Source organism: Sphingomonas zeicaulis (assembly GCF_050433225.1).
Lineage (GTDB): Bacteria > Pseudomonadota > Alphaproteobacteria > Sphingomonadales > Sphingomonadaceae > Sphingomonas_D > Sphingomonas_D zeicaulis.
Genome location: NZ_JBNPXQ010000006.1, coordinates 226,874 through 283,575, shown reverse-complemented (window position 1 = coordinate 283,575; position 56,702 = coordinate 226,874). Strand labels below are relative to the sequence as shown.

Here is a 56,702-nt window from a genome sequence, read left to right as displayed (position 1 = left end):
GGCAGAGAGAGCACGATTATCGACGCGGCGCAAAGCACGCCGCTGGCTGGATTGATGCGATCGAGCAGTTCGCGCTCACTCACACCGTTGGGCGTGACGAATGCGCCAACGGCGATGGCTGCGACCGCAAGAGCGCAGGCGAGCGCCAGCCCCCGGCGCGGCTGTGCCGTCGGCGAGAAGGACCGGATCGCCAGCACGCACGAAATCACAGCGAGCAGGCCAAGGCTTCCCAAGCGCCACAGCAGATACGGCGAGCCGGCCATATGGCTGATGTCCGGCCGCATGACGCCCAAGCTCAGGAAGAGCGCGAGCTCGGCTGCGCCGATCGCGAGGACGAGCCCCCCTTCGCGCAACATGCTGCGGCGCTGCACGGGCGCGAGATCCGATGACAGGTGGACGATCAGGGATTCATTCGACATCGGGGGTCTTCTCAATGATTGCCGTCAGGCGTGCGAGCCCACGGTGAATGTTCATCTTCACGGCGGAGGGGGAGAGGCCGGTCTGACCCGATGCTTCCTCCACGCTGTAGCCGTGCACTTTGACCAGCAGGATCGCCTGGGCCTGCGCAGGGCGGAGCTCGCCGAGCAGGCTGGCCAAAACCGAGCTGCTGACCACCGAAGCCTCGTGATCGCCCACGGCCATCTCCTCCGGCAACTCGTCCATGGGTCGGCGCGCCAGGCTGCGCAGTTGGTCGACCCACTTGTTCTTGGCAATGGCGGCGAGCCACGGCCCCAGTGGATAGCGCGGATCATAAGTGTGGCGCCGCCGATGGATCGCGAGCAGCGTCTCCTGGACGGCGTCGTCCACGTCGCCCGGCGGCAAGCGGCGCTGGAAATAGCGCGTGAGCCACTCGGAAACCTCGCCGAGCAGTCGCCGATAGGCGCCGCCGTGCCCGTCCTGCGCCGCCGCCATCAGGCTGCCCCAGCCGTCGGGCGCCGGCATAGCCGGCCGCTCATGGCTGACCCGTGTCGCGCCCTGAGCGGGCTTTGAGATCAATCTCGAGAAGAAGTCCGAGCGCATGACCTTTATTCGCGCGGTACCCGATCCTGGTCACTCGATCTCGAATTTTTCTGCATGTGGGTTTCGGTGGTGTCTCGATAGGCGACGTTCACATTATGAGGCTGATCGTCCATTTCAGCATCCTCCGCTTGGCTGTCGGGGGGAACGGCCCGGCCTCAGGCGGCAAAGCCGCCATCGATCGTGTGCATGGCGCCTGTAATCCCGCGTGCCTGCGTTCCGGCCAGATAAAGAGTGAGGCTCGCGACTTCGTCGGCGGTGCCGTAGCGCTTGATCGCCATCGGCTCGAGCATGCCAGCCGCGCGCGGACCGTCGGCCGGGTTCATGTCGGTATCGGTCGGACCAGGCTGGATCACGTTGACCGTGATGTCGCGCGGACCCAGGTCACGTGCCAGACCGCGCGCCATGCCCTGCACCGCCGCCTTGGTCAGCACATATGCGGCAAGTCCCGGGAACGGCATGCTGTCAGCGGTGTCGGAACCGATGACGAGGATGCGGCCACCTTCGGGCATCAGGCGCGCCGCCTCTACGCTGCCGAAATAGGCGCCCCGCACATTGACGTCGATCATACGGTCGACCTCGTCGGCATCGAGCGTAAATGGATCGCCGAACACCAACAGACCGGCATTATAGACGAAGATGTCGATTGGCCCGGCGTTACCGACCGCGCCGATCAACTCGTCGCGCGAGCCTGCATCCGCCTGGAGCGCCCGCGCGCCGGTCTCGATGGCGAGTTGGTCCGCCGCGTCAGCGGAGGCGGCGTAGGTAAACACCACGGTCGCACCGGCAGCGGCGAACCGCCGCACGATCGCGGCACCGATGCCGCGGCTCCCGCCGACGACGAACACCTTGCGATCAGAGAATTCCATCATGCTTGTCCTGCGGTTGAAGAAAAGAAGTCGATCGCCGGGCACCGCTTGCGCTCGGCTTGATCTGACATGGCGCTCCGCACGATCAAAGCGGCGTGCCGAGGGTTCGAAACACCGTCGCATCCGTGAAGCGCGGAACGTCGGCCATCACAGCCTCCGTCGCGGCCGATGCGAGCGCGGCATGAAGCGCGTCCTTGTCGCGGAACCGGTAGATGCCCACGGCAACATCAGCGCCGGCGGCACGGGGGAAAAAGGCGGAGGCGCTTTCCAGCCCATGCTGCTGCCAGCAGGCGAGCGCCAACGGCAGGTGGACGTCGACGTAGTGATCGCGATCGAAGTAGGTGCCGCCGCTGCACGTGACGATCAGTGTTGCATGTGCCATCGGCAAGCATCTGAACCGATCGATAATGATCGTAAACTTACAGCATTGAACGCTCTCTGTTCAAAACTGCGAGAGCTTCACCGGCTGTTGTCGGGCTTTCACCCCCGTCGCGGCTGGGCAAAACCTTGATGTTCAGCGGAAAAATGAGCCGTCCTACATGGCGACAGCGCGACGACGCGCCTGTTCGGCCTCCTCGGTCAGAGCCTCGACAACCCAGCCCTGCTCGCAATATGTGAAACGCTCATGGCTGCCGCGGCGGAAGCCGCTGCCGTCCCAGGCGATGACCTGCACCTCCACCTCGTCGTTGCGATGGGCGTGAATCCAATTGAAGCTCTGCAACTCGCTGTTGCGCAGCCGCGTGGAGGTCGCCGTGCCGGCCTGCACGACGAGCGCGGAGCCGGCATTCTCCACCATCCTGCGCGCCGACTCTGCGTAAGTGCGGTGGAAATGCCCCGCTAGGGCAAGGTGCACGCCCGCTTCGCAGACTGCCTTGATCGCGTCCCGGTGACGGCCGACAGCCTCGGTCAGTTCGCCGCCCTCACCGATCGGCAGAGCGTAAAGGGGGTGATGGGTGACCAGGATCCGCGTCTTCGACGAAGCGACCGCGCGAAAGCGCTGGTGGATCATCGCGATCTGTTCATGATTGATCCGTCCGTCCTTGATCGTCAGCGAGCGCGCAGTGTTGATCCCGAGCACCGCAACCTCGTCATTCTCGAACCAGGGCGCGAGATCATTGTCGATGAAGCGCTCATAGCGGTCCAGCGGCGCTCCGAAACGGCGGAACACGTCGTAGAGCGGTACGTCGTGATTTCCAGGCACGACCAATGTGCGGAAGCCTGCCGCGCGCAGGCGATTGAGATAGGCCGACGCCTCGCGGAACTGATCGACCCGCGCGCGCTGGGTGAAGTCGCCGCTGACGATCACCAGGTCGGGCCGACGCTCCTGCAGCCAGGCTTCGGTTGCTGCGACAATCTTGGGATCATGGGCACCGAAGTGCAGGTCGGAGAGGTGCGCGATACGGGCCATAGTTGCTGAACGATGAAGTCGGGAACTGGTTCATCGGTGCCGGGCGGCGAGCAACAGCGTCGACCGACGACGACGCGACCGCCGGCTGTCGCGGCCTGCAGGTGACGTTCATGCACCAGTGCGGGCGATGGCTGTGATAAGCCGCCGAATCTGCAGCACCACCCACCTTCTCCAGGAACCGTTAGATGGCTGTCTTCGACAAGGACGAGGAGCCGCTCAAATAGTTCACCGTCTACTGGCCACCTGCCGAGGCGCAGGGGACCAACCCCGAGGCTAAGGAAGATGTGGAGGCCGAAGAGGACTGATGCGATGACGCGCCCGGCCTGGCATGGATGAGGCGGAATGGCTGGCGCGGGCCGCAACGGTGGCCCGTGCTTTCGGCGCAACCACGCAGGGGATGCCGCGCGCTAGCCATAGCGTTTATGTCGTGCTGCTTAGTCGCGCAGCGCATCCCGAGCCGTTGGGCCTGTATGTCGGCCAGACCGCGCGCGATCCCGATTGGCGCTTCGACCAGCACAAAACCGGCTACAAGGCGAGCCGCGCCGTGCGTCGTTACGGCGTGCGCCTTCTTCCGGAACTCGTCGCCCACCTGAACCCGATGCATGGTTGGGAAGCCATCGAACTCGAGGCGGCCCTCGCCGAAGCGTTTCGCCATGCCGGGATCGGCTGGGTCGAAGGCGGCCATTGATCCGACCGCATCTTCTACGCCGCTCCCCACCCTATAGCGGACGGGGCCGCCTTCTGCGCTTCTCGAGCTTCGAAGCGCGCTGCAACATCGTCCTGTGCCGACAGCCATCCGTGCTCCCGGGCCATCAGAGCCGCCTGTGTTCTGTTTTTGACGCGCAGCTTGCGACAGAGCGCCTGGGTGACGGGCTTCACCCGCGTTTCGGTGATACCGGTCGACGTCGCGATGTCTTTCGTCGGCAGACCATATCCCATGCCGGAAAGGACTTGGCGCTCATGTTCGGTGAGCGCCGAAACAAGACCATTTTCCGTGTCAATCGAGCGAGTTGCGGCAAGCGCGCCGATCAACTCGGCGGGGAAAACCTTGTCTCCCAAGGCCACCAGCTCGATCTGGGCCCGCAGCGAAGAAAAGGGCGTTTTACTGCTGATATATCCCCAAGCGCCTGCATTCACGACATTGGCGAGATGCTGAAGATCGGTAAAACGGTGCCCGTTAAGGACGACCTTGGCGCGCGCGGATTATGAACACGCACGTCCGACAACACTGAGCAATCTTCGTCAGCAACATATATTATGCTCAGCAGGATGATGTCAGAAGCGCGATCCCCGGCGTCGAGCAGATAGAGCAGCGAACTTTTCGATATCACCGTCCAGGCGTTGTCCATGAGGCGATGGAGGCCCTCGCGCACAAGATGATTTCGTATCACCAAAGCTACGGACATCCGACGTCGCATGATCACTTCTTCAAAGTCGAGATCGTCCCGGGCTCAGAGGTAAGCTTCCCCACTCAGCTCAGTCTCCGGTTACGCGCCGATCGACCAATCAATCACTTAGGGCAATTCCGCCACGCCTTGATAAAAGTAAAAAGTGCATTTGCGCTTCGTCGGGGCCGACCTCGCAGGACTGCCGGCGGCTCTCGCATTCGGAGATGACTGTCCTTGGCGTGCTGTGGTAGGTTCCGAAAGATGATGCGGGGTGAGAGCCACAGCGGTGGTCGACATATGCTGACACGCGCCGCGCTGGTTTTGCTGCTGATTGCCTTTGCGCTGGCTGCGTTCTGCGTCTTTGGGTTGTTCACCGCCACTGGAGCGCGAGCGTTCGATGAGATGGACGGTTTGATCCCGTTCTTTGCCGGGTGCCTCAGCGCCGTAATGACCGCAGCAGCAATCATCTTGTGGAGCCTGAGCCTGCGGCGCAGGCGTTGACGAGTCTGACGGGAGTCACCGCGCCTGCGTCAGGCGCCCGCCATAGCAACCTTCGGCCAGGCTGGCTTGGGTAGCTCACCATGAGGTTTGGCAGCCAGCCGCTCCTGGCGCTGGTTGATCCGCCGGCTGGCCGACGCCAGCTAGCAGCGGCCCCGATGGCGGTCTGTCGGCTGGCGCACGGGCCGCGTCCTGCTCTTCCCCCATCAGCATATCTTCCGCGGCGCCGTGCGATGTCCGCCACGCGCTGCCGGATCAGTCGCGGAGACTCTCCGGAACGATGCCGCCATTGTCTGCAAGCTTGCGCATCACCGCCTTGTGAAGCGCGATATTCTGCTCGGCAGAACCGTGATCGCCGGCATGGACGCCCAATTCGTCGGCCAGCTCGCGTCGCGCAGCAAGACTGGTTTCAAGGTCGAGCAAGCGCAGCAGATCGACGATCGAGGTGCGCCAATTGCCGCCACCGCCGTCCTTCATCTTCGCCATTTCGTTCAACACGGCCTCGACATCAACGGCGCTCACTGCGACCGGCGCGGGCGCGGCGGCGGGCGGGGGAGGTGCCGCCGGCACAGGCGCTTGCGGCACCGGCGCGGCCGTCGGCGGCGCCTGGGCGGGGCGCGGAGCAGCAGGCGCGGCCTTCTTCGAATGGAAGATCTTGTCGACTATGCTGCCGAAGATGCTCATGTTCGTCCTTCCGATGACAGAGAGCCTCCTCGCAGGGCGGCCCGGGTTCGTCCGAAAGAACGTTGGACGGCGACGAAAGCTCCTGCCGCCGGTTGAGGTGGGGAACGACCGTCACCAGCGGCACGTTACCTTGCGCAGCCAGGGCTGTCGCAAAGGAGAGTGACGATGATGAGGACCACGATGGCGGTTTCGGCCATGATGCTCGTGCTGGGGGGATGCGGCTCCAAGACCGAGAATGCACAGGCACCGGCGATTGAAGCCCCCGACAATGTCGCTGCACCCGTGGAGGCGGCGCCGCAAGCGGCCATCGCCCCGGGCCAGGCCTTCGCCAGCACGGTTGCCTCCAGCGATGCCTATGAGATCGCCGCCGCCAATCTGGCGCTGGAAAAGGGCAGTGCGAACGCGATCAAGACATTCGCCCGATCGATGATCAAAGCCCATGGTGAATCCACCGCCAAGCTCCAGGCGGCGGCTGCGACGGCTTCGCCGGCGATCACTCCCGATCCCACGCTGACGCCGGAGCAACAGCAAAAGCTCGATGCGCTTCGCGCCAAAACGGGCGCGGCGTTCGATCAGGCCTATGCCGCCGACCAGGTTGCGGCGCACCAGGTTACGCTCGACGGCCTTCGCACCTATGCAGCGAAGCCCGACAGCGCTCCGCTTGGCGAATTCGCCAAGGCGATGACCCCAATCGTCACCGCGCACCTGAACATGGCGAAGACGCTGAAGCCATAACCCTCGTCCCGGACCGGCGGCGCGCCGGCATTTACACCGCCAGGCCGGGCGGCCGCCGGGCCTGACGATCTGCAGGCTGGGCGAATATCAAAAAATCACGGTCGTGGAAGTACGATTTGGTAGCGATCGCTAGCACCTGGAAGATCAAGAGGCTCGATCAGCCAAGGTCAACGCGCGTTTCAGCCTTGCCGCAACGAGAACATGATCGGCGATATTGTGCCGGATATGGCCACCTATACAAGCTCCACACCATCCAACGATGCGCCAGCCAGCACTGCCAATGACGCATTGCTTCCCCTCACCAATATCGTGCATCGGCGCAGCGCTGGACGATGTCCGCTCACTCGACCCGATATATTGGCAATGACATCGGAAACCAGGAGTTCCACGGCTTAACATCAAGCATGTAATTCGTCCGGTTCCGTCGATCTCAGCCAGTCGGACTCATGCAACGTTACGCCCCACGATCATGCTCGTGATCGAGCGCGGCGCTTCCTGGAGCATGCGATCGCGGCCGCGATCGCGCCTTCAAGTTCAGCCGACGTCCCGAACGCCATGCGCCATTGGCGGGCGATTGTTGGGAAGCGGGTGAACGCTTGACGATCCGTGTCGTTTGGCAATCATGCCCGCGTTTCACTGGCCCCCCGATCCCTACATTCTCGTGCTGACGGGCGTCGGCGTCCTGGTCGCGCTGGTTGCGTGGTTGCCGCTGGCGTTAAGACGCTTGCCGCTGTCATTGCCGATCGTCTGCGTCACACTCGGTGCCGCCATCTTCGCCCTCCCGCAGGTCGGTATGCGGCCGCTGCCCCAACTTTATCCTGTCCTTACGGAGCGGTTCTCCGAGTTCGTCGTCATCATCGCGCTGATGGGGGCCGGACTGAAGCTCGACAGGGTGTTCAGCATCCGCCGCTGGGCGGTAGCGTGGCGGTTGCTCGCGGTCACCATGCCGCTCAGCATCGCCGCGATCACTGCGATCGGCATATGGCTGCTCGGCCTACCTCTGCCCGCGGCGCTGCTGCTGGGAGCCGCGCTCGCGCCGACCGATCCGGTGCTGGCGGCCGATGTCCAGGTGGGGCCGCCGCGCAGCGGCGAGGAAGACGAGGTTCGCTTCGGCCTGACTGCCGAGGCCGGGCTCAATGACGGGTTCGCCTTTCCTTTCGTAAACCTGGCGCTGGTATTGGGTGTGTCCGCGGCAAGCGGTTCGCCGTGGGTGGAGCAGTGGTTCATGCACGCCGTCGTCTGGGAAGTTGGGGCCGGTGTCGCGGGCGGCTGGCTGGTCGGACGGGTCTTCGGCTGGCTTACCTTTCATATTCCGGCCGAATCAAAGCTGGCCCAGACAGGTGACGGATTGATCGCGATCGCGGCAACGCTCGTGTCTTATGGCCTCACCGAAATCATCCAGTGCTACGGCTTTCTCGCGGTGTTCGTCACCGCGCTGACATTGCGTGCCTCGCACCGCGCCCATGATTTCCATCACGACATGCACGCGATCACCGAGCAGGTCGAACGTATCACGATGATGATCTTGCTGCTGCTCCTCGGCGGTGCGGTTGTCGCGGGACTGACGCAACCGATCGGTTGGGCCGAATTTGCGGCGGCGCTGGCGATCCTGCTGCTCGTCCGCCCATTATGCGGACTGCTGGGGCTGGCTGGCTTTCCTGCCGACAAGCGCGAGAAGATGATGATCGCTTTCTTTGGCATCCGCGGCGTTGGATCGGTCTATTATCTCGCCTACGGTCTCAATCATTTCCCCTTTGCGAACGGCAACCGGTTGTGGGCGATCGTCGGATTGGTGGTGCTGCTTTCGATCCTGCTCCACGGACTGACGGTGACACCGATGATGCGCATGCTGGACCAGACTCACGGCCGCGATCCTGACGCACCGATTCCACCACCCGGGCTGCAAGGGCCCGCGGCCGAAAACGAGGGAGAGCCGCGTCAGCAAGCGGATGTTCCAGTCGGCCGCAACAAGGCGTGAAATCCTCATCAGCGATCGACGGGCCGCTGCCGCGGCGCCGCTCGCCCCGAGACCGACGGTAAGAGTGGACGCCATGAGCGACGAATCGACGTATTGGACTGATCTAAGTGAGAACCGGGAACCCGGCGGCGGGCCGCGCGATAGACATGCTCAGCGATCAGGAGACAGAGTATGAGCGAGGACCACGCTGCGCAGCACGTTCGCCCGCCATTGCCAAGGCAGCAGCAGCCCGTGCCCGGGGAGACCGGACGAATGAACCCGCTCCCCGACCATGGCGAAGACAGCTATCGTGGCTCCGGCAGGCTGACCGGCAAGAAGGCGATCATAACGGGTGGTGACAGCGGCATCGGCCGTGCAGTCGCTATCGCTTTCGCGCGGGAAGGCGCAGACGTTCTGATCTCCTATCTGAACGAAGAGGCCGATGCCGAGGATACGGCTCGGCTGGTCCGCGCGGCTGGGCGCGAGGCCGTCCTCGTGGCCGGCGATATCGCCGATGCGGACCATTGCCGAACGATCATCTCCCGCGCGGTGGAGGCGTTCGGACGCATCGACGTGCTGGTCAACAACGCGGCGCATCAGATGACCTATACCGAGCTTACAGACATATCTGATGCGGAATGGGAAAGGACCTTTGCGGTCAACATCCATGCGATGTTCTATCTCGCCAAGGCAGCGCTCCCGCACATGGCCAAAGGAGCGTCAATCATAAACACGACCTCGATCAATGCCGACAAGCCGCGACCGACTTTGCTGCCCTACGCCACCACCAAGGGCGCGATCCACAACTTCACCGGTGGTCTGGCTCAACTGCTCGGCGAGAAAGGCGTCCGGGTGAATTGCGTGGCGCCGGGGCCTGTTTGGACCCCACTGATCCCTTCGACCATGCCGGAGGACCAGGTCGAGAGTTTCGGCAAGGACGTACCCCTGGGTCGCCCGGCGCAACCCAGCGAACTCGCATCCGCCTATGTCATGCTCGCCTCCGATGAATCGAGCTACACCTCGGGCGCGACGATCGCAGTGACCGGCGGCAATCCCTTCCTCTGACGTCGGCACGACCGACCGAAACAAAGCGTCCGGCCGCGAACAACTGAGCCTTGCCAGGAGCGTTGGCGGCCCATGGCAGTTACCCCGCATATCGTTCCGGAATCCATTCCCGCTACAAGCCTTGTCTTCGGGTTCGGGTCGATGGTGCCGCTCGCGGTCGCAGCGGTGGGCGCCTGGACGATGCCACCGCCCTGGCCGCTGATCGCCGTCGAACTCGGGATCCTGTGCGCGGCGATCATCCTCATATTCGTTGGCGGCGTTCGACGCGGCTTCGGCTTTGGCAACCCGGCCTCGTCCACCCGGAGTCAGATTCGTGCAGTGATCGTCTATGTGGGTTTGGGCGGTCTGGCACTCCTGGCCGCGCGGGTCGACGAGACGGTGATCGCGCTGTGCCTTGTTGCTGACCGGTTTTGCGCTCGTCCTCATGCTGGATCATCGTGCCGCCTTTGAAGGCAACGTCCCCTCGCATTTTGCACGGCTTCGCCCGCCGCAAATGATCATCGCCCTGGCGTCGCTCCTTGCGCTGCTGGCCCGCATTCCTTCTGGAGAGCTCGGCTAGACAGAGCATGTGAGGCAAACGGCGCGGCGGGCGGCTGACCATATCGGCATGCAGGCTGAAAGCCGCGCGCCGACCGCTGCCCACGGATCGCCCGCGCTTGCCTTGCGTTTGTAAGACTACACGATGTTCCATCACAAGCAGGAGAGAAACAATGGACAACCCGACGACGGACGAGGCGGGCGCAAAGAGTCAGGACGCCGCAAGCGAGGCCGAAAAGACCAAGGCTGCCGCGGAACGCGCTGGCGGGGGCTCGAACAAGGGCCGCGGCGGCAGCAATGAGGATATCGACCAGGCCAAGCGCTGATCGCGGTTGATGATGACCCGGATTGCCGGCGCGACGCCGGTACCGGGCATGATCGGCGGATATCTCGCGCCTGGCATCAAGCCGCCCCACCCTGACCGATGACGGACCGCGCAGCGGCATCGGCATCAGGAGGTCATCCGTTTCCTGAACGCAGTGGAGGCCGAAAGGCCGTCCATGTCATCCTCAACACTTACGCCGCCCACAGACGACCGAAGGTTCGCGCCTGGCTCGCCCGACATCTGCGCTGGACCGTCCACTTCGTGCCTACGACGTGTTCCCGGTTAATGCCGTCGAGCGCTTCTTAGCCAAGCTGACCCGCCGGCGCCTTGAGAGCGGAGCCTTCTGCTCCGTCGTCGATCTCAAGGCCGCCAATAACCGTGTCATCAATGAGCATAATCACGAACGGAAACCGTTGATATGGAACGCCGATCCTGATCAGATTGTCGCAGCCCTCCGGCGCGGGCACCAAACGTTGAAATCGATCCACCAGCATACAACGCGATTCATCTTCACGGTGATGCCTTCTGCCCGACCGATGTCATTTCCTTCAGCAGCCGCATACCAGTGAAATTTCAGCGGCCAACACTCGGGGCATTACGGCAGGAGCAGTGCGGCGCCCTGCCGATTACCGATGCGTCAGAACGGTGAGCTCGCGGCTGCAGCCGCGGAACGGCTCCATGGTCTCGTCGTGCGGAGCCTGTGCTGTTGCTCAAACTTGGCATGAAGCCCTCGGAGGATAGGCAAGCGGCAAGCGTTATTCCCGTGGCGGCCGACGAGTTGTACTAGCACTGCTTTAGCAGAAGTGTGGGGATGATCGCTGATAAGACTTCCCCGCAGTGAGGACATCGGGATGGTGGAGGTCGCATCAGGCGGTCAATTATGGCCTGCCGAATTGCCGGCAGGCTCGGTTGAGGCGGCGGGCCGGAGGCTCTTTTTTCCGCGTCGTCTGAGCGAGTCTTCGAGTTTGCAGGAAAGCGTAGGCAATCATTGTCAAGAGCGCATGTCGATGCAGCCCCGTCCAGGAGCGGCCCTCGAAATGGTCGAGCCCGAGTTCCTCCTTGAGTTGCTGGTGCGCCTGCTCGCAAATCCAGCGCGCTTTGATGGCGCCGGCGACGTCCTTGATCGCGGTGTCGGCGGGAAGGTTAGAGAGATAGTATTTCCGCTCGCCATTTGAGCGATACTCCCCCACCAGCCAGGCTTCTTCGCCAGGCATATGTTGTGCACCAGCAGTTCCGATCCGCTGCGGGGCGCCATCGGCGATACGCACGCGCAGGACGGCAAAGCGAGCCTTCAGCCGGCCCTTGGTGCCACGGCACCAACTGATCTGCCGCCACTTCTCATCTTCGAGCATGGCATGGGCTGCTCGGGATTTGACGTCGGGCACATGCCGAACCCGCGGTCTTCCACGTCCCGCCACCGGAAAGATCAACTGCACGTCGGCTGGAAAGACCTACTGGTGCCGGGGAATGCCGACGGCCCAGTACAAGCCTCGTGCGCTGAGAGCCTGCCGGAACGGCGCTGACAGGCCATAGCCGGCATCGGCCAGGACACAGCCAAAGCGGACGCCGGCAGCAATGACGCGGTCGATCTCCTCGATGGCGATATCGGGCTTCGTGCGGTAGGCTCTGAAATCCTCGGGCACGCCGGCCCTGTCCATCCGCGCTGTATCGCTGGTCCAGCTCTCTGGCAGGTATAGCCGCAAGCCCAGCATGACCGGCACTTCGCCCGAAGCCAGCGTCACCGACACCAGCGTCTGGCAATTCGCGTTCTTGCCCAGCACCGTAGCGTATTGCGGTGCGACGCCGACCGAGGCCTTGCCCTTCTTGGGAAGCGCCGTGTCGTCAACGATCAGCCAGGTCTTGTCACCACCGACCAACTCATCCGCTTGCCGCCACAAGGTCGCTTCCAGCGGCGCGCTGTCCCAGATCCCGGCACCGATGAAATGATGCGGCCGGTCATAGCTGACCGCATCCGCACGCGCTGCCATCGGCTGGATGCTCTTGCGATCGCCGGGGCCAATCAAACCAGCGATATAGGCCGGGCACATCCGACGCCGGTTCGGAACAGCGCAATCTTACCACGCTCAACAGTCAAGAGTCGTCTCGCGCTCCCAGCTCGTAAGATGGCGGACATAGTCGTTCCACTCGCCGAACTTGAGCTTGAGGTAGCTCGGCACGAGCGGCCCCAGCGCGTTCTTCAGGTCCGAGGCCTCCAGCGCGCGCAAGGCATCGAGGAGGTTGAGCGGCAAGGTCTTGACGCCGGTGACGGTATGACCCTCCGTATACATGTTGATGTCAAGCCTAGGGCCGGGATCGCGCTGCTGCTCGATGCCGTCGAGACCGGCGGCGAGGACGGTGGCGCCCATCAGATATGGGTTGGCGGCACCATCGGCGAGGCGGAGTTCAAAGCGGTCGCCCTCGGGCACGCGCACCATGTGGGTGCGGTTGTTGCCCGTCCACGTCACCGATTGCGGCGCCCAGGTCGCGCCGGAGGTGGTGCGCGGCGCGTTGATCCGCTTGTAGCTGTTGACGGTGGGATTGAGGAACGCCGCCAGCGCATCCGCCGCGTGGATCACGCCGCCGATGAAGTTGAGGCCCAGCGGCGACAGCCCGGTCTCGTCGGCCGGATCGACGAAGGCGTTCTCGCCGTCGCGCCACATCGAGACGTGCATGTGGCAGCCATTGCCCGTCAGGTTGGTGAACGGCTTGGGCATGAAGGTGGCGCGTAGGCCATGCTTTTCTGCGATCGCCTTGACCATATATTTGAAGAAGGCCTGGCGATCGGCGGTGACGAGAACATCGTCATAATGCCAGTTCATCTCGAACTGGCCGTTCGCATCCTCATGGTCGTTCTGATAGGGCTGCCAGCCCAGGGTGATCATCGCGTCGCAGATCTCGGTGATCACATCGTAGCGGCGCATCAGCGCCTGCTGGTCGTAGCACGGCTTGGACTGACCATCGGCGTCATCGGCAATCGCGCTGCCATCCGGCGTGACGAGGAAGAATTCGCATTCCACGCCGGTCTTCATCTGCAGGCCCATTTCCGCCGCGCGGGCGACCTGTGCCTTCAACACGTTGCGTGGCCCCTGCTCCACCGGCTTGCCGTCCATCCACAGGTCGGCGGCAAGCCAGCCCACTTCGGGCTTCCAGGGGAGCTGGATCAGCGAGTCCGGATCGGGCTTCGCGAACAGGTCCGGATCGGCCGGGGTCATGTCCAGCCAGGTCGCGAAGCCGGCGAACCCCGCCCCGGCCTTCTGCATGCCGCCGATCGCCTGTGCGGGCACCAGCTTCGCGCGCTGGTTGCCGAACAGATCGGTGAACGAAATCAGGAAATATTTGATCCCCAGCTTACGCGCTGCCGCTTCAAGGTCCTGCGCCATCGAATGTCCTCCCGATCAGCGCGCCGACCCGCGGCGCGCTCCCCCAAAAAAGCCGGCCGCTTCAGAATTGACGCTGGCCGGGTATCCAGTCCGTTCCCGCCAGCGGCACCCGTGCCATCGCCGCGGCCTCGATCGTCAGCGCGACGAGATCCTCCGGTTCCAGGTTGTGCAGATGGCTCTTGCCGCAGGCGCGCGCGATGGTTTGCGCCTCGAGCGTGAGGACCGATAGATAGTTCGCCAACCGGCGCCCCGCCGCCACCGGATCGAGCCGCGCGGCCAGTTCCGGATCCTGCGTGGTGATGCCCGCGGGATCGCGGCCATCCTGCCAGTCGTCATAGGCGCCGGCGGTGGTGCCGAGCGCGCGATATTCGTCCTCCAGCGCCGGATCATTATCCCCCAGCGCGACGAGCGCGGCGGTGCCGACCGCAACCGCGTCCGCTCCCAGCGCCAGCGCCTTGGCGACATCGGCGCCGTTGCGGATGCCGCCCGAGACGATGAGCTGGACCTTGCGGTGCATGCCCAGATCCTGCAGCGCCTGCACCGCCGGGCGGATCGCCGCCAAGGTCGGGATGCCGACATGTTCGATGAACACGTCCTGCGTCGCCGCGGTGCCGCCCTGCATGCCATCGAGCACGATCACGTCCGCGCCGGATTTCACCGCCAGCGCGATGTCATAATAGGGCCGCGTCGCGCCGACCTTCACATAGATCGGCTTCTCATGGTTGGTGATCTCGCGCAGTTCCTCGATCTTGATCTCGAGGTCGTCCGGCCCGGTCCAATCCGGATGGCGGCAGGCGGAGCGCTGGTCGATGCCCTTGGGCAGGCTGCGCATCTGCGCGACGCGATCGGAGATCTTCTGGCCGAGCAGCATGCCGCCGCCGCCGGGCTTGGCGCCCTGCCCGATCACTACCTCGATCGCATCCGCCTTGCGGAGATCATCGGGGTTCATGCCGTAACGCGAGGGCAGATATTGATAGACGAGCGTCTGCGACTGGCCGCGTTCCTCCGGCGTCATGCCGCCATCGCCCGTGGTGGTCGAGGTGCCCGCCGCCGACGCGCCGCGGCCGAGCGCTTCCTTGGCCTGCGCGGAAAGCGAGCCGAAGCTCATTCCGGCGATCGTGATCGGGATCTTGAGGTGGATCGGCTTCTTTGCGAAGCGCGTCCCCAGCCACACGTCGGTTGCGCATTTTTCGCGATAGCCCTCAAGCGGATAGCGGGAGATCGAGGCGCCGAGAAACAGCAGATCGTCGAAATGCGGCAGGCTGCGCTTCGCGCCGGCGCCGCGGATATCATAGATGCCCGTCGCCGCCGCGCGGCGAATTTCGGACAATGTGTGCGGATCGAAGGTCGCCGACTGGCGCGGCAGCGTCCGCGGGATGTTGGTCAGATCCATGAAAGGCGATCCTCAGTAAACGGACGCGTTGTCGACGTGGAAATTATAGAGTTGGCGACCCGAGCCGTAGCGGCGGAACTCGTCGACATGGACCTCGCCATCGATGCCGGCGGCGTCGAGCAGCCCGCGCAATTCGGTGCGATGCTCGTCCCGCATCTCTTTTTCTATGCAGTCGGCGCCCAAGCTCTTGACCGACCCGCGCACATAGAGCCGCGCCTCGTAGATCGAATCCCCCAGCGCATCGCCGGCATCGCCCAGCACGACCAAGGCGCCAGACTGCGCCATGAAGGCACTCATCGGCCCGATCGAGCCTTTCACGACGATCGACACGCCCTTCATCGAGATGCCGCAGCGTGCCGACGCATTGCCGTCGATCACCAGCAGCCCGCCATGTGCGGTGGCGCCGGCCGCCTGACTGGCATCACCGCGGACATGGACCTTGCCGGACATCATGTTTTCGCCGACGCCGACGCCGGCATTGCCACAGACGAGCACCGTCGCCTGCTTGTTCATGCCCGCGCAGTAATAGCCGGCATGGCCGTCGATCTCGACGGTGATCGGCGCGTCCAATCCCACCGCCAGCGCGTGCTGACCGTTGGGGTTCAGCACATGCCAATAGGTCTCGTTGGTGTTCGCGGCGAGCGCGTGGAGACGCTCATTGAGTTCGGTGCGGCTGGTCTGTGCAAGGTCGACCGTCTGCATCAGTTGCGCTCCCAGGCATAGACGCGGGCCGGTTCGGGCTCGAACACCTTGGCATTCTCGATGCCGGGCAGTCCGGCCAGCGCACGATATTCGGAGGCGAAGGCGACATAGGAGTCTGTCTCGGCCATCACCGCCGGCTTGCACGAGATCGGATCGCGCATCACCGCGAAGCCGTTGCTGGTGCCGACGACGAAGGTGAAGAAGCCGTCAAGATCCTCGAGCCCGGCTTCGAGCGCCTCGGCGAGCGACGCGCCCTCGCGCATCTTCCAGGTCAGGTAGCCGGCGGCCACCTCGCTGTCATTCTCGGTCTCGAAGCTGATCCCCTCGCGGATCAGGGTGCGGCGCAGGCTGGCATGGTTGGAAAGCGAGCCATTATGCACCAGGCACTGGTCGGACCCCGTCGAGAAGGGGTGCGCACCCGCGGTGGTCACCGCCGATTCCGTCGCCATGCGGGTGTGGCCGATGCCATGGCTGCCATGCATCCCGGCCAGGCCGAAGCGGCTGGCGACCTGCGCCGGCAGGCCAACTTCCTTGTAGAGTTCGATGCGGCGGCCGGCGCCGGTTACCGCGATCTCCTCATGCCCGGCCTGCAGCCAGGCGCGGGCCTCCGCCTCATGCTCAGCCGGCAAGGTCAGCACGCTGTGCGTGTCGTGGCAGCTGACCGACACCGCGACGCCGAGCGCATCGCCCAGGCCCTTAGCGATCGCCTCACCATTGCCACCGCGCAGCGTGAGCTTCGCCTGCCCCTCGGGCGCGTCGCGATAAATGGCGAAGCCGGCGCTGTCCGGACCGCGGTCCGTCATCACATCCAGCATGCCGGCAAGAAGCCTGCCTAGCTGCGGCTCCATCGCCTTGTCCTTCAAGAAAAGCCCAACAATGCCGCACATCGGCCCGGTTACCTCCCGTTCGTCCTGCTGCCGAAATAAGCGCAAGGTCGGCTGGCTGTCAATCAAGAGGAATTTTATTTTCTTATGAGGAAATTTACTCGACCCGGTTCCGATAACGCGTTATTTTCCTGTCAGTCACATCCGTTTCCTGTAGGAATAAGCGCGCCGGTGCGCATGGCAAGCGAAACCGGCCAGTCGGATGGCGAAGAAGACCGGCTAGGGAGCAGTACGAGAAATGACGCAAAGAGTGGCAATCATCGGCGCGGGGCCGAGCGGGCTGGCACAGCTTCGAGCCTTCCAGAGTGCCAGGGCCAAGGGCGCCGAGGTGCCGGAATTGGTCTGCTTCGAGCGCCAGTCCGAATGGGGCGGTCAGTGGAACTATACCTGGCGCACCGGCCTGGATGAATTCGGCGAGCCCGTGCACAGCAGCATGTACCGCTATCTCTGGTCGAACGGCCCCAAGGAAGCGCTGGAATTCGCCGACTACTCGTTCGAGGAACATTTCGGCCGGCCGATCCCCTCCTATCCGCCGCGCGCCGTGCTGCACGACTATATCATGGGCCGCGTCGCCAGGAGCGACGTGCGCCAGCATATCCGCTTCAACACGCCGGTGCGCTGGGTGGAGAAGCGGGAGGATGGCCGCTTCGACCTGCGCTCGCACAATCTGAAGACCGATGAGCAGGTCGACGAGATCTTCGACTATGTCGTCGTCGCCAGCGGCCATTTCTCGACGCCGAACGTCCCCGAATTCGAAGGTGTCGCCGAGTTCACCGGCCGCGTGATGCACGCGCATGATTTTCGCTCGGCGGACGAGTTCGCCGGCAAGCATGTGCTGATGGTGGGCGGCTCCTATTCCGCCGAAGATATCGGCACGCAATGCTTCAAATATGGCGCCGCCTCGGTCACCTTCAGCTATCGCTCACGCCCGCTCGGCTATGACTGGCCCGAGGGGTTCGAGGAACGGCCGCTGCTCGTCCGCCTCGTCGGCAACACCGCCTATTTCGTCGACGGCACCAGCAAGCAGATCGACGCGGTGGTGCTGTGCACCGGCTATCAGCACAGCTTCCCCTTCCTGCCCGATTCGCTGCGGCTGAAGACGAACAACCGGCTGTGGCCGCTCAATCTCTACAAGGGCGTGTTCTGGATCGAGGATCCCAAGCTGATCTACCTCGGCATGCAGGACCAATATTATACCTTCAACATGTTCGACGCGCAGGCCTGGTATGCGCGCGACTATATTCTCGGCCGCATCGCGCTGCCGTCGGTCGAAGAACAGACCGCCGAGACGCTCGACTGGCGCGCGCGCGAGGAGAAACTGGAAAATCCCTATCAGGAGATCGATTTCCAGACCGACTATGTCCGCGACCTGATCGGCCCGACCGACTATCCCGAATTCGACCTCGATGCCGTCGCCGAGCTGTTCAAGGAATGGAAGCACGACAAGGTCGATTCGATCCTCGGCTATCGTGACAAGAGCTATCGTTCGGTGCTGACCGGCAACATGGCGCCGGTGCACCACACGCCGTGGATGCAGGCGATGGACGATTCGCTCGAAGCCTTCCTCGCGGTCGACCAGGCGGCGTGACGGGCACGGTGATGGCGGCAGACGCGGTGGTGGAACGGCTCGTCGTCAGCGGCGGGGATGGCGGCGTGCCGCTGATCCTCGGCGCCGGCGACAGCGTGCGGATCGTCGATCCCGAAGGGTTGCAGCCCGGGTTGCTGCAGGTGAAGGCCGCGGGCCCGATCGCCGAGGCGCTGCCCGCGCTTGCCGATCGGGCCGAGCCGCTCGCCACCCTCCCCGCGGCACTGGCCGAACGCGCGACCGACATTGGCGGCGAGGCGGCCACGATCGAGCTGTTCGGCGCGGAGTCACCCGCGGGCAGCGCGATCAGCTTCACCGCGGAGGCCCCCCTCGCCTGCCTGATCGCAGCACCGGGCGCGCCGATGGCGCCCGACGCGCAGAACCCGCCGACCGACCTGCAATTGTTCGTCACCCGCGCACCGCGCGCGACGGTGGCGGCGCCCCCGCCGCTGGCCGAGCCCAAGCTCGACCTGCGCATCGATGCGGCGACGGCGCGATCCTATGTCGTCAAGGCGGGCGACTATATCCAGATCATCGATGTCGAGGGCAAGCAATGCTCCGACTTCCTCGCCTTCGACGCGGTCGCGCTCGAACAGGGCAAGGAACTGGGGCTCGACCCCACCGTCACCCGCACATTGATGGGCAACGCCTTCGCCAAGCCGGGGCTGCATTCGCGCTATTTCGACGCGACGATGCGCCCGCTGGTGGAGATCGTGCGCGATACGGTGGGCCGGCACGATACCTTCATGCTCGCCTGCAGCGCCAAATATTATGAGGATCTCGGCTATCCGGGCCACGCCAACTGCACCGAGAACTTCAACCGCGCGCTGGCACCGCACGGCGTCGAGGCGCGCAAGGGCTGGCCGGCGATCAACTTTTTCTACAACACCGTCGTCGGCCATGACGAGCAGATCGGTTTCGACGAACCCTGGTCCCGCCCCGGCGACTATGTGCTGCTGCGCGCGCTGACCGATCTCGTCTGCGCCTCATCCTCCTGCGCCGACGATGTCGATGCCGCCAATGGCTGGAACCCCACCGACATTCATGTGCGCGTCTATGACGGCGCCGCCGCCATTACTCCAGGAATCACCCATCGCATGACTCCAGACGCTCCGCCGCGCCTGACGCGGGAGACCGGCTTTCATTCGCGCACGTCCGCGCTGACGCGCAATTTCGTCGAGTATCGCGGCTTCTGGCTGCCCACCTGCTTCACCGGCGAAGGGCCCGTCGCCGAATATTGGGCGTGCCGCGAGCGCGCGGTGGTGATGGACCTCTCCGCGTTGCGCAAGTTCGAGGTGATCGGCCCCGATGCCGAGGCGCTGATGCAGTTGGCGGTGACGCGTGACGTGACCAAGTTTGCGGTCGGCCAGATCGTCTACACCGCGATGTGCTACGAAACCGGCGGAATGATCGACGACGGCACCGTCTTCCGGATGGGGCCGCATGCGTTCCGCTGGGTATGCGGCGACGATTATTGCGGCGTCTGGCTGCGCGAGCTCGCCGCGCGCCACGGCCTTCACGTCTTCGTGAAATCCTCGACCGACCAACTCCACAATGTCGCGCTGCAGGGCCCGCTGGCGCGTGAGATCCTCGCGCCGTTGGTGACGACGCCGCGCCATCTGGCGACGGTGGAGGAGCTGAAATGGTTCCGCTTCACCACCGGTCGGATCGCCGACGTGCCGGTGATGGTCTCGCGCACCGGCTATACCGGCGAACTGGGCTATGAGATCTGGTGCCATCCGAGCCAGGCCGGCGCGGTGTGGGACGCGCTGTTCGCGGCGGGCGGCCCCAGGGGCATGTTGCCGTTCGGGCTCGACGCACTGGACATGGTGCGCATCGAGGCGGGCTTGGTCTTCGCCGGCTATGAATTTTGCGACCAGACCGATCCCTTCGAGGCCGGCATCGGCTTCGCGGTGCCCAAGGCCAAGGAGGCGCCCTATGTCGGCGCAGAGGCGCTGCGCCGTCGTCGCGAGGCGCCGCAGCGCACGCTCGTCGGGCTCGATGTCGCGGGAGCGGAGCCGGTCGGCCATGGCGATCCGGTTTTTGCGGGCCGGATGCAGGTTGGGGTGGTGACGAGCGCGACGCGATCGCCCATCCTCGGCAAGACGATCGCGCTGGCGCGCGTGGACGCGACCTTGTCCACGCTCGGCACCGCGCTCGAGATCGGAAAGCTGGATGGCCACCAGAAGCGCATCGGCGCCACGGTCGTCCGCTTCCCGCATTACGACCCTGACAAGACGCGCGTGCGGGCCTGATCGCCGACACGCGCCACCGGGTCGACAATGGAGAGGATGTCGCAACGACAAGAATCGGGGGTGCGACACATGACGAGCGGGTTGAGTGGAGTTGCTTTTGAGCGTGGCCGCCGGATGGGGCTGGCGGCCGTAACAGCATTGGTCGCGCTGCTGCCGGGCGCGGCAGCGGCGCAAGCGCCCGAGCCGGCGCTGAGCGGTGGCGATACCGCCTTCGTCGCGGCCTGTTCGCTGTTCGTGATGCTGATGATGCTGCCCGGCCTCGCGCTGTTCTACGCGGGCATGGGCCGCACCAAGAATGTGCTGTCGATCCTGACGCAGGTGTTCGCCAGCGCGGCGCTGATCTGCGTGCTGTGGACGCTGGTCGGGTACTCGCTCGCCTTCGCCGAGAACCCGGCCTACGGGGCGGTGATCGGCGGGCTCGGCAAGGCCTTCCTCAACGGCGTGACGCAGGACAGCCTGGTCGGCACGCTGCCCGAATATCTCTATTTCCTGTTCATGATGCTGTTCGCGGCGATCACCCCACCGATCATCGTCGGCGCCTTTGCGGAGCGCATCCGCTTCTCGGCGGTGATGATCTTCATGGCCGTGTGGTTCCTGATCAACTATGTGCCGATGGCGCACATGGCATGGGGCGGCGGCTGGGTGTTCGACATCGGCGCGCAGGATTTCGCGGGCGGCAATGTCGTCCACCTCAACGCCGGCATCGCCGCCCTCGTCGCCGCCTATATGGTCGGCCCTCGCCACGGCCTCGGCACACCGGCGATGGCGCCGCACAACATGACGATGACCTTCACCGGTGGATCGATGCTGTGGGTGGGCTGGCTCGCCTTCTGCGGCGGCTGCGCGCTGGTCGCCAACGGCTTCGCGATGCTGATCATGGTCAACACATTGCTCGGCGGCGCGGCGGGCGCGCTGTCATGGATGCTCACCGAATGGGTGCATCGCCGCCGGCCGAGCACGCTGGGTGTCGTTTCCGGTGCGATTGCCGGGCTGGTCGCGATCACCCCGGCGTGCGGCTTCGTCAGCCCGATGGGCGCGATCGGCGTCGGCCTGCTGGTCTCGCCGGTGTGCGTGTGGGCAGTCGAAAGCCTCAAGCATCGCTTCGGCTATGACGACTCGTTCGACGTGTTCGGCGTCCACGGCGTCGGCGCGTTCGTCGGCGGGCTGCTGACGACGGTGTTCGCGACGCCCGCGCTCGGCGGCGTCGGCTATCTGCAGGACCGCGGCTTCGTGGAGCAGATGGGCGTGCAGATCGGCATCATGGCGTTCAGCATCTCGGTCTCCGCCATCACCACCTTCATCGCGCTGAAGATCGCCGACATGATCGTCGGGCTGCGCGTGAGCGAGGATGAGGAGCAGATGGGGCTCGACGTCACCGCTCATGGCGAGACGGGCTACCGGATGAGTTGAGAATATTTCCTCCCCGAGCTTTGCTCGGGGAGGAAATGACAGCTCAGCCCGCCGCGCGCGGGTAGATGATGATCGACAGGTATCGCATCGGATTGGTGATCAGTTCTTCCGGGCCGTGCTGCGCGCCGGAGTCGAACATCAGGGTATCGCCGGGCCGCAGATGATAGGTCTCGCCGCCGTGGCGATAGCTGAGTTCGCCTTCCAACATGTAGATCAGCTCAGTGCCCTGGTGCGCGAAGCTGGTGTGGGGCTGCGCGCCTTCGTGCAAGGTGATCAGATAGGGCTCGACGATCACCTCGCCGCGCAGCAGATGGCCGAGAAGCTGGTAATTATGGCCTGACTTGGTGCCGCGCCGCTCGATGCTGACGCCCTGCCCCGCCGGCACATAGGAGCAATCCTGCCGTTCCTCGACCGAGGTGAACAGGCTTGAGATCGGCACTGACAGGGCCCGCGCGATCGACTGGATCGTCGTCAGCGACGCCGAGATGCCACCATTCTCGATCTTGGACATCATGCCGAGCGAGATGCCCGCGGCATTGGCCAGATCGGAGACCGACAGATCCTGCTTGCGCCGCATCAGGCGGATCTGCGCGCCTAATTCCTTTTCCAACTGGCGTTGATCGACCGATGGCGCGTTCGAACCGGTCTTATATTCCTCCGCCTCCGGCGGCTCCTCGGCTTTTGCCCGCAAAGATCTCGCCAAATCGACAGCTCCTTGTTTCCATCCTGCTTCTACTCTTCCGTGGCTGGTAGAGTCTGTGCTCCCCTCGACCCGAAATGCTTCCCTATATCATCACGGCGCCATGGCCGTCGAAAGTCTTTATGTTGCTTGGCGCGCGGCGCACCTGTTGCGGCGCCATGCCGAACTGCGTCTTGAACGCGCGCGAGAAATGGCTGCTGCTGGCAAAGCCGCAGATCGCGCCGACCTCAGTCACCGACAGTGCGGTCGCGCGCAACAAATGCTGCGCGCGTTCAAGGCGAATGCGGCGATAGACGTCCTGCACGGTCGCGCCCAATGTCTGGGCGAACAGCCGCTCCAGATGGCGCAGCGAAACCCCGGCGAGCCCGGCCAGCGCCTCGCGCTCGACGGGCTCCTCCAGCGACGACTCCATCGTCGCCAGCGCGCGCAGCACGCGCCCATCCTTGACGCCGAAGCGGTCGGCGAGGCTCGATCGCTGCGGCCGTTCGGGGCCGCGCGTCTCGGTGCGGATGAACCATTCGCCGACCCGCATCGCCAGCGCCGCGCCATGATCGCGCTCAATCAGGTCGAGCGCGAGGTCGAACCCGGCGGTGCCGCCCGCGCAGGTCATCCGCTTGCGGTCGACGACATAGAGGCCCGTATCGAGCGCCACGTCGGGAAAGGCCTCTCGAAACGCCGCCGCATGTTCCCAGTGGATCGTAGCGCGATAGCCGTCCAGCAGCCCTGCGCGCGCGAGCAGATAGGGCCCGCCCGACACCCCCGCGATCGAAACGCCGCGAGATGCCAGCCGACGCAGCCAGCCGAAGGTCGGCGTGTCACGGAACAGGCTGGGATCGCCGCCCGCGAACACCAGCAGCATGTCGCACGCGGTCGCCGCCCCCACCTTCGCATCGGCGACGACCATCGCACCGTTGGAGGCGGAGACCGGCCGTCCGTCGACCGAAATATGCGTCCAGCGATAAAGGTCGGCACGCGCCAGCTCGTTGGCAGCCCGAAAGGGCTCGACCACCGAAGCGTAGGAGAGCAGCGCGAATCCCTCGACCAGCAGCAACCCGAGCATCCTCGGGGCGGGATTGGCAGCCGTCCTGTCGCTTGGAGTCATGAAATCGTCCTGTAGGGACAAGCGGCGCTCTCCGGAACCCGCTAATTTTCCTTCAGGGCAAATAATTTTCCTGGATTTGATAAGCCGTCATGCGCTACTCCGTCTTCAGTCTGCTGGCAAATGCCCTTGGCGGGCATCGCGGATGGCGCCCCACGTGGCGCGACGCGGAGCCGCGCGACGGCTATGACATCGTCATCATTGGCGGCGGCGGTCATGGTCTTGCGACCGCCCACTATCTCGCCAAGGTGCATGGCATCACCCGCGTCGCGGTGGTCGAGAAGGGCTGGATCGGCGGCGGCAATGCCGGGCGCAACACCACCATCATCCGTTCCAACTATCTGCTGCCCGGCAACGAGCCGTTCTACGAATGGTCGATGAAGCTGTGGGAAGGGCTGGAGCAGGATCTGAACTATAACGCGATGGTCAGCCAGCGCGGCGTGCTCAACCTCTATCATTCGGATGCCCAGCGTGATGCCTACGCGCGGCGCGGCAACGGCATGCGGCTGCACGGGGCGGATTCCGAACTGCTCGATCGCGACGCGGTGCGGAAGATGGCACCCTTCCTCGATTTCGATCAGGGCCGCTTCCCGATCATGGGCGGGCTGCTGCAGCGCCGTGGCGGCACCGCGCGACACGATGCGGTCAACTGGGGCTATGCGCGCAGCGCATCCGATCGCGGCGTCGACATCATCCAGAATTGCGCGGTCACCGGCTTCCTGCGCGACGCGTCCGGCGCGGTCACGGGCGTCGAAACCACGCGCGGCAGCATTCGCGCGGGCAAGGTCGGCATGGCGGTGGCGGGGCACAGTTCCACCGTCGCGGCGATGGCGGGTTTGCAGCTTCCGCTCGAAAGCCATGTGCTGCAGGCGTTCGTGTCCGAAGGGCTGAAGCCGGTCATCCCCGGCGTCATCACCTTCGGCGCGGGCCATTTTTACATCAGCCAGTCCGACAAGGGCGGGCTGGTGTTCGGCGGCGATATCGACGGCTACAACAGCTATGCCCAGCGCGGGAACCTGCCGGTGATCGAGGATGTCTGCGAAGGCGGCATGGCAGTGATGCCGATGATCGGCCGCGCCCGCCTGCTGAGAAGCTGGGGCGGCATCATGGACATGTCGATGGACGGATCGCCGATCATCGACCACACGCCGATCCCCGGCCTCTATCTCAATGCCGGCTGGTGCTATGGTGGCTTCAAGGCGACCCCCGCCTCGGGCTGGTGCTTCGCGCATCTTCTGGCCACCGACACGCCGCACGAGACCGCCATCGCCTACCGGTACGACCGGTTCCGGACCGGTCACATGATCGACGAAAAGGGCCAGGGCGCCCAACCCAATCTTCACTGAGGCGACGGCAGATGCGGATCCCCTGCCCCTATTGCGGCGAGCGTGACTCGATCGAGTTCGTCTATCGCGGCGACGCCGCCCCGAGCCGGCCCGCCGGCGAGGACGGCTTCTACGACTATGTCTATATCCGCCAGAACACGGCCGGGCCGATGCGCGAACTCTGGTATCACGCGCAGGGCTGCCGCACCTGGATCGAGGTGGAACGCGACACGCGCACCCATGCGATCGCGGGCAGCCGCTTCGCCGCGGGTCGCGGCGCATGAGCGTGGCCGGCAATTCCCATCGCCTCGACACCGGCGGCCTCGTCGATCGCTCGGCCCCCCTCACCTTCCGCTTCGACGGCAAGGCGATGACCGGGTTCGAGGGTGACACGCTCGCCTCCGCGCTGGTCGCCAACGGCGTCCGCCTCGTCGGCCGCTCGTTCAAATATCACCGGCCGCGCGGCATCCTGACCGCCGGCAGCGAGGAACCCAATGCGCTCGTCACCCTGCGCGGCGGTGCCCATGCCGAGCCCAACAGCCGCGCGACCACGATCAGCCTGTTCGACGGGCTAGAGGCGAGCAGCCAGAACCGCTGGCCCAACCTGTCGTTCGACCTGCTGGCGGTGAACCAGTTGGTCGCACCGCTGTTCGTCGCCGGCTTCTACTACAAGACCTTCATGTGGCCGGCGGCGTTCTGGGAGAAGCTCTACGAGCCGCTGATCCGCCGCGCGGCGGGACTCGGCGCACTCTCCGGCCTGCCCGACCCCGATCATTATGACCGCGACCATGGCTTTTGCGACCTGCTCGTCATCGGCGGCGGCCCCGCCGGCCTCGCCGCGGCGCTGACCGCAGGGCGCGCCGGGCTGCGCGTGATTCTGGCGGATGAAGATGCGCGCACCGGCGGCCGGCTGCTTGCCGAGCGCCATGAGGTCGATGGCCTGCCCGGCGCGCGCTGGGCGGAACAGGCGACGTTCGAACTGGCCGCGCTGTCCAATGTTCGCATCCTTTCGCGTACCACCGTGTTCGGCGTGTTCGACGGCGGCGAGTATGGCGCGGTCGAGCGCGTTTCCGATCATCTCGCGGCACCGCTGCCCGGTCAGCCCCGGCAGCGGCTGTGGAAGATCGTCGCGAAGCGCGCGATCCTTGCCAGCGGCGCGATCGAGCGGCCGATCATCTTCGGCGGCAATGACCGACCCGGCGTGATGATGGCCTCTGCCGCGGCGACTTATGTCAACCGCTTCGCCGCCGCCCCTGGCAAGCGCGGCATCATCTTCACCACCAGCGACAGCGGCTGGACCGCCGCCGCCGACCTCATCGCCGCGGGCCTCGAACTCGCTGCGATCGTCGATGCCCGCCCCGGCCCGATCGCGATGCCCGATGCGGTGCGCGGCGCCGGCGTGCCGGTGTTCACCGGCGCGGTCGTCGAGGATGTCGCCGGCCGCACGATGAAGGCCGCGAGGATCCGCGACGCCGAGGGGCGCCGGCACGGGATCAAGGCCGATTTCCTCGGCATGGCGGGCGGTTGGAACCCAACGATCGGCATCGGCACCAATATGGGCGCCAAGCCGGTCTGGGCGCCCGAGATCGACAGCTTCCTGCTCGACAAGACGCCACCGGGGATGCGCACGGCGGGTGCGGCGGCGGGCCTTTTCGGGCTGCCCGAGGCGCTGCGCAGCGGCGCCGAGACGGCGGCGGCCATAATCGAGGATTGCGGGCGCACGCGGCCGGCACTGCCGCCGCTCGCCACCAGCGCCGATCCGGCGGGCGCACGGCCCTATTGGCATGTCGCCACCCGCCGCGCCAAGGCGTTCGTCGACTTCCAGCACGACGTGACCGACAGCGACATCGGCCTCGCCGCGCGCGAAGGTTTTGTCTCGATCGAGCATCTCAAGCGCTACACGACGCTCGGCATGGCGACCGACCAGGGCAAGACGAGCCAGTTGAACGGGCATGCGCTGCTCGCCGCCGCCACCGGCAAGTCGATCGCCGAAGCCGGCACCATCGCCTCGCGCCCGCCCTATCTGCCGGTCGCGATCGGCGTGCTCGCCGGCCATCATCGCGGCACCGACTTCCGTCCCGAGCGGCGCACGCCCTCGCATGACTGGGCCGCCGGCCAGGGCGCGACCTTCGTCGACGTCGGCATGTGGAAGCGCGCGCAATGGTATGCGCGGCCGGGCGAGACCGACTGGCTGCAGAGTGTCGACCGCGAGGTCAGCGCGACGCGCAATGGCGTCGGCATCTGCGACGTCTCGACATTAGGCAAGATCGACGTGATGGGCCCGGACGCGGCGGTGCTGCTCGACCGGCTCTACATCAACATGATGTCGACATTGAAGGTGGGCCGCGCGCGCTATGGCGTGATGCTGCGCGAGGACGGCATCGTCTTCGACGACGGCACCGCAACCCGCTTCGCGCCCGACCATTTCTTCGTCACCACCACCACCGCCAATGCGGCGCGGGTGATGCAGCATATCGACCATGCGCGGCAGGTGCTGTGGCCGGAGCTGGACGTGCAGGCGACCTCGGTCACCGAGAATTGGGGCACCTATTCGGTCGCCGGTCCGCGCGCGCGCGCGCTGCTGCGAGCGACCTTCCCCGATCTGCCGCTGGACGACGCGGCGTTGCCCTATATGGGCGCTGCCAAATTCCGCTGGAACGGCGTGCCGGCGCGGATCTACCGCCTCTCCTTCTCGGGCGAGCTCGCCTATGAGGTCAGCGTGCCCGCGCGCCACGCCGATGCGCTGCTGCGCCATCTGTTCGCGGTCGGCGGCGCCTTCGACCTCACCCCCTATGGCACCGAGGCGCTGGGCGTGATGCGCATCGAGAAGGGCCATGTCGCGGGCAATGAGCTCAACGGCCAGACCACCGCGGGCGACCTTGGCCTCGGCCGGATGATGTCGACCAAGAAGGACTATATCGGCCGCATCATGGCGCAGCGCCCGGGGCTGATTGCGCCCGACCGGCCGACATTGGTGGGGCTGAAACCCGTGGACCGCAGCAAGCGGCTGCGCGCCGGCGGGCATCTGCTGCCGACCAGCGCCATCGGCCGCACCGCCGCGGACGATCAGGGCTTCGTCACCTCGGTCTGCCATTCACCGACACTCGGCCACTGGATCGGCCTCGGCCTGCTTGCGCACGGCCCCGAGCGCCATGGCGAACGCATCATCATCCACGATCCGGTGCGCGACGGCGATCTGGAGGCCGAGATCTGCTCGCCCATCTTCGTCGATCCGGAAGGAGCGCGGCTGCATGGCTGACCGGCTGAGCATCAGCGAACGCGATGCCGTGTCCCTCGCCAGCGTGATGGCCCGCAAGGGCGTGGACGGATCGCAGATCGGCGCCGCATTGGGGGTCGACGCCCCCACCCGCCCGGCCTTCACCGCCGGCGACGCGATCGGGCTGATCGGCACCGGCCGCGGCACGTGGCTGGCGATCGGCGAAACCGACGCGCCGGACTGGGCGGAAAGTGTCGCCGAAACGCTGACCGGGCTCGCCTCGGTCACCGACCAGTCGAGCGGCTATGTCGTCATCCGGTTGGCCGGCGCCGATGCGCGCCGCCTGCTCCAGCGCGGCATGCCGATCGACCTTCACCCCGACAGCTTCAGCGCCGGATCGGCCGTCACCACCGTGATCGCCCATATCGGCGTGATCGTCTGGCAGGTCGACGACCAGCCGACCTACGACCTTGCCGTTTTCCGCAGCTTCCGGAACAGCCTGATCCGGTGGATAGAAGCCACCGCGGCCGCACTCTAACCCGAACCAACAGGGCATGACCTCGATGAACCCAATTTCCTGCCTGCTCGCGCTTTCCTGCCCGAACCAGCCCGGCATCGTCGCCAAGGTCTCGACCGAGCTGTTCAACCACGGCGGCAACATCACCGAGGCGCATCAGTTCGACGATCCCGAAACCGGCCGCTTCTTCACGCGCATCGTCTTCACCTTGCCCGATGCCGGGGCGGTGGAAACGGTGAAGGCCGGCTTCACCCCGATCGCCGAGCATTATGGCATGGACTGGGTGATCCGCCCGGCCGACCAGAACCTCAAGGTGCTGATCCTCGCGTCCAAGTTCGACCATTGCCTGGTCGATCTGCTCTATCGCCACCGCATCGGCGAACTGGCGATGGACGTGGTCGGCATCGTCTCCAACCATCCGCGCTCGACCTATGCAAGCAGCGATTTCGGCGACGTGCCCTTCCATCATCTGCCGATCACCAAGGATACCAAGCCGCAGCAGGAAGCGCAGATCAAGGCGATCGTCGACGAGACCGGCGCCGACCTGATCATCCTCGCGCGCTACATGCAGATCCTGTCGGACGATCTGGCCGGCTTCCTCTCGGGCCGCTGCATCAACATCCACCACAGTTTCCTGCCCGGCTTCAAGGGTGCCAAACCCTATCACCAGGCGCATGGCCGCGGCGTGAAGCTGATCGGCGCGACCGCGCACTACGTGACCGCCGACCTCGACGAGGGCCCGATCATCGAGCAGGACGTGGAGCGGATCAGCCACCACGACACACCGGAGGATCTCGTCCGCAAGGGCCGCGACATCGAACGTCGCGTGCTCGCCCGCGCGGTTTCCTTCCACCTCAGCGGTCGCGCCTTCATGAACGGCCACAAGACCGTCGTCTTCCCGGATTGAGCCGATCATGACGACGATCATCGATGGCAAGGCAGCCGCCGCGGCGCTGCGGCTGCGCGTGGCGGACGAGACCGCCGCACTGAAGGACGCCGGCATCACCCCCGGCCTCGCGGTGGTGCTGGTGGGCGAGGATCCCGCGAGCCAGGTCTATGTCCGCTCCAAGGCGCGGATGACGGTCGAGGTCGGCATGGCCTCGTTCGAGCATAAGCTGCCAGTGGAAACCAGCGAGGCGGATCTGCTCGCGCTGGTCGCCGCGCTCAACGCCGATGACGCGGTGGACGGCATCCTCGTGCAACTGCCGCTGCCTGGGCATATCGACAGCGACAAGGTGCTGCGCGCGATCGATCCGGCCAAGGATGTCGACGGCTTCCACCCGATCAATGTCGGGCTGGTCGCCACCGGCACCGGCGGCATCGCCCCCTGCACGCCTTATGGCGCGATGCTGCTGATCCAGTCGGTCCAGCCCAGGCTGGACGGGCTGCACGCGGTGATCGTTGGCCGATCCAACATCGTCGGCAAGCCGATGGCGCAATTGCTGCTGCAGCAGAACTGTACGGTGACGATCGCCCATTCGCGCACCCGCGACCTGCCCGAGGTGGTGCGCGGCGCCGATATCGTCGTGGCGGCGGTCGGCCGGCCGGAGATGATCCGCGGCGACTGGATCAAGCCTGGCGCGATCGTGATCGACGTGGGCATCAACCGGGTGCCGACCGATGACGGCAAGTCCCGCCTCGTCGGCGATGTCGCTTATGCCGAGGCCGCGGAACAGGCCGATGCGATCACCCCGGTGCCCGGCGGCGTCGGCCCGATGACGATCGCCTGCCTGCTGCGCAACACGCTGGAAGCGGCGCGCCAGCGCCGCGCCTGACCGCCATGATGGAGGCCGCGCCCGGCCGGATGCTGCTGTTCGTGCGCGGGCTGGAAGTGTCCGCCAGCGTCGGCATCTATCCCGACGAGCGCCGCGCGCGGCAGACGCTGCTGATTGACGCCGAACTGGAGGTGGATCCGCCGGGGGCCGACAGGATCGGCGAGACGGTGGACTATGACCTCGTTCCCCGAACGGTGGAGCGGCTGCTGGCGGCGCAGCATTTCGACCTCGTCGAGATCATCGCGATGACGCTGGCGGATGCGCTGCTGGAGGACCGGCGGGTGCATCGGGTGCGGGTGTGCCTGACCAAGCCCGGGGCGATGCCCGGGGCTGCTGTGGCGGGTGCGGTGTGGAGCGCGGGGCGGGAGTGACTGCCGCCTTGGCTTTCAACTTCACCTTTCGTCCCGAGCGCAGTCGAGGGACATTGGGGTCGCGTTGAAAATCTGGTGTCCGTGACTCGTCCCTCGACTGCGCTCGGGACGAACGGAGGTTAGGGGCGGTCCCTTTGCGAGACCGCCCGTCCGGAAATCACCCCTTCGCGGTGCGCTTCAGCTTCTTCGGATCATCGAACGGCAGTTCCGCCGCCACCGCCTTCGCGGACAGTTCCGCCCCGCGCAGTTCCAGCACCGTGCCCGGCACCGCCTTGTCGACATCCAGCCGGGCAATGCCAAGCGAACGGCCGGTGAGGGTGGAGACCATGCCCTGCGTCACCACGCCGACCTGCCTGTGACCATCGAACAGCGGATCGCCATTGCCTGCCGGCTTGTCCGATTCCAGTTCGATACCGAAGATCTTAAAGCGTTCCTTGCCCTTCGCGCGGTAATGCGCCTCGGCGCCGCGGAAGCCGGTCTTGCCGGGGCTGACGGTGAAGTCGAGGCCGAGTTCCCACAAGGTGTCGCCCTGCGGACCCTGCGGGAAGGGATAGACCTGCGAATTGTCGAACGGGAAGAACAGCAAATAGCTCTCCACGCGCAGCGCATCGAGCGCGCAGAACGCGGCGGGGACGATGCCCATCTCCTTGCCTTCCGCCACGATCTGGTCCCAGATCGCGACGATGTCGCGCCCGCGCGCGAAGATCTCGTAACCGCGCTCGCCGGTATAGCCGGTGCGCGAGATCATCACCGGCTTGCCAAACAAGGTTGTCGAGACATGGCCGAAATAGGCGAGATCGCGGATGCCCGGCACATGCTTCGCCAGATAGTCGACCGCGAGCGGCCCCTGCAGCGAGATGTCATGGAGGTCGTCGTCGAACAACAGCGCCGCGTTGCGGCCGACCACCGCGGGGGCCAGCACATCATGCGCGCTGCCGCCGCCATGGACGACGAACCAGTCGTTCGGCCCCTTGCGATAGAGGATGCCGTCGTCGATGAACGTGCCTTCCTCGCTCAGGAAGCAGCAATAGGCGGACCGGCCCGGCATGATCTTTTCGGCATTGCGCGTCGTTGCATGATCGAGGATCGCGGTCGCGTGCGGGCCGGTGAGGTGGAGCTTGCGCAGGCCCGACACGTCCATCAACCCCGCGCGGGTGCGGATCGCGACATGGTCTTCGGACGGATCATGATCGTAGAACCAGGCGGTCGGCATCCCGATCCAGTCTTCGAGGTTCGAACCGAGCGCGCGGTGCCGCTCTGCAAGGGCGGTGGTTCGCCAGGAATTCGTCATCGTCGGCCTTCTTGCTGGAGTTCGGACCATGATCCACACCGCGGGCCCGCAGGGTGCAAGCTCGTTCGGCAGGATTCGGTCATCGCGAACATCGTGCATCAACCGATCACTCATTGACAAACTTTTTTCTTGATAGGAAAGTAATTCAGGATCGGGGTTGGGGAGCGGCGTTGGCGCAAGTCCATGATTGATCAGGGAATCAAGAGCAGGCCGCGCTATGCGCCGCTCGGAATCGACGCCGTCGCGCGTTACAATCTGTTGCTGTCGGACACCAACGCGCTGCCGGAGGCGGCTTTTGTCGACGGGATCACCGCATCGTCGTTCGACGAGCGCTGGACGATCGCCGGCAACAGCCAGGCGATCCCGGAAGCGGGCAAGGATGCGCGCGACCAGGGCTTTCGCGCGCAGCAGCACATGCTGACCGCGCTGCGCCACCGCCTGGGCCGCGAGACAATGGGCTTCCGCCTCCATGCGATCGGGCGCGAGCCCTTCCTGTGGGCGGTCAATGCGGTTGCCGAGGAAGCGGGCATGGGCCCCGAGGAAGTGCGGCTGTTCGCGCAAGGCAGCGGCGCGCGGCGCGTCTATTGCAATCATTGCCGCACGATCACCGAAGGCGTCACCACCAACATCGTCGCCTGTTCGGGGTGCGGCGCGAACCTGTTCGTGCGTGACCATTTCTCGCGCCGCCTGAACGCCTTTGCCGGCGTGCAGGTGGATGCCGAAGTGCCCGGCGACATTCCCGAGATCGAGACCATCTACTCGTGATCCTCATCGACCCGATCGTCCTGCGCGTCCGCGCCGTCGAGCCGCTAGCGGGCACGCTGAAGCGCATCATCCTCGAAGCCGCCGATGGCGGCCTCCTCCCATCACCGCTGCCCGGCGCGCATCTGCCGATCGTGCTGCCGGCCAGCGCCGCGTCGCTGCGCAATTCCTATTCGCTGACCGGATCGATCGAGGATCGATCGCGCTACGAGATCGTCGTGCGCCGCACCGAGCGCTCGCGCGGCGGATCGGCCTTCATCCACGAGATGCTGAAGGAAGGCGACGTCCTCGACGCGGCTCGGCCCAACAGCCTGTTCCCGCTGCAGGCGCGCGCGCGCAAGCATCTGCTGATCGCCGGTGGCGTCGGCATCACGCCCTTTCTTTCCTTTCTGCCGGTGCTGGCGCAGCGCCGCGCGCATTTCGAGTTCCACCTCTTCGTCCGCGCCGACGAGATCGCGGTGTTCGAGGCGTTGCTGGCGGCGCATGCCAGCCACAACATCCATATCCACCCCGCCCGCGACGCGCTGTCGATCGCGGAGCTGCTCGCCCGCCAGCCGCTCGGCACGCACGTCTATACCTGCGGCCCGTCCAGCCTGATGGACGGGGTGCGCGAAACCGCGCTGGCGCTGGGCTGGCCCAAGGGCCGCATCCACCTCGAAAGCTTCGGTGCCACCGGCGGCGCGCCGTTCAGGGTTCAGCTTGCCCGCACCGGCATCGAAGTGGCGGTGGGCGAAGAGGAATCGATGCTGGAAGCGCTCGAAGCCGCCGGCGCGCCGATCCGTTCGCTGTGCCGCGGCGGCGCCTGCGGTGAGTGCCTCACGCGTGTGCTGGCAGGAACCCCCGAGCATCGTGACCATTTCCTGAGCGACGACGAAAAGGCCCGGGGCGGGCTGGTGATGCCCTGCGTCTCGCGCGCGCTGACGCCGTCGCTGACCCTCGATCTCTAGACCGGACCCGCCGATGACGATCCGCTTCAAGCCCGACGAAACCTTCCGCGACGATTTCCGCTACGCGAACAGCGACGCCGGCATCCTGCGCTTCCCGTTCCCGTTCCCGCAGGACGAATATATGTACTCGGTGAATATCGAGCCGCATGTCCGTGGCGGACCGACCGAGGCGTTCCAGGCGGCGTTCGACATCGACGAGCATTATGTTGCCGAATGCCGCGAACGCGCGCTGGTGCTAGAACAGGATCCCAATCGCTGCATCGTGCTGCCGCACATGATGCCCGCGCAGTGGGACACGCTCGAACTGATCATGGAAAGCCTCGCGCAGGATTATCCCGAGGATTTCCAGCTCGTGCGCGACGGCGATCGCTGGACCTGGACCAACCGGCCGCTGGGGATCGAGGACAGCTTCATCTTCGGCGATCCAACCACCCTGCCCTATGAGCCGTTCGAATATATCACCCGGCAGGCGCAGGGCGACTACACGCTGCAGGACCAGCGCGACAACAATCTCTATGTCGATGGCGGCATGGTGACGACGCAGGCGGATTGGTCGCTGGAATTCAACGCCGGCATGAGCTTCCACGAATGGCACGGCCCCGTGCCGCTGGCGCATGAGATGGGCGTGTTCGACCGCGCGCTGCAATTCCTGCTGAGACTGCAATATGGCAAGCCGGTGCGGCGGCTGAACTGGACGATGACGGTCAATCCGCGGCTCGACACCTCGCCCGAGAATTACCCGATCTGGGGGCCGGACCGCACGACGATCACGCCCGAGAATGTCGGCGGCAAACTGCACCTGCGCGTGGAGTTGCAGACTTTGTTCCGGCTGCCGCGCTCCAACGGCATCTTGTTCGGCATCCGCTGCTATCTGGCGAGCATCGACGAACTCGCCCGCGTGCCCAAATGGGGCCGCCGCCTGCACCGCGTGCTGCGCGACATCCATCCCGATCTGGAGGCCTATAAGGGGCTCAACCGCTATCGTCAGATCGCGATCGACCATCTCGCGCCGTTCGATGACGGCGCGCCGACCTCGCCGGGGATCGCGCCGGAGGTGGAGCGGCTGGCGGGGTAGGGGTTCGGGAGGCCACCATCCCCCGCCCCCTCTCCGTTCGCCCCGAGCGCCGCCTTTCAGGCCTTCGGAATCTCCGCCGCGAAGCGCTTCAACACCGCTTCGGGCATGTACCAGGTGCCGCGGAACCCCTTGCTGATCGCCAGCGCCTCGCCGGGGCCGAAGCTCATCGTCTCGCCGGTGTCCTCGTCGGTGATCTCGATACGCCCCTCGATCAGCACCGCCATCTCGTTGAACGGATAGTCGGTCAGCTTCATCGTGCCGGGCGTGCAGCTCCAGACGCCGGTGAGGAAATTGCCCTGCTCGCTGGCCATAAACACGTCGAGCACCTGCAGGCATTCGCCCTCGACGATATCACCCAGGGTGGCGGGGCCGCGGATCTCGCGGCCATTGCCGCTGCCCGCCGGATCAATCTTGAACAGCATCTGCGCCATGACGGCTCCCTTCCTTGCTCATCGTGAAAGTGGTTCGGCAGCCGCTGCGTGCCAGCGACGGGTGATGACATCATAGGCCGCGACATCGACCGGCGCGAAACCCGCCAGGCACAGCGCGTCGGCGATCGCGGGATCATCGAAATCGAGCAGCGCGGCGCGCAGCCGGGAGACAGTCTCTGCATCCACGCCGCCGGCCGCCGCGAGGAACGGCATCGGCGTGGGATCGGTCGAGGCGATGATGCGGAAGCCGGCGGCGAGATCGGGCTCGTGTCGCGCGATCAGCGCCCAGGCGAAGCTGTCGAGCGGGCCGACATCGATGCGCTCCTCCGCCAGCGCCTCGACGACGCGGCGCGGGGTGACGAGCGGCCCGATCGCTTCGGCGAACAGCGGCTGCCCCTCGCCGCGCAGGCCCATCAGATGATGCCGCGGTGCGCCGAGCCCGCTCTGGGAATCGTCCGCAGTATAGCCGATGCGGCCGCCGGCCAGATCCTCCAGCCGCTGCGCGGGATGATCGCGCCGCACGAGGAAATGCGTGGCATAGACCGGGCCGCCGGCGCCCCGCGGGACAGGGGCAGCAAGCGGCTGCAACCCGTCGTCGCGCAGCAGGAAGGGCAGTCCACAGACGAAGCCGCAGCCGAGATCGGGCCGTTCCCACAAGGCGGACAGCCGCGCCGGATAGGCATGGTCGATCGCCTCCAGCGCGACGCCGCTCTTGTGCAACACCCAGGCGAACAGCGCCTTCCAGGCCGCCGCCGCCCCCGGATTGACCGCATACATCCGGGCATTGGCGATCAGCGCCATCTCAGGCGAACCGCAGGCGCTGGCCGATTCCCAGGCGGCGGCCCTTCTCCAGCATCGCATGGCCGAGCGCGATATCCGACAGCGAGAGGCCGCGGTGCCAGAACAGGTTGGTTTCCGCCCCGCTCTCCCGCCCCGGGCGCAGCCCCGCGACGATCTGGCCGAGTTCGCCGTGGAGGTTGGTTTCGCTCAGCCGGCCGGTTTCCACATGCGCACGCAGCGAGCCGAACTGGCCGGTGCGGCACTGGCCCCAATCGTCGACGACGATCTTGCTCATGATGTCGGTCAGCGAGAGTTCGACCGCGCTCATCGTGCCATAGGGGATGATGAGCGCGCCGGGCTTGATCCATTCCGTGCGCAGCAGCGGCGCGGGCGCGCTGAGGCGGGAGGCCTCGACGACGATATCCGCATCGCGGACGCAGCTTTCCCAATCACTGGTGACGATGATCGGGCGGCCCAGATCCTGTTCGAGCCGCACCGCGAAGGCATCGCGGCTTTCCGGTCGGCGCGAATGCACTCGAATCTCGTCAAAATCGAACAGGCGGGACAGCAGGCGAACGTTCCAATAGGCGGTGCCGCGCGCGCCAATATGCGCGAGCACACGGCTACCCTTGCGGGCGAGATGCTTGGCGCCGATCGCGGTCACCGCCCCCGTGCGCATGTCGGTGATACCGCTGGCATCGAGCATCGCGCGCGGCACGCCGGTCGCGGGATCGAACAGCATCAGGATGGCGAGTTCGGAGGGCAGGCCGAGCCGGTAATTGCCGACGAAATCGCCGACCACCTTGACGCCGGCAGCATCCACCGCACCCGCCATTGCCCCGCGAAGCACATTGAAATGCCCCTCAGACACCCCCGGTTGCAGGTGAACGCGCGGCTCGATCACCGTCTCGCCGCGCCCCTGCGCCGCGAGGCTGCTCTCGATCGCGGCGAGGATCTCATCATCGTCGAGCGCGATCGCCTCGACATCGAGGCGGTTGAGATAGTCGATGTAGATCGGGTCAATCGATGGCGTCATTTGCCCGCCCGGACCGGATGCGCGCGGGGGATGCGGGGTTCGCCGCCGGGCATCGCAACGGTGCGGTCGGCGTAGAAGTCAGTGGGAGCATGGTCGCGCAGGAAGCGCGTGGCGAGGTTGCCGGGCGCGTCGGTCAGTTCGACGCCGGTGGGCGCGGCGGAGGCGCCGCTGTTGCCGGCAACGCCGAGCTGGCTGCCCGCGGAGGGCTGGCGGAGCGGCACCTGCTTGCGGAAGGCGGCGAGCACCGCGGTCGTCGTGTCACCGAATGTGCGGCTGGGATCCTCCAGCGCGCGAATGTCCATCCAGAAGGCGGCGTTGATCAGATCCTGCCCCATGATGTCCTGCGAGACATACATCGCCTGGCGCAGCCGCATCAGCTTGAGCATCGGCACCGCATCGAGATCGCCGACGCCGCGATCGGCGGTGACGCCGTCGGGCGCGATCGGGTTGGCGAGCGGCTTGAGTTCCTGCCACAGCGCGTCAGCAATGCCGCCGCCCCCGCCACCATTGCCGACGCCCTCGCTGCCGCCGTTGCGCGCGAGCACCGCCTTCGCATCGGTGCCGGTGAAGAAGACGTCCTCGAAGCGGTGGATGCGCTCCACCACCGCGACCATCAGATTGGTCAGCGGGATCGACACCTGCTCGACATTGTCGACCAGCGGATAGGGATCCCAATCGGAGTTGGAGAGGATGTAGCCGCCCTGGCCATTGCTCCAGCGCCCGCCCTTCACGTGATATTTCATCATCTGCGGGGTCGCCAGTTCCCAACTGTCCTCGGGCGAAAAGCCGGGGCGGACGGTGGGGTTGTGGTCGGTGGAATTGAGCTGGATCAGCACATTGTCGCGCAGCCGCGACCAGCTTTCCCAGAGGCTGCCGACCCGCCACACCGTCGCTCGCAGACTCTCGGGATCCTGGATGATGCGCGGTTCGCCGTTGAAAACGTAGCTGCCCTTCAGCATGTCCAGAACGCGCTTCGCGGCGAAATTGGGCCAGGGGAAGGGCCGCGTCGACTGCACCGGCAGGGTCATCGGGCCGATGCTGCCATTCATCCCGTTGAGGTTCATCGCCCACAGCAGGTCATGCCATTGCAGCATCTGCCGCAGATCATGGACGAGCAGCGCGGAGAAGCCGGCGGTGAGCGCGCTGGTGGTGACGAGCGCGCCGTCGCCGCCCGAAAGCTGGACGGGCTTCAGTCCCGCAGCACGCAGCGCATCCGCCGCGACCATCTTCCTGCCGCGGTAATAAGCGAAGCCATGGCCCTGCAGCACCTGCCCGGTCGGCACGAAATCGGCCTCGCCGATCGCCCCCCGCCAATAGACAGCAGGCGTCACCCTGGCATTCAGCAGCGCCGCGATGCCCTCGACATAGGCGGGGCTCGCGGCGAGATAGCGCATATTGTTGAGATCGACGGCAAGCATTGCCCGGCCGACCTCTTCCTCGGGGATGTCCGGACCGAAGCCGAAGGGCAGCCGGCTGGGCGGACGCTGCGCATAGCGGCGCGCCATTTCCGCGCGATAGCTTTCGGAATCGGGCGCGCCTTCGAGCGAGACTTCCTCGCGCCGCGATCCCGGCCGGCGGTTGAACAGATAGACCGGAATGCCTTCCGCCTGCGCCTGCAGCAGCAGGCCATAGGCGGCGGCGGCACCGTCGCGAAGCTCGTCACCGATCTTCACCTTGGCGCCATAGCGCGCGATAGCGACAAGATCGTCGATCGTCAGGTCATGGCCGGTGAGCACCACCGTCTGGCCGGCCCTGCTCGGCACGATCGCGCGATAGGGCAGTTCGACACGGCTTTCGACCGGGGCCGAGGTCTGCGCCGCGGCGGGTGCCGCGGCGAGACCGGTGGCGAGGGCGATGGCGCCGAGCAGGCGCCGCAGACCCAGGTTGCTCGGCATCATCGTCCCCCCCACAGTCAGGATGCTCAGTGCTTCTGGGCGACCGGCAGCGGCATGGTCGCGGGCATCGGCGTGGCGCCCGAGAGGAAGCGCGTCGCCGGGGTCGCCTGGATATAGTCGACCACCGAGCGGCTGGCGGTGTAGCCACGGCCGCCGCTGTTCCCCAGCGGGATCACGCTGCGAAGACCGGCGAGCGCCGCGGTCGGCACCGTGCCGAACTTGCGCGCCGGATCCTGCACCTTGCGCACTTCCATCCAGTTGGTGGAAGTGATGATGTCCTGCGCCAGCAGATGGGTGGTGAGATCCACCGCCTGCCGCGCACGGGCGACCTTAAGGCGGGTCTCGGCCTGCAGATCCTCGACGGTCATCACGATCGGCTGGCCCTGCGGCACGACCGGATTGATGAGGCCGGTGATCTCGATCCAGATGTCCGCGGGCAGATAGCCGCCCGCGAAGGGCAGCGCCGAGATCTGCTCGGGCGTCATCACGTCCGACGGGCGGATCACGGTGAAGAAGGGATTGGTGAAGCGCTCGATCCGCTGCGTCAGTACCAGCCCCATATTGGCGATGGCGATCGTCAGCCCCTCCACCTGGTTGGAAAGCGGATAGGGATCCCAGTTGGCGTTGGAGAAGATGTAGCCGCCCTGCCCGCCGCTGAGCTTGCCGCCCTTGACGTGGAACTTCATCATCTGCGGCGTCGCCAGCTCCCAGCTATCGGTCGGCTTGAGGCCGGGCCGGACGGCGGGATTGTGATCCGACGAGTTCATCGCGATCAGCACGCTGTCGCGCACTTCCGCCCAGCTCTGCCATGCGGAGCCGGTGCGCTGGGTGGTCGCGCGCAGCGATTCCGGATCCTGGATGATGCGCTTGGGATCGGCATCGAGCAGATAGCTGCCCTTCACCATATCCAGCACGCGGCGCGCATCCCAGTTGAGCCAAGGGAAGGGCCGATTGCTCTGCACCGGCATCGACAGCGGTGAGACACTGGAGTTCATCCCCAGCAAAGCCATCGCGGTATCGATGTCCATCCAGTTGAGCAGATTTTCGGTATCCGCCACCAGCAGCGCGGTCTGCGCGGTGAAATAGGCGTTGGTGCTGACAAGGGCCGCATCGTCCGCCCCGAAGGGCTCGAGTGGCTTCAATCCGGCGGCGCTCAGCGCCTCGCTCGCCGCCACACGCTTGCCCTTGTAATAGACATAGCCCTTACCGACCATCGCGCGGCCAATGTCGGCGAGCTGGGCGAGGTCTCCCTCACCCAGCGTTCCCGCGCTGCCAACCACCGGCGTGATCCCGGCGTTGATCATGTCCACGAGCATCTGGGTGAGCTGCGGGCTGGCTGCCTCATAGCTCATCGCATTGGCGCGGATCGCCATCATGGCGCGGACGATATCCTCGCGCGCGACCTCGGGGCCGTACGAACTGCCCTCGCCGCGGGCGAAGGAGGCGAGCTGACGCGCCTTGAGCAGTGCGGTGTTCTCCGGCGTCGTCGGATCGCCCGAGAAGATCACCGTCTCGCGTTGTGCGCCTGCGCCGCGGTTGAACCAATAGACGCTGACGCCCTCGGCCGCCGCCTGCAGCAGCAGGCCGTAGGCATCGGCGGAGCGCTTCCGTGCCTCTGCGGTCAGCGAGACCTTCGCACCATGCCGCGCGATGCGGACAAGCTGCTCGATCGTCATGTCACGACCGGTCAGCGTGATCGTCTCGCTCGCCGCGTCATAGCTGATCGGCGTGTAGGCGAGCGGTGCCTGCGGATCATTGGCACCCGCCATCGCCGGCACCGCCACGATGAGGCACAGCGACGCCACCGCGCTGGCGAAGATCTTGTTCAAAGCCATGGGATCAGAACTCTCCGTAAACCCGATAACCAGGCGCCCGCGGCTCTATCTCCGCGGGCGCCGCCCCTCCGAAGGTCAGAAGCGAACCGACACTTCAGCGCCGAATTCAAGCGGACGGCCGGGGGTGTAGCGGTCCACGCCCATGCCGCCGGTGTAGCCGGTACGGGCAAGCTGGGTGACCTTGTCAAACAGGTTCGTCCCCCACAGCGCGATGGTCCAGGGGCTGTCCGGCGACGGCGAGTAATCGAGCCGTGCGCCGACCAGCGCATAGGCCGGCAGATCGCAGGTCGCCGCTTGCGGCACCGTGGGGGTACCCGTCGTGTAGCAGGCCGGCTTCTTGCCGATCCCGCGAACGTCGACGGTCGGCGTCAGCCGGCCATCGCTACCGACGGCGAAATCATAGCTGACCGCAGCGCTGAACTGATATTTCGGCGCCGAGTTGACCGGCGTGTCGAGCCCGATGAGCGCGCCCGGCACGATCTTGGTGTATTTCTGGTGCAGATAGGATCCGTTGCCGCGGATCGTGAGTTCCGGAGTCGGGCGAGCGGTGAACTCGACCTCGAACCCGGTTTCACGCGCCGAGGCTGCGGTGGCAAACTGACGGGTGGTGATGCCGCCGATCGTCACCAGCACGGTCGACTGGATGTCGCTATAATCCTGGTAGAAGCCCGAAACGTTCAACTGCAGCTTGCGATCGAACAGGTCGGTCTTGATGCCGCCTTCATAGGACCACAGCTTTTCGGGGTTGTAGGTGGAGGCATAGACGCCGTTCGGCGGGGTCGCGCCGATCTGCTGGTTGAAGCCGCCCGAGTTGTAGCCGTGCGCCGCCGTCGCATAGACGAACAGGCTCGGCGTCACCTCATAGGAAAGCTGGAACTTGGGATCGAAACCGTCCCAGCTATCCTTGCCCTGCGCGGTGAATGGATCGCCGCCGCAATTGGTGATGCCGCCGATGAAGTCACCGATGAAATAGCCGCACTGGAACACCTGCCCATCGCGGACATAGGTGCGCCCGTTGCCGGCATAGAAGACGTAGCTGGAGCCTTCCTTGTCATCCCAGGTATAGCGGGCACCGGCAGTAAATTCGAGCTTGGGCGTGATCTTGAACGATGCCTGCACGAAGGCCGCATAGCTCTGATACTTCAGACGGCCGTCATAGACATAACCCAGCGGATCGATCCAGTCCGGACCGGTATCCTGCAGGAAGCGGGTCTTCTGGTAGAAATAGAAGCCGCCCGCGAGGAACTGCAACCGATCGTCGAACGCGCTGCCGCCCAGCGTGATTTCCTGTGTGAGTTGGGTGGTCTTGGTGTAATCGTTCTCGGCGTAGATGTCGTTCGGCGCGTGCAGCGTCGGCGTGTAGAAGGAAGCGGTGTTGCGGCGGAACGCCGAGATCGAACGCAACGTGAGATTGTCGTTCAGATCATAGGCGCTGCGGATGTTGATCGTGTAGACATCGGTATCATTGTACGGCCCCTTCCCGACCTGGCGGGTGAGATCGGAATTGGCGTCGCCGCCAACCGCTCGATCGGTGATGACCGCGCTGGTCGGGATGGTCAGCGTCGCGCCGCCATAGACCGTGTAGTTCTTGCCGAGGACCGGATAGGCATCGCAGAACGGCACGCTGTGCAGCGAGTCATAGTTGCGGACATAGGAGGCGGTGGACAGACAACCGACCGGAATTGTCGCGCCGCCATCGGTCGACTGCGTGTTATATTCGCCGAGGATGTCGATCTTGAACGGACCATCCTCACCGCGCAACTGCAGACGGGCAGACTTGTTGTTGACGTTGCCGCTTTCGCCATCGTCAAGCAGATGGTCGATATAGCCCTTCACATTCTGGGTACGGAAGCTGAAGCGCGCCGCCATGCCTTCCATGATCGGCATGTTGATGGCGCCTTCGGTCTCGAAACGGGCAAAGCGGCCGCCGCGGACGTTCAGATAGCCTTCGAATTCGTCTGTCGGGCGCTTGGTGGTCAGCAGCACCGCGCCGGCGGTCGTGTTTTTGCCGAACAGCGTACCCTGCGGACCTTTCAGCACCTGAACACTGTCGATGTCGTAGAAATAGAGATCATTGCCTTCCTGACGGGCGACATACATCTCGTCGACATAGAAGCCGGCCTTGGAGTCGGAATTGACCTGCGCGGAAGTCTGGCCGACGCCGCGGATGGTGAAGCTGGTGCCGCCGGACAGCATCGGCGTGATTTCGAGGTTGGAAACACGGCCGCGCAGATCGGCGAAATTGCGGACGTTCTGCTCGATCAGATTGTCGCCGCTGAGCACCGTGATCGAAACCGGCGTGGTCTGCAGGCTTTCATCACGGCGACGCGCCGTCACGATCACCGTCGGCACGCCATCATCCTCGCCGGCCGCGGCCGCGGGATCGGCGGGTGCCTGGGCGAAGGCCGCGTCGCACCCCATCAACGCCACTACACTCGTCGAAAGCGCCACGAAACCACGCAATCCGCGCGTGAAACCCGGCGCCTGAAACCTCCCTTGTCGATTCTCGAACATTCGGAATCCCCCACTCTCAAAAAGCGGATCGGCCGAACCCTGCGTCCGGCCGCTACCCTCTCCTCCGAAATATTTTTTCTTGTGGGGAAAGTGACTGGCACAGGTTCCGGGTGCAAGCCGAATGTTTTCGGCGATCGGCCATAAGTTTTATCGCACGCCTTATGGCGGCGGCTTCAGCCGTGCAGCTTGAGCGGCACCGCCGGTTGGGAACCGATGCGCGCGAGCGATTCCCGGAGCAGCCGGACCAGTTCGCGCTCGGCTGGCGCGAGGCTGCGGTCGGCCGAATAGATCACGAACAGCCGGCGCTGGATGACCGGATCGATGATCGGATGCGCGCGCAATTCGCCGGTGATGATCTGCTGGCGCACCGCCGAGGCGGGCAGCACAGTCGCCACCTCTTCGCGCGCGAGCATCGCAATGAGCATCGTCAGCGCGTCGATCTCATGCCGCGGGCGCAGGTCCACGCCCTGGGCTCGCGCGGCATTGTCGAGCAACTGGCGCAGTCCGAACAGGGATGTCGGCAGGGCGAGCGGCAGGCGCGCGAGATCGGCCAGGCGCACCGGCCCCTCGGGCAGCATCGCGTGGCGCGGATCGACGATCAGCGCCAGTTCCTCGCTCGCGTCGAGCGGCAGGCGCGGCATCTGCGACATCGCGGTCTCGACGATCGCCAGCCCCACCTGCCCGCGCAGCACCCAGCTCTTGAGCGTGCCGTTGGGCGCCTCGCGCACGGTGACGTTCATGCCTGGATAGTCGCGGCGCAGCGCCACCACGGCGTCGCTGATGCGGTTGACGAGATGGCCCTGGTGGCTGACCGAGGGCAGGATGCCGAGGCTGAGCCTGCCGCCCTCCCCCAGCGACGCGGCCATGCCGCCGATCTCCATTTCGCGCAGCCGCAGCTCCAGCAGCCGCGTCGCCACCGCGAACGCCGCGCTGTGCTGGGTGCGGACGAGGCCGAACGACTTGCGATCGAACAGCGAGACGCCCAGCGAGGATTCGAGCTTGTGGAGTTGCTGGCTGAGTGCGGGCTGCGCGACGCTGGCCGCGCGCGCGGCGGCCGAGACCCGGCCCACCTCATAAGCAAGATTGAAGTAGCGCAGCCGCCGTTCGGTCAGCACTGGCGACAGCACCGGCGCGGGGCTGCCATCGTTGAGCGCGGCTTTCAGCCGGTCGGCGAAGCGTTCCGCCACGCCGCTGCCGTCGCCACGCGCGACCAGGATCGCCGCAACCGGCGGATCGAGCGGCACAGCCTCCGCGCGCGACGATCCGGGGCGGACGCCGACCGAACTGGCCGGCAGCAGCAGCACATTGCCCGGATTGTCATCGAGCATCTGCGGCCATTCGCCCGGGGTGGTATCGACCGCCTGCAGGCTGAGACCATGTATGCGGGCGTGGGCGACGATCTGTTCGAGCATCGCCGGCGCAAAAGCCGGGACCATCGCCGGCGGCATCGTGTGCGAGCGATAGGGATCGTCGAGGTCGGCCGGCGTGAAGCGCCGGCGCACGAGCATCCAGGGGTCGGCGCACAGCACCGTCTCGCCTTCATCGGTGCGCGGCGCGCGGGTGATCGCGTCGATCGCAATCCGGCCCTTCTCGGCGAAGCCCAGCACATCGTCGGCGCCAGCGTCGATCGCGCCTTCCTCCATCGACCAGACGGGATGGACGAGCGTCAGCGGCTCTTCGAGCGCAGTGTCGGCGATCGCGCGCGCCACCGCCGCACATACCCGGCCAAGCGCGAAGCGCAGCCCGATATCGACCTCCAACCGGGCGATCGGCGCACCGGCGCGGGCGACGATGCGGCGGCGGGCGAACGCCTCCAGCAGCAGCACCGGCATCGCCGTGCGATAAAGCCAATGCGCGACCGGACGCGGGGCAAGGCCCGCCCCCTGCTTGCGGAACAGCGAGACCCCGAGACTCGTCTCGAGCGATTTCAGACTGGCGCTGAGCGTGGACGCCGCGATATCCAGTTCGCGGGCCGCCGCGCCGAGGCTTTCATGCTCGCACGCGACGAGAAAGTAGTTCAGCGACTTGAAATCGATCATCGTATTTTCCCGCTGGCTGGCCTGGGAAAGTACGAAGCTGGTCCCCCATGCTGCGCTGTGTCAACGCCGTGCGCTGCAGCGCAACATTATGGGGGCCTGCGATCAAGCTCTTGCCGACACGAGGTGTACGGAGCCAGGCAGCGATATTCCATCGGCGGTGATGAACGGCACCAGCCGCTCCGCGAGGCTGGCGAAGAACGCCTGCTGCACCGCTTCGCCGGCCTCTTCCAGCAGTTCCGATGTCGAGCCGGTGCGCGCGAGCAGTTCTGCCGCCCCGGCCGCATCGATGCCCGGCCAACCCGCCTTCATCTGCCCCTTCCATTTGCCGAAGCGGATATCGCTGAACCCGGCGCCGCTCAGCAGCCCTTCCAGATAGGCGGCGTCGCTGAACGCCAGCGGACCCGGCGCGCGCGGATCGGCCGGGGTGAGGCCGAGATGCTCGCGCCCGGTGAGCGCCATCATCATGAACTGGGGGTTCTCGTCCGCCGGTGCCCAAACCGCGAAATCGAGTCGGCCGCCGGGCACCATCATCGCGCGCAGATTGGCCATCGCGGCCGCCGGATCCTGGAAGAACATCACTCCGAACCGCGAAACAAGTCGATCAGAAGGCCCGGTTTCGGGCTGCACGACCTGCGCGTCGGCGGCGGCGAAGGCGATGTTGCCGATGCCCTCCGCAGCGGCACGATCCGCCGCGAGCGCGACCAGTTCGGCTGAGATATCGAGGCCGAGCGCGTGGCCGCCCGGGCCCACCAGCGCAGCGATTTCCCGCGTCAGCGCACCGCCGCCGCAGCCGATCTCCACCACCCTCTCACCCGGCGCGAACGCTGCCGCGTCGAGCAGCGCCTTGCCGGGGCCATCGAGCATGGTTTCGAAATGATCGACATTATCCTTCCAGCGCGTGCCGCCTGCGCCGGCCCAGTCGATCGGCTGCATCGTCTTGGGGGCGGATTGGGTGGTTGCCATGACGTCGTCTTCCTGTCGCGAATATCGGGCGAGGCTAGGATGGTGCCGCCGCGTGCCACAAACCCTGCATCGATGCAGCGTGGGATAAGCGAATCCGAATAAGCCGAAACCTCCAAAATCGGGGCTGGACTTATCCACCGATTCAGCATTGCTTATTCGTCTCGGGAAAATTGTTTTCGTAGCCATGTTGCAGCGCAAGATTCGACGCGATAGCCAAAGGGGGCTTATGCGACGCAGGGATTTCCTCGGTAGTTCAATCATCGGCGGCGCGGCCTTGGTCACAGGCCCGTCGCTGCTGCTTTCGGCCTGCGGATCCGGCGGTGGCGGGGCACCGACCGGTGGCCGGGACGCCACGTTGCGGGTCATCAACGCGCAGAGCCTGTCCAGCCTCGATCCGATCTGGACGACGGCGCCGGGCACGCGTGAATATGGCTTCCTGACCTTCGACCAGTTGGTCGCGGTCGACGCGAAATATGTGCCGCAGCCGCAGATGGCCGAAGGCTGGACGGTTTCCGACGACGGTCGCGTCTATGAATTCACATTGCGCGAAGGGCTGAAGTTCCACGACGGCGCGCCGGTGCGCTCGGCCGACTGCATCGCCTCAATCACCCGCTGGGGCAAGCGGGACGGCTTCGGCCAGATGCTGCTGCCGCATGTCGAGGGTTTCGACGCGGTCGACGATCGCCGCTTCCGGATCAAGCTCGAAGTGCCCTTCCCGCTGCTGCCCGCGGCGCTGGGCAAATCCTCCGCCGCGGCCTGCCTGATCATGCCGGAACGGATGGCGAAGACCGATCCCGGCACGCAGATCACCGAGGCGGTGGGCAGCGGCCCGTTCCGCTTCGTGCGCGAGGAATGGGTGCCCGGATCGAAGGCGGTATGGGAAAGGTTCGAAGGCTATATCCCGCGCAAGGAGCCGCCGAGCGGCCTCGCCGGCGGGCGCGTCGCCAAGGTCAAGCGCGTCGAATGGGCACAGATCACCGATTCCTCGACGGCGCTGTCGGCCCTGCAGGCGGGCGAGCAGGATTATTGGCTGATCCCGCCGGCGGACCTGCTGCCGCTGATGACGGCATCGCCCGACATCACTCTCGGCCGCCGGCTGAGCACCGACACCTGCTACATGCTGCAGCCCAACCATCTGCAGCCCCCGTTCAACAATCCCGCGATCCGGCAGGCGCTGGCGCTGGCGATCGACCAGGGCGCGCTGATGCGCAGCATTACCGGCGATCGCCCGAAGGACGCGCATGCGGTGCGCAGCTTCTACGACCGCACCTCGCCCTATTATACCGAGGCCGGTTCCGAGACGCTTGCCTCGCCCAGCCTCGAACGCGCCAAGGCGGCGCTCGCCGCGGCGGGTTACAAGGGCGAGAAGGTGATCCTGCTGAGCGGTGCCGAGGCGCCCGCATCCAATCTCGGCCAGGCGATCGAGGATGTGCTGCGCCGGCTGGGCATGAATGTGACGCTGACCACGCTCGACTTCGCGTCTCTGATCCAGCGCCGCACCAATCGCGGGCCGGTGGACGCGGGCGGATGGAGCCTGTTTGTCACCGGCTGGATGGGCAGCGACCTAATCGATCCGGCGGTGCATCCGATGCTGCGCGGCGCCGGCACCCAAGGCTATGCCGGCTGGTGTACCGCGCCCGAGATCGAGAAACTGCGCAACCAGTGGGTGCTCGCGCCCGAGGCGCAGCAGAAGCCGATTGCCGAGCAGATCCAGATCGAGGCCTATAAGGTGCTGCCCTATATCCCGCTCGGCGGCGCCGTATCCAATGCCGCCTGGCGCAAGGACGTCGGCGGTGTGCTGCAGGCGCCCTACGGCGTCTACTGGTCGATCGGAAAGCAGGGATGATCGCCGCGGCCGCGCATCGCCGAACCCATGGGCGGCGCAGCCGGCCATGACCGCCTATGCGATCCGCCGGATCCTGCTCGCGCTGCCGGTGATGGCGGTCGTCACGATCCTCGTCTTCGCCCTGCTCTATTTCGCCCCCGGCGATCCGGCGCTGGTGATCGCTGGCGACAACGCCACCGCAGCGGATATCGCCCGGATCCGCCACACGCTGCAGCTCGATCAGCCGCCGGTCACGCGCTTCCTCGCCTGGGCGGGGCGGCTGCTGCAGGGCGATTTCGGCACCTCGATCTATACCGGGGAACCGGTCGCGCGGATGATCGCGCAGCGCGCCGGCGCCACATTGAGCCTGATGCTGCTGGCGACCGCCTTCGCGGTCATCATCGGCCTCACGCTCGGCATCCTCGCCGCGCAGCGCCGCGGCGGCGCGTGGGATCGCTTCCTCGCCGGCTATGCGACGCTCGGCTTCTCGCTGCCGCCCTTCGTGATGGCCTATATCCTCGCCTTCATCTTCGCGGCGACGTTGCACTGGTTGCCGGTGCAGGGCTTCAAGCCGATCTCGTCCGGGCTCGGCGGCTTCCTGATGACTGCGATATTGCCCGCGCTGTCGCTCGGCATCGTCTTTTCCGCGCTGGTCGCCAACGTCACCCGCGGATCGATGCTGGAGACGCTGGAGCAGGATTATATCCGTACCGCGGTCGCCAAGGGCGTCGGCCGGCCGGCGATCCTGTTCCGCCACGCGCTGCGCAATGCCGCGATCCCGATCGTGACCGTGATCGGCAGCGGCGTACCGGTTCTGATCGGTGGTACCGTCGTTGTGGAAGGGATCTTCGTCGTCCCCGGCATCGGCGGGCTCACCGTCGATGCGATCCTTCACCGCGACTATCCGGTGATCCAGGCGGTCGTGCTGATGTCCAGCCTCGTCTATGTGCTGGTCAACCTCCTGGTCGATCTCAGCTACACCCTTCTCGATCCGAGGATCCGCTATTGACCGCGACCGCCGCGATCCTGCCCGGCGACCATGTCGCGACGGCCGATCCGATCCCGCAGACGCCTGCCGTCTCCGTCCTCCGCCGCCGGCGCCTGCCGCGCTTCAACGGCGCATTGGTGACGGGCAGCGCGATCCTGCTCACCATCGCGCTGCTTGCGGTCGCGGCGCCGCTGCTGACCGGTTTTGATCCACGCGCGGTCGACCTAGGCCAGCGGCTGCGGCCGTGGGACGGTAGGCACCTGCTGGGCACCGACATGCTCGGCCGCGACATCCTTTCCCGGATGTTGTTCGGCACCCGCACCTCGCTGGCGATCGGCTTTTCCTGCGCGGCGATGTCGCTGGCGATCGGCACGGTGATCGGCGTGGTTTCCGCCGCGACCCGACTGGGCGACGCAATCATCATGCGCGTGCTGGACGGGGTGATGTCCGTGCCCGCAGTGCTGCTCGCTATCGCGCTGATGGCGATCGCCGGCGGCTCCGCCGTCAACGTCATCATTGCGGTGACCATCGTTGAAACGCCGCGCTGCGCCCGCCTGGCGCGCGGGCTGATGCTGTCGCTGCGCGAGCGGCCCTATGTGGAAGCGGCAATCGCTTCCGGCACGCCGCCGGCCCTGCTGCTGACCCGCCATCTGCTGCCCAGCCTAATGGCGCCGCTGATGGTGCAGGGCGCTTTCGTATGGGCGGCGGCGATGCTGATCGAGGCCGCGCTCTCCTTCATCGGCGCCGGGGTGCCGCCGAGCACGCCGACCTGGGGCAATATGATCGCCGAATCCAAGTCGCTCTGGCAGCTTCGCCCCAGCCTGATCTTCCTGCCGGCGGCGGCGCTGACGCTCACCGTGCTCGGCGTCAACCTGCTCGGCGAAGGGCTGCGCCGCCTGTTCGATATCCGGAGGCGCTGACCGATGAGCCTGCTGCAGGTCGAGGCGCTCGACGTCACTTTCCCCTCGCCCGCCGGCCCGTTGCTCGCAGTGGACGGCATCAGCTTCACCGTCGAGGCCGGGGAGACCGTGGCGATCGTCGGCGAGAGCGGATCGGGCAAGTCGGTCACCGCGATGGCGATCATGCGGCTGCTGGGCGACGCTGTGCACTTGGGCGGCAGCGTACGGCTGGAAGGTGACGATCTCATCGCCGCTTCCTCCACCGAGATGCGCCGCGTCCGCGGCAACCGCATCGGCATGATCTTCCAGGAACCGATGAGCGCGCTCAACCCGCTGCAGCCGGTCGGACGTCAGATCGCGGAAGGGCTGCGCCTGCATCGCGGGCTCGGCCGGCGCGAGGCGGATGCGCGGGCGGTGGACCTGCTCGCGCGGCTCGGCATCCCCGCCCCGGCACGGCGCGCGCGCGAATATCCGCACCAGCTTTCGGGCGGCATGCGCCAGCGCGTCGTGATCGCGATGGCGCTGGCCTGCGATCCCGCGCTGCTGATTGCAGACGAGCCGACCACCGCGCTCGACGTGACGGTGCAGGCGCAGATCCTCGACCTGATCCGCGAGCAGAGCCGCCAACTGGGTGCCGGCGTGATCCTCATCACCCACGATCTCGGCGTCGTCGCCGAACTCGCCGACCGGGTGGTGGTGATCTATGCCGGCCGCAAGGTGGAGGAAGGCCCCGTCGCGGACGTGCTGAGCCATCCGATCCACCCTTACACGCGCGGGCTACTGGCGGCGACGCCGCGACTTTCGGGCGGGCGCGGCTGTCGCGAAGGACGGATGGTTGAAATCGCCGGCAACGTCCCGCCCCTCTCTCGCGAGCGGCCGGCGGGTTGCGCCTTCACCCCGCGCTGCGCCTATGCGGCGGATCGCTGTGCAGTGGTGGCGCCGCAATTGACCCCCGTGGGTGTCGGGCGGCAGGCAGCCTGCCTCAAGCTGGAGGATGCGGCATGAGCCAGACCATCCTGGACGTCCACGAACTGCGCAAACATTATCCGGTTGGCCAGGGCTGGCTGCCGGGATCGTCGCGGCGCAGCGTCAGGGCGCTCGACGACGTCACCTTCACGCTCGACAAGGGTGAGACCTTGGCGGTGGTCGGCGAGAGCGGGTGCGGCAAGTCGACGCTGGGGCGCACGATATTGCGCTTCGTGGAACCCACCAGCGGCAATGTCTGGCTCGACGGGCATCGCATCACCGAGATGGGCGGGCGCGAGATGCGGCGGCTGCGGCGGCAGATGCAGGTGGTGTTCCAGGATCCCGCCGCCAGCCTCTCACCCCGGATGCGCGTGCGCGACATCATCGCCGAGCCGCTGCGCAACTATGGTCTTGTCGGCGGCCGCGCCGCTATCGCCGGGCGCGTGGCCGATCTGCTGGAGCAGGTCGGGCTGCCGCGCGATGCGGGCGAGCGCTACCCGCACGAATTCTCCGGCGGCCAACGCCAGCGCATCGCCATCGCCCGCGCGCTCGCGCCCGAGCCGAACCTGCTGATCTGCGACGAGGCGGTCTCCGCGCTGGACGTCTCCAGCAAGGCGCAGATCGTCAACCTGCTCGCCGACCTGCAACAGCGGCTGGGGCTGGCAATTCTGTTCATCAGCCACGATCTCGCGGTGGTCGAGCATATCGCCGATCGCATCGCGGTGATGTATCTCGGCCGCATCGTCGAACTCGCCGATCGCGAGACCTTGTTCGCGGCACCCGCGCATCCCTATACGCAGGCGCTGCTTTCGGCAGTGCTGGATCCGAGCCCGGTGCGCAAACGCCAGCGCATTGCCCTCAGCGGCGAAGTACCCAGCCCGATCGATCCGCCCTCCGGCTGTCACTTCCACACCCGCTGCCCCTACGCCTTCGAGCGCTGCCGGCACGAGGCACCGGCTCTTAGCGAAAGGTCACCCCGTCAGACTGCGGCGTGCCATCTGGAGCGGCTACCCGCGGGGGCCTGATCACGCCGCCGCCTCCCTTAGGCGATGAGGTCGAGGGGCGACGAGACCCTCTCGGGCCTCGTCGCCCACACCGTCAGAACGCCATCAGATTGTCGCGGAACGTCTCATGCTGATAGGTCGTGCGGGTCAGCCCCCGGCGCTGCAGTTCGGGTACGAGGCGATCGCAGATGTCGGAGACGTAGCTCGGCTTGAAATGGCCGGCGATCAGGAATCCGTCGCCGCCGACCTCATCGACGATATCCTTCATCATCTCGGCGACCATCTCGGGCGTGCCGACCATCTGATTGAAGCCATCGTCGGCGGAGTGCGTCATGATCTGGCGCAACGTTGCCTGCGGGCCATGCTTGGCGAAGGTCTGCAACATGGTCTGCATGCCGTTGGTCTTGATCTCGCCGATCGGCGCATCGAGGTCGAACTTGCTGAAGTCGATGCCGGACAGGAACGACATGGCCGCCATGCCCTTTTCCATATGATGCTTCTTCGCCTCGGCGAGCGCAGCCTTCTTGTCGGCGACGTCGGCCCGGCTGTTCACCAGGATCGGCGTGACGGCGTACATCACCTTCAGGCTGTCCGGATCGCGGCCGAAATCGACGGCGTGGCCGCGCACATCGTCTCGATATTTCTTCATGTCCGCCATCGTGCCCGAGGTCGCGAGCACCACATCGGCGTTGCGGCCGGAGAATTTACGGCCGCGCGGCGAACCGCCGGGCGCGACGAACACGGGGCGGCCCTGCGGCGAGCGCGGCACGTTGAGCGGCCCGCGCGACTTGTAGAACTTGCCCTCGAAGTTGATCGCCTTGACCTTCTCGGGGTCGACGAACAGACCGCTCTCGGGGTCCATCACCACCGCATCTTCTTCCCACGCATCCCACAACTGGCTGCATAGGTCGACATATTCGTCCGCCATATCGTAGCGCAGATCGTGCTCGAACTGTTTGTCATAGCCATAGTTCTGCGCAGCGGCGTCGCTGGTGGCGGTCACGATGTTCCAGGCGATGCGTCCATTTGAATAATGGTCCATCGTCGAGAGCGAGCGCGCCAGCAGCCACGGGGGATAGAAGGTGGAGGTCATCGTCACCGCCAGCCCCAGCCGCTTGGTAGCCTGCGCGAGATAGGGCGTCAGGATCACCGGATCGAGCTTGGGCGTCATGGTTGCCGTGCGCAGATAGTAATCCATGCTGCCGCCATAGGCATAGGGCACCGCCGAGGTATCTTCTAGGATCAGCAGGTCGAAGCAAGCGCGTTCCAGCGCGCGCGCCGCGTCCTGGAAGATGTCGGGCTTGGTCCAGTCATAGCCCGGCGCATAGCCCGGCTCGTTCCAGCCCTGCACGGTGATGCCGGGCCCCAGAAACCAGCCAAGATGAAATTCGGCCATGAAAACCCCCGAAATGGTTGATGATGTGAGACTGGCATAGCGCCCGCCGCATGGATCATTCGTTTTTATGCACTGCACAATAGCGCCGCCCGAAGAGCCGGTCGCAGCCCTTGCGCTCGCCCCGCCCCTCCTCTTCTATGAGCCCGGCAATCGAACGGGGGCGAAGAACAGGCAGGCATGACGAACGACCGGCAATCGATCCGCCCCTTCCTGGCATGGCTTGAAACGGAGGGCGCGCTGCAGCGGATCGCCGACAGCGTCGATCCGGTCCACGAAATCTCGGCCTTTCTCTCGCTCGCCGATCGCGGCCCGGCTCTGCTGTTCGAATCCGTCACCGGCTCCCCCTTGCGCGTCACCGGCAATCTTCTGGCAGGGCGTGAGCGCGTCGCCGCCGCGCTCGGCGTGTCGGAAGCCGGGATCGTCGCCGCCATCCAGCGCGCGATCGCCGAGCCCGTTCTGCCCGTCGCCGCGGATCACGCCGCTGTGCAGCAGGTGGTCGAGCGCAAGGCGCCACTGGCCAGGCTGCCCGTGCCAACCTTCTTCGAGCATGAGCAGCGGCCCTATATCACCGCCGGCGTCATCCTCGCGCGCGATCCCCACACGGGCAACGGCAACGCCTCCTTCGCGCGTCTCGGCGTTCTCGACGATCGCACCGCGCTGGTCGGCATCGCCCCCAACCATCATCTCGCGCTGTTCGCGCGGCGCGCGGCGGAACGCGGCGAGACCTTGCCGATCGCCGTCGTCCTCGGCGCGCATCCGGCGATCCAGATGGCAGCCTGCCTCTATCTCGGCGTCGGCGACGACGAACTCCATTGCGCCGGCCGCCTGCTCGGCAGCCCCGTCGAACTGATTGACGCGCTCACCGTCGACCTCAAGGTGCCGGCGGGCGCCGAGATCGTGCTGGAGGGCCAGCTCGACGGGCGCGATCCGGTGCATGAAGGGCTGATTTCAGAATATCATGGCATGTACGAAGATTATGGCCCCGGCATCCGCGCGACCTTCTCGGCGATGACGCGGCGCCAAGATGCGATCATGCAGGTGATCGAGCCCGGCTATCACCGCGAGCATATCTATCTCGGCGCGTTGCCGATCGCGGCGGGGCTGCTCCACGCGATCAGGGCGGTCGTCCCCAACACGCAGGATGTCGCCGTCACCGAGGCGGGCGCCGGCCGCACCGACATCGTCGTCCAGATCGCCGATCCCCGCCCCGGCCAGGCGCGCCGCGCGATGCACGCCGCCTTCGCCGCGGTCAGCATGGTCAAGCGCGTGACGGTGGTCGACGCTGATATCGATCCCTGGGATGCGGTGATGGTCGACTGGGCACGCTGCAACCGCATGAAGCTGGAGCGTGACCTGCTGCTGCTGCCGCTGAGCGGCACCGACCGGTCCGAGCCGATGGAGGCCGGCGGGCTCGTGACCAAGGTGGGGTTCGATGCCACCGCCAAATCCGGTGACCGGGTGGAGGGCGTCGAACGCGCGCTGCCGCCCGCCGCGGTCACCGCCGCCGCGCGCGAAAGGCTGGCGGTGATGTTCGCCGAACGCCCGGGCTGGCTCGTCTGATGGCCGCCCCCCGCCGCATCATCGTCGGCATCACCGGGGCAACCGGCATCGCCTATGGCATCGAGGTGCTGCGCCTGCTGCGCGTGGCGGGCGACTATGAGAGCCATCTGATCATGTCGCCGGCCGCGATCCGCACATTGGGCGAGGAGAGTGACGTGCCGCTCGCCGAGGTGCAGGCGCTGGCGGACGTGCGCCATTCGTTCAAGGATATCGGCGCCTCGATCGCCAGCGGCTCTTTCCGCACCGCGGGCATGATCATCGCCCCCTGCTCCGCGCACACGATGAGCGCGATCGCCGCGTCGCTCGGCGACAACCTCATCCTGCGCGCCGCCGACGTCTGCCTGAAGGAGCGTCGGCCGCTGCTGCTGATGCTGCGCGAAACGCCACTGCACCTCGGCCATATCGAGCATATGGCCGCCGTCACCCGCTATGGGGCGATCGTGATGCCGCCGGTGCCCGGCTTCTACACGCGGCCGGCAAGCATCGCCGAACTGGTCCGCCAGACCGCCGCGCGCGCGCTGGATGTGATGGGCATCGATACCGGCGCGGTCGATCGCTGGGGCGAGGACGAATAGTTCCCCTTGCGGAATTGCTTATGCTGACCTCCGGCAAATCAGGCTACGAATGCAAGTCATGCGCCGCCTAGTCTGATCCTGCGCTCGCTGTTCCAGCTCTCCGCGCGGGTTACTGGGGGATAGTTGATGCCCGACAAGGTGTTCGTCGGAAGCATTGTGTTGCCCGATCGTGTGATCGACCAAGGGTTCGTGCTGACCGCGGACGGCATTGTCCAGCATGTCGGCGCGGGTGCGCCACCCGCCGGCGAACGGCATGGCGGCCCCGGCATGCTCGTCCTCCCCGGCGCGATCGACGCGCAGGTCCACAGCCGCAGCCAGGCCGACCAGGAGGATTTCATCTGGTCGACACGCAGCGCCGCCGCAGGCGGCGTCACCACCATCGTCGACATGCCCTATGACGATGGCGACCTGATCTGCACGCCCGAGCAATTGATCGCCAAGGCCGAGACCGCCGGCGAACAGGCGCGCGTCGATTTCGCGCTCTACGCCACCGTTGCGCCGGAAGATGGCGCGGCGCAGATCCCCGCCCTGATCGAGGCGGGCGCCGCGGCGTTCAAATTCTCGACCTTCGGCACCCATCCCAAGCGCTTTCCGCGCATCCCTCCGCAGACGATGCACGCCTGCTTCGCCGCGATCGCGCCCTATGGGCTGATGGCCGGCGTCCACAACGAGGATGACGAGATGGTGCGCGCCGCTATCGCCGAGGTGCGCGCATCGGGCGACACATCCTATCTCGCGCATGGCCGCTCGCGCCCGCCGATCACCGAGGCGCTGGCGACCGCACAGGTCTATGAGATCGGCGCCTCCACCGGCTGCGCCGCGCAC

51 protein-coding genes and 2 pseudogenes (2 of these 53 running past the window's edge) are annotated in these 56,702 nt (G+C 65.9%); 29 read left to right on the top strand and 24 right to left on the bottom strand.

Going from position 1 to position 56,702, the window contains the following annotated elements; translation table 11 throughout:
* From FHS96_RS19885 to FHS96_RS19865, 5 genes are all read right to left on the bottom strand, one after another.
* On the bottom strand, positions 1 to 419 hold the 5' portion of the coding sequence (locus FHS96_RS19885) for an NrsF family protein (protein WP_429595714.1). It extends 223 nt beyond the left edge of the window; the window shows 419 of its 642 coding nt (coding positions 1–419); its start codon is at positions 417 to 419; its stop codon lies beyond the left edge, outside the window.
* Positions 409 to 912, bottom strand: a complete 504-nt coding sequence (locus tag FHS96_RS19880; RefSeq protein WP_429595961.1) for a sigma-70 family RNA polymerase sigma factor — start codon at positions 910 to 912, stop codon at positions 409 to 411. The genes FHS96_RS19885 and FHS96_RS19880 overlap by 11 nt, the downstream gene beginning before the upstream one ends.
* Before the next feature lie 263 nt (positions 913 to 1,175).
* Positions 1,176 to 1,889, bottom strand: coding sequence for an SDR family oxidoreductase (bdcA, locus tag FHS96_RS19875; RefSeq protein ID WP_429595711.1), 714 nt, complete (start codon positions 1,887 to 1,889; stop codon positions 1,176 to 1,178).
* Between the two features lie 82 nt (positions 1,890 to 1,971).
* Entirely contained in the window at positions 1,972 to 2,268 is a 297-nt protein-coding gene (locus FHS96_RS19870; RefSeq protein WP_429595708.1) for an EthD family reductase, read from the bottom strand.
* Between the two features lie 153 nt (positions 2,269 to 2,421).
* On the bottom strand, positions 2,422 to 3,294 hold the full coding sequence (locus FHS96_RS19865; RefSeq protein ID WP_429595705.1) for a metallophosphoesterase family protein: 873 nt from the start codon (positions 3,292 to 3,294) through the stop codon (positions 2,422 to 2,424).
* A 328-nt stretch (positions 3,295 to 3,622) separates the two neighbouring features.
* On the opposite strand from FHS96_RS19865, the gene FHS96_RS19860 reads away from it, so the two are divergent.
* The gene (locus tag FHS96_RS19860; RefSeq protein WP_429595702.1) at positions 3,623 to 3,982 is read left to right on the top strand and encodes a GIY-YIG nuclease family protein; all 360 of its coding nucleotides are present in this window, start codon (positions 3,623 to 3,625) and stop codon (positions 3,980 to 3,982) included.
* Between the two features lie 14 nt (positions 3,983 to 3,996).
* Here FHS96_RS19860 and FHS96_RS19855 read toward each other — a convergent pair whose 3' ends face one another.
* A complete protein-coding gene (locus FHS96_RS19855) occupies positions 3,997 to 4,431 on the bottom strand; it encodes a response regulator transcription factor (RefSeq protein ID WP_429595700.1) in 435 nt (144 codons plus the stop codon).
* 548 nt (positions 4,432 to 4,979) lie between these two features.
* On the opposite strand from FHS96_RS19855, the gene FHS96_RS19850 reads away from it, so the two are divergent.
* Complete coding sequence (locus FHS96_RS19850) at positions 4,980 to 5,183, top strand: hypothetical protein (RefSeq protein WP_429595697.1); 204 nt, start codon at positions 4,980 to 4,982, stop codon at positions 5,181 to 5,183.
* A gap of 252 nt (positions 5,184 to 5,435) precedes the next feature.
* On the opposite strand, the gene FHS96_RS19845 is transcribed toward FHS96_RS19850, so the two are convergent.
* Positions 5,436 to 5,864 carry a DUF3597 domain-containing protein gene (locus FHS96_RS19845; RefSeq protein WP_429595694.1) on the bottom strand — a complete coding sequence of 143 codons (429 nt, stop codon included), beginning with the start codon at positions 5,862 to 5,864 and terminating at the stop codon, positions 5,436 to 5,438.
* 165 nt (positions 5,865 to 6,029) lie between these two features.
* Between FHS96_RS19845 and FHS96_RS19840 the strand changes: the two genes are divergently transcribed.
* The 6 genes and pseudogenes from FHS96_RS19840 to FHS96_RS19815 all read left to right on the top strand — a co-directional run.
* The gene (locus FHS96_RS19840) at positions 6,030 to 6,599 is read left to right on the top strand and encodes a DUF4142 domain-containing protein (protein ID WP_429595691.1); all 570 of its coding nucleotides are present in this window, start codon (positions 6,030 to 6,032) and stop codon (positions 6,597 to 6,599) included.
* Positions 6,600 to 7,221: 622 nt separating this feature from the next.
* A complete protein-coding gene (locus tag FHS96_RS19835; protein WP_429595958.1) occupies positions 7,222 to 8,577 on the top strand; it encodes a cation:proton antiporter in 1,356 nt (451 codons plus the stop codon).
* Between the two features lie 252 nt (positions 8,578 to 8,829).
* A complete protein-coding gene (locus tag FHS96_RS19830; protein ID WP_429595689.1) occupies positions 8,830 to 9,621 on the top strand; it encodes a glucose 1-dehydrogenase in 792 nt (263 codons plus the stop codon).
* Positions 9,622 to 9,693: 72 nt separating this feature from the next.
* A complete protein-coding gene (locus FHS96_RS19825) occupies positions 9,694 to 10,071 on the top strand; it encodes a hypothetical protein (RefSeq protein WP_429595686.1) in 378 nt (125 codons plus the stop codon).
* Between the two features lie 260 nt (positions 10,072 to 10,331).
* Entirely contained in the window at positions 10,332 to 10,484 is a 153-nt protein-coding gene (locus FHS96_RS19820; RefSeq protein ID WP_429595683.1) for a hypothetical protein, read from the top strand.
* A 102-nt stretch (positions 10,485 to 10,586) separates the two neighbouring features.
* Positions 10,587 to 10,968 (top strand): annotated as a pseudogene (locus FHS96_RS19815) (transposase); the annotation flags it as partial.
* Between the two features lie 389 nt (positions 10,969 to 11,357).
* On the opposite strand, the pseudogene FHS96_RS19810 reads toward FHS96_RS19815, so the two are convergent.
* The 5 genes and pseudogenes from FHS96_RS19810 to FHS96_RS19790 all read right to left on the bottom strand — a co-directional run.
* Positions 11,358 to 12,540: pseudogene (locus FHS96_RS19810) on the bottom strand (IS701 family transposase); the annotation flags it as partial.
* A 27-nt stretch (positions 12,541 to 12,567) separates the two neighbouring features.
* Positions 12,568 to 13,863: a type III glutamate--ammonia ligase gene (glnT, locus tag FHS96_RS19805; RefSeq protein ID WP_429595680.1), complete on the bottom strand. Its 1,296-nt coding sequence runs from the start codon at positions 13,861 to 13,863 to the stop codon at positions 12,568 to 12,570.
* Between the two features lie 61 nt (positions 13,864 to 13,924).
* Complete coding sequence (locus tag FHS96_RS19800) at positions 13,925 to 15,256, bottom strand: FMN-binding glutamate synthase family protein (RefSeq protein ID WP_429595677.1); 1,332 nt, start codon at positions 15,254 to 15,256, stop codon at positions 13,925 to 13,927.
* 12 nt (positions 15,257 to 15,268) lie between these two features.
* Positions 15,269 to 15,958 carry a GltB/FmdC/FwdC-like GXGXG domain-containing protein gene (locus FHS96_RS19795; protein WP_429595674.1) on the bottom strand — a complete coding sequence of 230 codons (690 nt, stop codon included), beginning with the start codon at positions 15,956 to 15,958 and terminating at the stop codon, positions 15,269 to 15,271.
* Positions 15,958 to 16,806, bottom strand: coding sequence for a class II glutamine amidotransferase (locus FHS96_RS19790; protein ID WP_429595671.1), 849 nt, complete (start codon positions 16,804 to 16,806; stop codon positions 15,958 to 15,960). The genes FHS96_RS19795 and FHS96_RS19790 overlap by 1 nt, the downstream gene beginning before the upstream one ends.
* Before the next feature lie 274 nt (positions 16,807 to 17,080).
* Here FHS96_RS19790 and FHS96_RS19785 point away from each other — a divergent pair, with 274 nt between their 5' ends.
* The 3 genes from FHS96_RS19785 to FHS96_RS19775 all read left to right on the top strand — a co-directional run bounded on the left by FHS96_RS19785 (position 17,081) and on the right by FHS96_RS19775 (position 22,092).
* Positions 17,081 to 18,430: an NAD(P)-binding domain-containing protein gene (locus FHS96_RS19785; protein ID WP_429595668.1), complete on the top strand. Its 1,350-nt coding sequence runs from the start codon at positions 17,081 to 17,083 to the stop codon at positions 18,428 to 18,430.
* On the top strand, positions 18,427 to 20,682 hold the full coding sequence (locus tag FHS96_RS19780; RefSeq protein ID WP_429595665.1) for a trimethylamine N-oxide demethylase: 2,256 nt from the start codon (positions 18,427 to 18,429) through the stop codon (positions 20,680 to 20,682). The genes FHS96_RS19785 and FHS96_RS19780 overlap by 4 nt, the downstream gene beginning before the upstream one ends.
* 69 nt (positions 20,683 to 20,751) lie before the next feature.
* Positions 20,752 to 22,092, top strand: coding sequence for an ammonium transporter (locus FHS96_RS19775; RefSeq protein ID WP_429595662.1), 1,341 nt, complete (start codon positions 20,752 to 20,754; stop codon positions 22,090 to 22,092).
* Positions 22,093 to 22,135: 43 nt separating this feature from the next.
* Here FHS96_RS19775 and FHS96_RS19770 read toward each other — a convergent pair whose 3' ends face one another.
* Positions 22,136 to 22,795 (bottom strand): helix-turn-helix domain-containing protein, encoded by a 660-nt coding sequence (locus FHS96_RS19770; RefSeq protein WP_429595659.1) that lies wholly within the window; start codon positions 22,793 to 22,795, stop codon positions 22,136 to 22,138.
* A gap of 82 nt (positions 22,796 to 22,877) precedes the next feature.
* A complete protein-coding gene (locus tag FHS96_RS19765) occupies positions 22,878 to 23,894 on the bottom strand; it encodes a GlxA family transcriptional regulator (RefSeq protein WP_429595656.1) in 1,017 nt (338 codons plus the stop codon).
* Positions 23,895 to 23,983: 89 nt separating this feature from the next.
* Between FHS96_RS19765 and FHS96_RS19760 the strand changes: the two genes are divergently transcribed.
* Genes FHS96_RS19760 through FHS96_RS19730 form a run of 7 tightly spaced genes read left to right on the top strand, consistent with a single transcriptional unit; the run spans position 23,984 to position 31,096 of the window.
* Positions 23,984 to 25,237, top strand: coding sequence for a sarcosine oxidase subunit beta family protein (locus tag FHS96_RS19760; protein ID WP_429595653.1), 1,254 nt, complete (start codon positions 23,984 to 23,986; stop codon positions 25,235 to 25,237).
* Between the two features lie 11 nt (positions 25,238 to 25,248).
* Positions 25,249 to 25,500 (top strand): sarcosine oxidase subunit delta, encoded by a 252-nt coding sequence (locus FHS96_RS19755; RefSeq protein WP_429595650.1) that lies wholly within the window; start codon positions 25,249 to 25,251, stop codon positions 25,498 to 25,500.
* 2 nt (positions 25,501 to 25,502) lie between these two features.
* Complete coding sequence (locus tag FHS96_RS19750) at positions 25,503 to 28,475, top strand: sarcosine oxidase subunit alpha family protein (RefSeq protein WP_429595647.1); 2,973 nt, start codon at positions 25,503 to 25,505, stop codon at positions 28,473 to 28,475.
* On the top strand, positions 28,468 to 28,971 hold the full coding sequence (locus tag FHS96_RS19745; RefSeq protein WP_429595644.1) for a sarcosine oxidase subunit gamma: 504 nt from the start codon (positions 28,468 to 28,470) through the stop codon (positions 28,969 to 28,971). Before FHS96_RS19750 ends, FHS96_RS19745 begins: the two co-directional genes overlap by 8 nt.
* Before the next feature lie 25 nt (positions 28,972 to 28,996).
* Positions 28,997 to 29,857 carry a formyltetrahydrofolate deformylase gene (purU, locus tag FHS96_RS19740; RefSeq protein WP_429595641.1) on the top strand — a complete coding sequence of 287 codons (861 nt, stop codon included), beginning with the start codon at positions 28,997 to 28,999 and terminating at the stop codon, positions 29,855 to 29,857.
* 7 nt (positions 29,858 to 29,864) lie between these two features.
* On the top strand, positions 29,865 to 30,725 hold the full coding sequence (gene folD / locus FHS96_RS19735; protein ID WP_429595638.1) for a bifunctional methylenetetrahydrofolate dehydrogenase/methenyltetrahydrofolate cyclohydrolase FolD: 861 nt from the start codon (positions 29,865 to 29,867) through the stop codon (positions 30,723 to 30,725).
* Positions 30,726 to 30,733: 8 nt separating this feature from the next.
* On the top strand, positions 30,734 to 31,096 hold the full coding sequence (locus tag FHS96_RS19730; RefSeq protein ID WP_429595635.1) for a dihydroneopterin aldolase: 363 nt from the start codon (positions 30,734 to 30,736) through the stop codon (positions 31,094 to 31,096).
* Positions 31,097 to 31,253: 157 nt separating this feature from the next.
* Here the strand turns inward: FHS96_RS19730 and FHS96_RS19725 are convergent, their stop codons facing one another.
* Positions 31,254 to 32,387, bottom strand: coding sequence for an aminomethyl transferase family protein (locus FHS96_RS19725; protein ID WP_429595632.1), 1,134 nt, complete (start codon positions 32,385 to 32,387; stop codon positions 31,254 to 31,256).
* Between the two features lie 183 nt (positions 32,388 to 32,570).
* On the opposite strand from FHS96_RS19725, the gene FHS96_RS19720 reads away from it, so the two are divergent.
* Genes FHS96_RS19720 through FHS96_RS19710 form a run of 3 tightly spaced genes read left to right on the top strand, consistent with a single transcriptional unit; the run spans position 32,571 to position 35,171 of the window.
* A complete protein-coding gene (locus FHS96_RS19720) occupies positions 32,571 to 33,152 on the top strand; it encodes a dimethylamine monooxygenase subunit DmmA family protein (protein WP_429595630.1) in 582 nt (193 codons plus the stop codon).
* Positions 33,149 to 34,096 (top strand): PDR/VanB family oxidoreductase, encoded by a 948-nt coding sequence (locus tag FHS96_RS19715; protein WP_429595627.1) that lies wholly within the window; start codon positions 33,149 to 33,151, stop codon positions 34,094 to 34,096. The genes FHS96_RS19720 and FHS96_RS19715 overlap by 4 nt, the downstream gene beginning before the upstream one ends.
* Before the next feature lie 13 nt (positions 34,097 to 34,109).
* Entirely contained in the window at positions 34,110 to 35,171 is a 1,062-nt protein-coding gene (locus tag FHS96_RS19710) for a heme-dependent oxidative N-demethylase family protein (RefSeq protein WP_429595624.1), read from the top strand.
* A 56-nt stretch (positions 35,172 to 35,227) separates the two neighbouring features.
* Here the strand turns inward: FHS96_RS19710 and FHS96_RS19705 are convergent, their stop codons facing one another.
* From FHS96_RS19705 to FHS96_RS19670, 8 genes are all read right to left on the bottom strand, one after another.
* Positions 35,228 to 35,602, bottom strand: a complete 375-nt coding sequence (locus FHS96_RS19705) for a cupin domain-containing protein (RefSeq protein ID WP_429595621.1) — start codon at positions 35,600 to 35,602, stop codon at positions 35,228 to 35,230.
* 18 nt (positions 35,603 to 35,620) lie between these two features.
* Positions 35,621 to 36,403: a phosphate/phosphite/phosphonate ABC transporter substrate-binding protein gene (locus tag FHS96_RS19700; protein WP_429595618.1), complete on the bottom strand. Its 783-nt coding sequence runs from the start codon at positions 36,401 to 36,403 to the stop codon at positions 35,621 to 35,623.
* A 1-nt stretch (position 36,404) separates the two neighbouring features.
* A complete protein-coding gene (locus tag FHS96_RS19695) occupies positions 36,405 to 37,418 on the bottom strand; it encodes an ornithine cyclodeaminase family protein (protein WP_429595615.1) in 1,014 nt (337 codons plus the stop codon).
* Positions 37,415 to 39,313, bottom strand: coding sequence for an aromatic amino acid ammonia-lyase (locus FHS96_RS19690; protein ID WP_429595612.1), 1,899 nt, complete (start codon positions 39,311 to 39,313; stop codon positions 37,415 to 37,417). Before FHS96_RS19690 ends, FHS96_RS19695 begins: the two co-directional genes overlap by 4 nt.
* A 26-nt stretch (positions 39,314 to 39,339) precedes the next feature.
* On the bottom strand, positions 39,340 to 41,148 hold the full coding sequence (locus tag FHS96_RS19685; protein ID WP_429595609.1) for an aromatic amino acid ammonia-lyase: 1,809 nt from the start codon (positions 41,146 to 41,148) through the stop codon (positions 39,340 to 39,342).
* Positions 41,149 to 41,223: 75 nt separating this feature from the next.
* A complete protein-coding gene (locus FHS96_RS19680) occupies positions 41,224 to 43,599 on the bottom strand; it encodes a TonB-dependent receptor (RefSeq protein WP_429595607.1) in 2,376 nt (791 codons plus the stop codon).
* 236 nt (positions 43,600 to 43,835) lie between these two features.
* A complete protein-coding gene (locus FHS96_RS19675; protein ID WP_429595604.1) occupies positions 43,836 to 45,701 on the bottom strand; it encodes a LysR substrate-binding domain-containing protein in 1,866 nt (621 codons plus the stop codon).
* A 102-nt stretch (positions 45,702 to 45,803) separates the two neighbouring features.
* Positions 45,804 to 46,664 (bottom strand): class I SAM-dependent methyltransferase, encoded by an 861-nt coding sequence (locus FHS96_RS19670; protein WP_429595601.1) that lies wholly within the window; start codon positions 46,662 to 46,664, stop codon positions 45,804 to 45,806.
* Positions 46,665 to 46,890: 226 nt separating this feature from the next.
* Here FHS96_RS19670 and FHS96_RS19665 point away from each other — a divergent pair, with 226 nt between their 5' ends.
* From FHS96_RS19665 to FHS96_RS19645, 5 genes are read left to right on the top strand one after another with little or no spacing between them, the layout of a single operon-like run.
* Positions 46,891 to 48,510 (top strand): ABC transporter substrate-binding protein, encoded by a 1,620-nt coding sequence (locus FHS96_RS19665; RefSeq protein ID WP_429595598.1) that lies wholly within the window; start codon positions 46,891 to 46,893, stop codon positions 48,508 to 48,510.
* A 46-nt stretch (positions 48,511 to 48,556) separates the two neighbouring features.
* Entirely contained in the window at positions 48,557 to 49,498 is a 942-nt protein-coding gene (locus FHS96_RS19660) for an ABC transporter permease (protein WP_429595595.1), read from the top strand.
* Positions 49,495 to 50,397 (top strand): ABC transporter permease, encoded by a 903-nt coding sequence (locus FHS96_RS19655; protein WP_429595592.1) that lies wholly within the window; start codon positions 49,495 to 49,497, stop codon positions 50,395 to 50,397. The genes FHS96_RS19660 and FHS96_RS19655 overlap by 4 nt, the downstream gene beginning before the upstream one ends.
* Before the next feature lie 3 nt (positions 50,398 to 50,400).
* Positions 50,401 to 51,381, top strand: coding sequence for an ABC transporter ATP-binding protein (locus FHS96_RS19650; RefSeq protein WP_429595589.1), 981 nt, complete (start codon positions 50,401 to 50,403; stop codon positions 51,379 to 51,381).
* Positions 51,378 to 52,367 carry an ABC transporter ATP-binding protein gene (locus FHS96_RS19645; protein ID WP_429595587.1) on the top strand — a complete coding sequence of 330 codons (990 nt, stop codon included), beginning with the start codon at positions 51,378 to 51,380 and terminating at the stop codon, positions 52,365 to 52,367. The genes FHS96_RS19650 and FHS96_RS19645 overlap by 4 nt, the downstream gene beginning before the upstream one ends.
* A gap of 73 nt (positions 52,368 to 52,440) precedes the next feature.
* On the opposite strand, the gene FHS96_RS19640 is transcribed toward FHS96_RS19645, so the two are convergent.
* Complete coding sequence (locus FHS96_RS19640) at positions 52,441 to 53,742, bottom strand: NtaA/DmoA family FMN-dependent monooxygenase (protein ID WP_429595584.1); 1,302 nt, start codon at positions 53,740 to 53,742, stop codon at positions 52,441 to 52,443.
* 177 nt (positions 53,743 to 53,919) lie between these two features.
* On the opposite strand from FHS96_RS19640, the gene FHS96_RS19635 reads away from it, so the two are divergent.
* From FHS96_RS19635 to ertD, 3 genes are all read left to right on the top strand, one after another.
* On the top strand, positions 53,920 to 55,302 hold the full coding sequence (locus FHS96_RS19635) for a UbiD family decarboxylase (RefSeq protein WP_429595581.1): 1,383 nt from the start codon (positions 53,920 to 53,922) through the stop codon (positions 55,300 to 55,302).
* Entirely contained in the window at positions 55,302 to 55,877 is a 576-nt protein-coding gene (locus FHS96_RS19630) for a UbiX family flavin prenyltransferase (RefSeq protein WP_429595578.1), read from the top strand. Before FHS96_RS19635 ends, FHS96_RS19630 begins: the two co-directional genes overlap by 1 nt.
* A 126-nt stretch (positions 55,878 to 56,003) precedes the next feature.
* Positions 56,004 to 56,702 carry the 5' portion of a hydantoin-5-propionate amidohydrolase gene (gene ertD, locus FHS96_RS19625; protein ID WP_429595575.1) on the top strand. 657 nt of this gene lie beyond the right edge of the window, so 699 of the gene's 1,356 nt are visible here — the first part of the coding sequence; its start codon is at positions 56,004 to 56,006; its stop codon lies beyond the right edge, outside the window.

Excerpts from the sequence above, each read along its gene's own strand:
- FHS96_RS19880 (WP_429595961.1), bottom strand. The coding sequence starts at position 912 with ATGGCGGCGGCGCAGGACGGGCACGGCGGCGCCTATCGGCGACTGCTC.
- bdcA (WP_429595711.1), bottom strand. The coding sequence starts at position 1,889 with ATGATGGAATTCTCTGATCGCAAGGTGTTCGTCGTCGGCGGGAGCCGC.
- FHS96_RS19870 (WP_429595708.1), bottom strand. The coding sequence starts at position 2,268 with ATGGCACATGCAACACTGATCGTCACGTGCAGCGGCGGCACCTACTTC.
- FHS96_RS19865 (WP_429595705.1), bottom strand. The coding sequence starts at position 3,294 with ATGGCCCGTATCGCGCACCTCTCCGACCTGCACTTCGGTGCCCATGAT.
- FHS96_RS19860 (WP_429595702.1), top strand. The coding sequence starts at position 3,623 with ATGGATGAGGCGGAATGGCTGGCGCGGGCCGCAACGGTGGCCCGTGCT.
- FHS96_RS19850 (WP_429595697.1), top strand. The coding sequence starts at position 4,980 with ATGCTGACACGCGCCGCGCTGGTTTTGCTGCTGATTGCCTTTGCGCTG.
- FHS96_RS19845 (WP_429595694.1), bottom strand. The coding sequence starts at position 5,864 with ATGAGCATCTTCGGCAGCATAGTCGACAAGATCTTCCATTCGAAGAAG.
- FHS96_RS19840 (WP_429595691.1), top strand. The coding sequence starts at position 6,030 with ATGATGAGGACCACGATGGCGGTTTCGGCCATGATGCTCGTGCTGGGG.
- FHS96_RS19835 (WP_429595958.1), top strand. The coding sequence starts at position 7,222 with ATGCCCGCGTTTCACTGGCCCCCCGATCCCTACATTCTCGTGCTGACG.
- FHS96_RS19830 (WP_429595689.1), top strand. The coding sequence starts at position 8,830 with ATGAACCCGCTCCCCGACCATGGCGAAGACAGCTATCGTGGCTCCGGC.
- FHS96_RS19825 (WP_429595686.1), top strand. The coding sequence starts at position 9,694 with ATGGCAGTTACCCCGCATATCGTTCCGGAATCCATTCCCGCTACAAGC.
- FHS96_RS19820 (WP_429595683.1), top strand. The coding sequence starts at position 10,332 with ATGGACAACCCGACGACGGACGAGGCGGGCGCAAAGAGTCAGGACGCC.
- glnT (WP_429595680.1), bottom strand. The coding sequence starts at position 13,863 with ATGGCGCAGGACCTTGAAGCGGCAGCGCGTAAGCTGGGGATCAAATAT.
- FHS96_RS19800 (WP_429595677.1), bottom strand. The coding sequence starts at position 15,256 with ATGGATCTGACCAACATCCCGCGGACGCTGCCGCGCCAGTCGGCGACC.
- FHS96_RS19795 (WP_429595674.1), bottom strand. The coding sequence starts at position 15,958 with ATGCAGACGGTCGACCTTGCACAGACCAGCCGCACCGAACTCAATGAG.
- FHS96_RS19790 (WP_429595671.1), bottom strand. The coding sequence starts at position 16,806 with ATGGAGCCGCAGCTAGGCAGGCTTCTTGCCGGCATGCTGGATGTGATG.
- FHS96_RS19785 (WP_429595668.1), top strand. The coding sequence starts at position 17,081 with ATGACGCAAAGAGTGGCAATCATCGGCGCGGGGCCGAGCGGGCTGGCA.
- FHS96_RS19775 (WP_429595662.1), top strand. The coding sequence starts at position 20,752 with ATGACGAGCGGGTTGAGTGGAGTTGCTTTTGAGCGTGGCCGCCGGATG.
- FHS96_RS19765 (WP_429595656.1), bottom strand. The coding sequence starts at position 23,894 with ATGACTCCAAGCGACAGGACGGCTGCCAATCCCGCCCCGAGGATGCTC.
- FHS96_RS19760 (WP_429595653.1), top strand. The coding sequence starts at position 23,984 with ATGCGCTACTCCGTCTTCAGTCTGCTGGCAAATGCCCTTGGCGGGCAT.
- FHS96_RS19755 (WP_429595650.1), top strand. The coding sequence starts at position 25,249 with ATGCGGATCCCCTGCCCCTATTGCGGCGAGCGTGACTCGATCGAGTTC.
- FHS96_RS19745 (WP_429595644.1), top strand. The coding sequence starts at position 28,468 with ATGGCTGACCGGCTGAGCATCAGCGAACGCGATGCCGTGTCCCTCGCC.
- purU (WP_429595641.1), top strand. The coding sequence starts at position 28,997 with ATGAACCCAATTTCCTGCCTGCTCGCGCTTTCCTGCCCGAACCAGCCC.
- folD (WP_429595638.1), top strand. The coding sequence starts at position 29,865 with ATGACGACGATCATCGATGGCAAGGCAGCCGCCGCGGCGCTGCGGCTG.
- FHS96_RS19730 (WP_429595635.1), top strand. The coding sequence starts at position 30,734 with ATGGAGGCCGCGCCCGGCCGGATGCTGCTGTTCGTGCGCGGGCTGGAA.
- FHS96_RS19725 (WP_429595632.1), bottom strand. The coding sequence starts at position 32,387 with ATGACGAATTCCTGGCGAACCACCGCCCTTGCAGAGCGGCACCGCGCG.
- FHS96_RS19720 (WP_429595630.1), top strand. The coding sequence starts at position 32,571 with ATGATTGATCAGGGAATCAAGAGCAGGCCGCGCTATGCGCCGCTCGGA.
- FHS96_RS19710 (WP_429595624.1), top strand. The coding sequence starts at position 34,110 with ATGACGATCCGCTTCAAGCCCGACGAAACCTTCCGCGACGATTTCCGC.
- FHS96_RS19705 (WP_429595621.1), bottom strand. The coding sequence starts at position 35,602 with ATGGCGCAGATGCTGTTCAAGATTGATCCGGCGGGCAGCGGCAATGGC.
- FHS96_RS19700 (WP_429595618.1), bottom strand. The coding sequence starts at position 36,403 with ATGGCGCTGATCGCCAATGCCCGGATGTATGCGGTCAATCCGGGGGCG.
- FHS96_RS19695 (WP_429595615.1), bottom strand. The coding sequence starts at position 37,418 with ATGACGCCATCGATTGACCCGATCTACATCGACTATCTCAACCGCCTC.
- FHS96_RS19690 (WP_429595612.1), bottom strand. The coding sequence starts at position 39,313 with ATGCCGAGCAACCTGGGTCTGCGGCGCCTGCTCGGCGCCATCGCCCTC.
- FHS96_RS19685 (WP_429595609.1), bottom strand. The coding sequence starts at position 41,148 with ATGGCTTTGAACAAGATCTTCGCCAGCGCGGTGGCGTCGCTGTGCCTC.
- FHS96_RS19675 (WP_429595604.1), bottom strand. The coding sequence starts at position 45,701 with ATGATCGATTTCAAGTCGCTGAACTACTTTCTCGTCGCGTGCGAGCAT.
- FHS96_RS19670 (WP_429595601.1), bottom strand. The coding sequence starts at position 46,664 with ATGGCAACCACCCAATCCGCCCCCAAGACGATGCAGCCGATCGACTGG.
- FHS96_RS19665 (WP_429595598.1), top strand. The coding sequence starts at position 46,891 with ATGCGACGCAGGGATTTCCTCGGTAGTTCAATCATCGGCGGCGCGGCC.
- FHS96_RS19660 (WP_429595595.1), top strand. The coding sequence starts at position 48,557 with ATGACCGCCTATGCGATCCGCCGGATCCTGCTCGCGCTGCCGGTGATG.
- FHS96_RS19650 (WP_429595589.1), top strand. The coding sequence starts at position 50,401 with ATGAGCCTGCTGCAGGTCGAGGCGCTCGACGTCACTTTCCCCTCGCCC.
- FHS96_RS19645 (WP_429595587.1), top strand. The coding sequence starts at position 51,378 with ATGAGCCAGACCATCCTGGACGTCCACGAACTGCGCAAACATTATCCG.
- FHS96_RS19640 (WP_429595584.1), bottom strand. The coding sequence starts at position 53,742 with ATGGCCGAATTTCATCTTGGCTGGTTTCTGGGGCCCGGCATCACCGTG.
- FHS96_RS19635 (WP_429595581.1), top strand. The coding sequence starts at position 53,920 with ATGACGAACGACCGGCAATCGATCCGCCCCTTCCTGGCATGGCTTGAA.
- FHS96_RS19630 (WP_429595578.1), top strand. The coding sequence starts at position 55,302 with ATGGCCGCCCCCCGCCGCATCATCGTCGGCATCACCGGGGCAACCGGC.